At 74.1% G+C, this 57,671-nt stretch carries 45 protein-coding genes (1 of these 45 running past the window's edge); 26 read left to right on the top strand and 19 right to left on the bottom strand.

The features are described from left to right. The 3 genes from ACZ462_RS04905 to ACZ462_RS04895 all read left to right on the top strand — a co-directional run. Positions 1-1,342: the 3' portion of a sigma-70 family RNA polymerase sigma factor gene (locus ACZ462_RS04905; protein ID WP_467802868.1), read on the top strand. Its footprint begins 203 nt before the window's first position; only the last 1,342 of its 1,545 coding nucleotides appear in the window; its start codon lies off the left edge, out of view; the stop codon is at positions 1,340-1,342. Positions 1,343-1,698: 356 nt separating this feature from the next. After that, positions 1,699-4,113 carry a non-reducing end alpha-L-arabinofuranosidase family hydrolase gene (locus ACZ462_RS04900; RefSeq protein WP_467802869.1) on the top strand — a complete coding sequence of 805 codons (2,415 nt, stop codon included), beginning with the start codon at positions 1,699-1,701 and terminating at the stop codon, positions 4,111-4,113. Between the two features lie 42 nt (positions 4,114-4,155). Continuing rightward, a complete protein-coding gene (locus ACZ462_RS04895) occupies positions 4,156-6,783 on the top strand; it encodes an RICIN domain-containing protein (protein ID WP_467802871.1) in 2,628 nt (875 codons plus the stop codon). Positions 6,784-6,905: 122 nt separating this feature from the next. Here the strand turns inward: ACZ462_RS04895 and ACZ462_RS04890 are convergent, their stop codons facing one another. After that, positions 6,906-7,550: a PadR family transcriptional regulator gene (locus tag ACZ462_RS04890; protein ID WP_467808443.1), complete on the bottom strand. Its 645-nt coding sequence runs from the start codon at positions 7,548-7,550 to the stop codon at positions 6,906-6,908. Between the two features lie 70 nt (positions 7,551-7,620). Here ACZ462_RS04890 and ACZ462_RS04885 point away from each other — a divergent pair, with 70 nt between their 5' ends. The 3 genes from ACZ462_RS04885 to ACZ462_RS04875 all read left to right on the top strand — a co-directional run bounded on the left by ACZ462_RS04885 (position 7,621) and on the right by ACZ462_RS04875 (position 10,353). Beyond that, complete coding sequence (locus ACZ462_RS04885; RefSeq protein WP_467808444.1) at positions 7,621-8,475, top strand: class I SAM-dependent methyltransferase; 855 nt, start codon at positions 7,621-7,623, stop codon at positions 8,473-8,475. Positions 8,476-8,575: 100 nt separating this feature from the next. Further along, positions 8,576-9,133, top strand: coding sequence for a DM13 domain-containing protein (locus ACZ462_RS04880; RefSeq protein WP_467808445.1), 558 nt, complete (start codon positions 8,576-8,578; stop codon positions 9,131-9,133). 155 nt (positions 9,134-9,288) lie between these two features. Beyond that, complete coding sequence (locus tag ACZ462_RS04875; RefSeq protein ID WP_467808446.1) at positions 9,289-10,353, top strand: PucR family transcriptional regulator; 1,065 nt, start codon at positions 9,289-9,291, stop codon at positions 10,351-10,353. A 19-nt stretch (positions 10,354-10,372) separates the two neighbouring features. Here ACZ462_RS04875 and ACZ462_RS04870 read toward each other — a convergent pair whose 3' ends face one another. From ACZ462_RS04870 to ACZ462_RS04860, 3 genes are all read right to left on the bottom strand, one after another. Further along, positions 10,373-11,632, bottom strand: a complete 1,260-nt coding sequence (locus ACZ462_RS04870) for a cation:proton antiporter (RefSeq protein ID WP_467808448.1) — start codon at positions 11,630-11,632, stop codon at positions 10,373-10,375. Between the two features lie 163 nt (positions 11,633-11,795). Next, positions 11,796-13,097 carry a Na+/H+ antiporter NhaA gene (gene nhaA, locus ACZ462_RS04865; RefSeq protein ID WP_467808449.1) on the bottom strand — a complete coding sequence of 434 codons (1,302 nt, stop codon included), beginning with the start codon at positions 13,095-13,097 and terminating at the stop codon, positions 11,796-11,798. 264 nt (positions 13,098-13,361) lie between these two features. Further along, a complete protein-coding gene (locus ACZ462_RS04860; protein ID WP_467808450.1) occupies positions 13,362-14,903 on the bottom strand; it encodes an alanine/glycine:cation symporter family protein in 1,542 nt (513 codons plus the stop codon). A 507-nt stretch (positions 14,904-15,410) separates the two neighbouring features. On the opposite strand from ACZ462_RS04860, the gene ACZ462_RS04855 reads away from it, so the two are divergent. Beyond that, positions 15,411-16,283, top strand: coding sequence for a potassium channel family protein (locus ACZ462_RS04855; RefSeq protein ID WP_467808451.1), 873 nt, complete (start codon positions 15,411-15,413; stop codon positions 16,281-16,283). A gap of 12 nt (positions 16,284-16,295) precedes the next feature. Here the strand turns inward: ACZ462_RS04855 and ACZ462_RS04850 are convergent, their stop codons facing one another. Both ACZ462_RS04850 and ACZ462_RS04845 read right to left on the bottom strand, forming a co-directional pair. Further along, entirely contained in the window at positions 16,296-17,924 is a 1,629-nt protein-coding gene (locus ACZ462_RS04850) for a hypothetical protein (protein ID WP_467808452.1), read from the bottom strand. Next, positions 17,921-18,841, bottom strand: a complete 921-nt coding sequence (locus ACZ462_RS04845) for an ABC transporter ATP-binding protein (protein WP_467808453.1) — start codon at positions 18,839-18,841, stop codon at positions 17,921-17,923. The genes ACZ462_RS04850 and ACZ462_RS04845 overlap by 4 nt, the downstream gene beginning before the upstream one ends. 329 nt (positions 18,842-19,170) lie before the next feature. Between ACZ462_RS04845 and ACZ462_RS04840 the strand changes: the two genes are divergently transcribed. Both ACZ462_RS04840 and ACZ462_RS04835 read left to right on the top strand, forming a co-directional pair. Beyond that, entirely contained in the window at positions 19,171-19,389 is a 219-nt protein-coding gene (locus tag ACZ462_RS04840; protein ID WP_467808454.1) for a hypothetical protein, read from the top strand. A gap of 91 nt (positions 19,390-19,480) precedes the next feature. Next, positions 19,481-20,437: a sporulation protein gene (locus ACZ462_RS04835; protein WP_467808455.1), complete on the top strand. Its 957-nt coding sequence runs from the start codon at positions 19,481-19,483 to the stop codon at positions 20,435-20,437. Positions 20,438-20,520: 83 nt separating this feature from the next. Here the strand turns inward: ACZ462_RS04835 and ACZ462_RS04830 are convergent, their stop codons facing one another. Further along, complete coding sequence (locus ACZ462_RS04830; RefSeq protein ID WP_467808457.1) at positions 20,521-21,453, bottom strand: M56 family metallopeptidase; 933 nt, start codon at positions 21,451-21,453, stop codon at positions 20,521-20,523. 4 nt (positions 21,454-21,457) lie between these two features. Further along, positions 21,458-21,862 (bottom strand): BlaI/MecI/CopY family transcriptional regulator, encoded by a 405-nt coding sequence (locus ACZ462_RS04825; protein ID WP_467808458.1) that lies wholly within the window; start codon positions 21,860-21,862, stop codon positions 21,458-21,460. 408 nt (positions 21,863-22,270) lie between these two features. Here ACZ462_RS04825 and ACZ462_RS04820 point away from each other — a divergent pair, with 408 nt between their 5' ends. Together ACZ462_RS04820 and ACZ462_RS04815 are read left to right on the top strand one after the other, a co-directional pair. Next, the gene (locus tag ACZ462_RS04820) at positions 22,271-24,697 is read left to right on the top strand and encodes a glycoside hydrolase family 65 protein (RefSeq protein WP_467808459.1); all 2,427 of its coding nucleotides are present in this window, start codon (positions 22,271-22,273) and stop codon (positions 24,695-24,697) included. 89 nt (positions 24,698-24,786) lie between these two features. Further along, positions 24,787-25,236 carry a universal stress protein gene (locus ACZ462_RS04815; RefSeq protein WP_467808460.1) on the top strand — a complete coding sequence of 150 codons (450 nt, stop codon included), beginning with the start codon at positions 24,787-24,789 and terminating at the stop codon, positions 25,234-25,236. Positions 25,237-25,243: 7 nt separating this feature from the next. Here ACZ462_RS04815 and ACZ462_RS04810 read toward each other — a convergent pair whose 3' ends face one another. The 6 genes from ACZ462_RS04810 to ACZ462_RS04785 form a co-directional block, all read right to left on the bottom strand. Beyond that, positions 25,244-26,638, bottom strand: a complete 1,395-nt coding sequence (locus ACZ462_RS04810) for a Ni/Fe hydrogenase subunit alpha (protein ID WP_467808461.1) — start codon at positions 26,636-26,638, stop codon at positions 25,244-25,246. Continuing rightward, the gene (locus ACZ462_RS04805) at positions 26,635-27,450 is read right to left on the bottom strand and encodes an NADH-quinone oxidoreductase subunit B family protein (RefSeq protein ID WP_467808462.1); all 816 of its coding nucleotides are present in this window, start codon (positions 27,448-27,450) and stop codon (positions 26,635-26,637) included. The genes ACZ462_RS04810 and ACZ462_RS04805 overlap by 4 nt, the downstream gene beginning before the upstream one ends. 3 nt (positions 27,451-27,453) lie before the next feature. Continuing rightward, positions 27,454-28,263, bottom strand: a complete 810-nt coding sequence (locus ACZ462_RS04800) for an FAD/NAD(P)-binding protein (protein ID WP_467808464.1) — start codon at positions 28,261-28,263, stop codon at positions 27,454-27,456. After that, positions 28,260-28,736 carry a cyclic nucleotide-binding domain-containing protein gene (locus tag ACZ462_RS04795; RefSeq protein WP_467808465.1) on the bottom strand — a complete coding sequence of 159 codons (477 nt, stop codon included), beginning with the start codon at positions 28,734-28,736 and terminating at the stop codon, positions 28,260-28,262. The genes ACZ462_RS04800 and ACZ462_RS04795 overlap by 4 nt, the downstream gene beginning before the upstream one ends. Further along, complete coding sequence (locus ACZ462_RS04790) at positions 28,733-29,902, bottom strand: 4Fe-4S dicluster domain-containing protein (RefSeq protein WP_467808466.1); 1,170 nt, start codon at positions 29,900-29,902, stop codon at positions 28,733-28,735. The genes ACZ462_RS04795 and ACZ462_RS04790 overlap by 4 nt, the downstream gene beginning before the upstream one ends. 94 nt (positions 29,903-29,996) lie before the next feature. Beyond that, entirely contained in the window at positions 29,997-30,572 is a 576-nt protein-coding gene (locus ACZ462_RS04785) for a hydrogenase maturation protease (protein ID WP_467808468.1), read from the bottom strand. A gap of 186 nt (positions 30,573-30,758) precedes the next feature. Here ACZ462_RS04785 and ACZ462_RS04780 point away from each other — a divergent pair, with 186 nt between their 5' ends. The 4 genes from ACZ462_RS04780 (at position 30,759) to ACZ462_RS04765 (ending at position 35,167) form a co-directional block, all read left to right on the top strand. Beyond that, positions 30,759-31,178: a CBS domain-containing protein gene (locus tag ACZ462_RS04780; protein ID WP_467808470.1), complete on the top strand. Its 420-nt coding sequence runs from the start codon at positions 30,759-30,761 to the stop codon at positions 31,176-31,178. Positions 31,179-31,369: 191 nt separating this feature from the next. Beyond that, positions 31,370-31,870 carry a flavodoxin domain-containing protein gene (locus ACZ462_RS04775; protein WP_467808471.1) on the top strand — a complete coding sequence of 167 codons (501 nt, stop codon included), beginning with the start codon at positions 31,370-31,372 and terminating at the stop codon, positions 31,868-31,870. 41 nt (positions 31,871-31,911) lie between these two features. After that, a complete protein-coding gene (locus ACZ462_RS04770; RefSeq protein ID WP_467808472.1) occupies positions 31,912-32,508 on the top strand; it encodes an Rv1733c family protein in 597 nt (198 codons plus the stop codon). After that, positions 32,501-35,167, top strand: a complete 2,667-nt coding sequence (locus tag ACZ462_RS04765; protein ID WP_467808473.1) for a cation-translocating P-type ATPase — start codon at positions 32,501-32,503, stop codon at positions 35,165-35,167. Before ACZ462_RS04770 ends, ACZ462_RS04765 begins: the two co-directional genes overlap by 8 nt. 4 nt (positions 35,168-35,171) lie before the next feature. On the opposite strand, the gene ACZ462_RS04760 is transcribed toward ACZ462_RS04765, so the two are convergent. Together ACZ462_RS04760 and ACZ462_RS04755 are read right to left on the bottom strand one after the other, a co-directional pair. Beyond that, positions 35,172-36,050 (bottom strand): universal stress protein, encoded by an 879-nt coding sequence (locus ACZ462_RS04760; protein WP_467808474.1) that lies wholly within the window; start codon positions 36,048-36,050, stop codon positions 35,172-35,174. Positions 36,051-36,120: 70 nt separating this feature from the next. Further along, positions 36,121-36,723: a CBS domain-containing protein gene (locus ACZ462_RS04755; RefSeq protein WP_467808476.1), complete on the bottom strand. Its 603-nt coding sequence runs from the start codon at positions 36,721-36,723 to the stop codon at positions 36,121-36,123. Between the two features lie 264 nt (positions 36,724-36,987). Here ACZ462_RS04755 and ACZ462_RS04750 point away from each other — a divergent pair, with 264 nt between their 5' ends. The 3 genes from ACZ462_RS04750 (at position 36,988) to ACZ462_RS04740 (ending at position 40,787) form a co-directional block, all read left to right on the top strand. Further along, positions 36,988-37,890, top strand: coding sequence for a universal stress protein (locus ACZ462_RS04750; RefSeq protein WP_467808477.1), 903 nt, complete (start codon positions 36,988-36,990; stop codon positions 37,888-37,890). A gap of 75 nt (positions 37,891-37,965) precedes the next feature. Further along, the gene (locus ACZ462_RS04745) at positions 37,966-40,542 is read left to right on the top strand and encodes a cation-translocating P-type ATPase (protein WP_467808478.1); all 2,577 of its coding nucleotides are present in this window, start codon (positions 37,966-37,968) and stop codon (positions 40,540-40,542) included. Positions 40,543-40,544: 2 nt separating this feature from the next. Further along, positions 40,545-40,787, top strand: a complete 243-nt coding sequence (locus ACZ462_RS04740) for a DUF1918 domain-containing protein (protein ID WP_467808479.1) — start codon at positions 40,545-40,547, stop codon at positions 40,785-40,787. A 51-nt stretch (positions 40,788-40,838) separates the two neighbouring features. On the opposite strand, the gene ACZ462_RS04735 is transcribed toward ACZ462_RS04740, so the two are convergent. From ACZ462_RS04735 to ACZ462_RS04725, 3 genes are all read right to left on the bottom strand, one after another. Then, on the bottom strand, positions 40,839-41,330 hold the full coding sequence (locus tag ACZ462_RS04735) for a CBS domain-containing protein (RefSeq protein WP_467808480.1): 492 nt from the start codon (positions 41,328-41,330) through the stop codon (positions 40,839-40,841). 21 nt (positions 41,331-41,351) lie between these two features. Further along, the gene (locus tag ACZ462_RS04730; protein WP_467808482.1) at positions 41,352-42,011 is read right to left on the bottom strand and encodes a CBS domain-containing protein; all 660 of its coding nucleotides are present in this window, start codon (positions 42,009-42,011) and stop codon (positions 41,352-41,354) included. A gap of 92 nt (positions 42,012-42,103) precedes the next feature. Then, complete coding sequence (locus ACZ462_RS04725) at positions 42,104-42,748, bottom strand: CBS domain-containing protein (RefSeq protein WP_467808483.1); 645 nt, start codon at positions 42,746-42,748, stop codon at positions 42,104-42,106. 247 nt (positions 42,749-42,995) lie between these two features. On the opposite strand from ACZ462_RS04725, the gene ACZ462_RS04720 reads away from it, so the two are divergent. The 8 genes from ACZ462_RS04720 to ACZ462_RS04685 all read left to right on the top strand — a co-directional run bounded on the left by ACZ462_RS04720 (position 42,996) and on the right by ACZ462_RS04685 (position 57,582). Further along, positions 42,996-45,686 (top strand): bifunctional acetate--CoA ligase family protein/GNAT family N-acetyltransferase, encoded by a 2,691-nt coding sequence (locus ACZ462_RS04720; RefSeq protein WP_467808484.1) that lies wholly within the window; start codon positions 42,996-42,998, stop codon positions 45,684-45,686. 236 nt (positions 45,687-45,922) lie between these two features. After that, positions 45,923-46,912: an Acg family FMN-binding oxidoreductase gene (locus ACZ462_RS04715; RefSeq protein WP_467808485.1), complete on the top strand. Its 990-nt coding sequence runs from the start codon at positions 45,923-45,925 to the stop codon at positions 46,910-46,912. 182 nt (positions 46,913-47,094) lie between these two features. Then, a complete protein-coding gene (locus ACZ462_RS04710; protein ID WP_467808486.1) occupies positions 47,095-49,737 on the top strand; it encodes a cation-translocating P-type ATPase in 2,643 nt (880 codons plus the stop codon). Positions 49,738-49,883: 146 nt separating this feature from the next. Further along, on the top strand, positions 49,884-50,774 hold the full coding sequence (locus ACZ462_RS04705; protein ID WP_467808487.1) for a universal stress protein: 891 nt from the start codon (positions 49,884-49,886) through the stop codon (positions 50,772-50,774). A gap of 236 nt (positions 50,775-51,010) precedes the next feature. Then, the gene (pflB, locus tag ACZ462_RS04700; RefSeq protein WP_467808488.1) at positions 51,011-53,272 is read left to right on the top strand and encodes a formate C-acetyltransferase; all 2,262 of its coding nucleotides are present in this window, start codon (positions 51,011-51,013) and stop codon (positions 53,270-53,272) included. After that, positions 53,269-54,057, top strand: a complete 789-nt coding sequence (gene pflA / locus ACZ462_RS04695) for a pyruvate formate-lyase-activating protein (protein WP_467808489.1) — start codon at positions 53,269-53,271, stop codon at positions 54,055-54,057. Before pflB ends, pflA begins: the two co-directional genes overlap by 4 nt. Positions 54,058-54,109: 52 nt before the next feature. Beyond that, positions 54,110-56,755, top strand: coding sequence for a bifunctional acetaldehyde-CoA/alcohol dehydrogenase (gene adhE / locus ACZ462_RS04690; protein WP_467808491.1), 2,646 nt, complete (start codon positions 54,110-54,112; stop codon positions 56,753-56,755). A 125-nt stretch (positions 56,756-56,880) separates the two neighbouring features. Further along, positions 56,881-57,582 (top strand): response regulator, encoded by a 702-nt coding sequence (locus ACZ462_RS04685; protein WP_467808492.1) that lies wholly within the window; start codon positions 56,881-56,883, stop codon positions 57,580-57,582. The last annotated feature ends 89 nt before the right edge of the window (positions 57,583-57,671 follow it).

Raw genomic sequence — 57,671 nt, 5'->3', positions numbered from 1 at the left:
CCCCGACAGCTTCCGCTCCTGGCTGGTGTCGATCACGCTCCGCCAGATACAGACCCATTGGCAGCGGCAGCGCGTCTCCGCCGGCCGGACCGCGGCCATCGACGAGGCACTCCACCTGCCGGACGCCGGCCCCGAACCCGAGGACGCGACGATCCTGCGCCTCCACGTGTCGGACGAGCGCCGCCGGATCGCCGAAGCCGGCCGGTGGCTCGACCCGGACCACCGCGTGCTGCTCTCCCTGTGGTGGCAGGAGCGCGCCGGACTGCTGAACCGCGAGGACATCGCCGCCGCGACGGGCCTCACCGCCGCCCACGCCGGAGTGCGCCTCCAGCGCATGCGCGAGCAGCTGGACCTGAGCCGGACGATCGTCGCCGCGCTGGAGGCCGACCCGCGGTGCCCGCAGCTCGGGGAGGCCGTCGCCGGATGGGACGGCCTGCGCACATCGGTGTGGCGGAAGCGGATCGCGCGCCACACCCGCGACTGCCGGGTCTGCACGGCGGCGGCGGCGAACCGGGTCCCCGCCGAGCTGCTGCTCCTCGGCGTCGCGCCCCTGGCCGTCCCCGCCGGACTCATCGCCGCGCTGTCCGCCAAGGGCCTGCTGTCGGGCTCGGCTGCGAGCGCCGCCGGGCCCGCCATGGCCCCCGCCGCCGCCGGCACGGCCGCGAAGGGGGGAGGCCTGCACGGCGCGGTGACCGCTCACCCCCTGGCGAGCCTCGCCGCCGGGGCGGTGCTCCTCACCGGGGCCGCCACGTACGCGGCCTGGCCGGAGCCGGCGCCCCGGGCGCCCGGCGTCACCGCCGCTCCCACGGCCGGTCCCACCGCCGGCACGGCCACGCCGACCCCGTCGGGCACCCCCGCGTCGGCCGGCCCGCCGCCGGCGAGCCCGTCCGCCACCGCAGGGGGCACCGTTCCGCTGGGTGCGCAGTCACTGGAGTCCGTCGACCAGCCCGACCTGTACGTGACGTACTCCGGCGACTTCGCGGCACTGGGCCGGATCTCCCCGTCCAGCAGCGCGCAGGCACGCCAGCGCGTCACGTTCACGGTGGTCCGGGGGCTGGCCGACACCCGGTGCGTCACCTTCCGCGCCGCCGACGGCCGTTACCTGCGGCACCACTACCTGCGGCTGCGGCTGAGCACCGACGACGGCAGCGAACTGTTCCGGAAGGACGCCACCTTCTGCCCGCGCCCCGGGGCGGTCGCGGGGTCCGTGACCCTGCACTCCCACAACTACCCCGGGTCGGTCGTCCGCCACCGCGACGGCGGCCTCTGGCTCGACGGCTCTGACGGCACCCGGGCCTTCGCCGGCCAGGCCTCCTTCGTCGTCCGCAAGGGCACGTCCTGACAACCGCCCGCTGAGCACCGCGGCCGGGGCCGCGCGCTGACGGCTGCCCCCGTACCGCACCGGTCGGGGGCCGATCGGCGTGCCCCGGCGGGCGCCCGCCGGCGCCGTGGACCCAGAGCACTGCGCACCGCTACGGCCTCCCCCTTCCCCATGGGCGACCGGACAGCGGGGTCCGGCGTAACACTTTTCGCCTGCGAGATGCATCACGGGACGATCTTCGGGGCGGCGCCACTTTTTCCGTTACGCGGCCCGGCGCTCGGGAGCCTCCACTTCGTGGGGTTCTTCCCGCCGCTCACCATGCGAGCCGGCGCGAGAGGCCCCACACCGACAGGAACATTCCCGAAAGAAAGCGCCCCATGACGCGAGATACCCGTGAAAGCCGCGCGCCCCGTCCGCAGAAGGGCCTGCACCGGCGCGGCCGGCGAGGCCGGACACTGACGATCGGACTGGCGGCCGCGGCGCTGGTGGGGGGCGTCGTGACGCTCCTCCCCAGCTCCGCCGGAGCCGCGACCCCCCTGGGCACGCAGGCGGCCCCCTCGGGCAGGTACTTCGGAACCGCGGTGGCCGCCGGCAGGCTCGGCGACGCGAAGTACACGGCCATCCTGGACCGCGAGTTCACCATGGTCACCCCGGAGAACGAGATGAAGTGGGACGCCGTCGAACCGTCCCGCGGCAGGTTCACCTTCGGCGCGGCCGACCAGATCGTCAACCGCGCCGCGGCGCACGGCCAGCGCCTGCGCGGCCACACCGCGGTCTGGCACTCCCAGCTCCCGTCCTGGGTCGGCTCCATAGGCGACGCGAACACGCTGCGCAGCGTGATGAACAACCACATCACCACCTTGATGACCCGCTACAAGGGAAAGATCCACTCCTGGGACGTGGTCAACGAGGCGTTCGCCGACGGCTCCACCCAGCGCCGCAGCTCGGTGTTCCAGAACGTGCTGGGCAACGGCTTCATCGAGGAGGCGTTCCGCACCGCCCGCGCGGCCGACCCCTCCGCCAAGCTCTGCTACAACGACTACAACATCGAGAACTGGTCGGACGCCAAGACCCAGGGCGTCTACAGCATGGTCAAGGACTTCAAGGCCCGCGGCGTGCCCATCGACTGCGTCGGGCTGCAGAGCCACTTCGGCAACGGCGGCCCCCCGGCGAGCTTCCGGACCACCCTCGCCAACTTCGCCGCCCTGGGCGTCGACGTACAGATCACCGAGCTGGACATCGCCCAGGCGTCGCCGACCCACTACGCCGACACGGTGAAGGCCTGCCTGGCCGTGGCCCGGTGCACCGGCATCACGGTCTGGGGCATCCGCGACAGCGACTCCTGGCGCACGGGCGCGAACCCCCTGCTGTTCGACGACAACGGCAACCCCAAGCCCGCGTACACCGCGGTCGTGAACGCCTTCAAGGCAGCATCCGGCACCAGCCCCGGGACCGGGACCGGCACGATCAAGGGGGTCGCCTCCGGCCGCTGCATCGACATCAAGGGCTCCACCACCGCCAACGGAACCCAGGCGCAGCTGTGGGACTGCCACGGGCGGACCAACCAGCGCTGGACCCACACCTCCGGCAAGCAGCTGGTGGTCTACGGCAACAAGTGCCTGGCCGCCAGGGGCAACGGCACGGTCAACGGCACCGCGGTGGTCATCGAGGACTGCAACGGCGGCGACGGCCAGCAGTGGAACATCAACACCGACGGCACGATCTCCGGGGTCCGGTCCGGGCTGTGCCTCGACGCCGTCGGCGCCGCCACCGCCAACCGCACCGGCATCCAGCTGCACTCCTGCTGGTCCGGCGGCAACCAGAAGTGGACCGGCCCGTCCGGGAAGCCGGCCGCGGCGGCGCCCGCCCCGACGGGCACGTGCCCTCTTCCGTCGACCTACCGGTGGACCTCGACGGGTGCGCTGGCGCAGCCGGCGAACGGGTGGGCCTCGCTGAAGGACTTCACCCACGTGACGTACAACGGAAAGCACCTGGTCTACGGCTCGAACTTCTCGGGATCCTCGTACGGCTCCATGATGTCCGGGCCCTTCACGAACTGGCCGGACATGGCGTCGGCCCGCCAGACCGGGATGGGCCAGGCCGCGGTGGCCCCCACGCTGTTCTACTTCGCGCCCAAGAAGATCTGGGTGCTGGCGTACCAGTGGGGGCAGTGGCCCTTCGCCTACCGCACGTCGAGCGACCCGGCCAACCCCGACGGCTGGTCGGCGCCGCAGCCGCTGTTCACCGGCAGCATCCCCCGGACCGAGTCCCCGACCGGCCCGATCGACCAGACCCTGATCGCCGACGACCGGAACATGCACCTCTTCTTCGCCGGTGACAACGGCAGGATCTACCGGGCGAGCATGCCGATCGGGAACTTCCCCGGGAACTTCGGCTCCTCGTACACGACGGTCATGAGCGACACCCCGGAGAAGCTGTTCGAGGCGCCGCAGGTCTACAGGGTCCAGGGCCAGAACCAGTACCTCATGATCGTCGAGGCGAGGGGCACGAACCAGGCCCGCTACTTCCGCTCGTTCACGGCCACCAGCCTGGACGGCCCGTGGACCCCCCAGGCCGCAAGCGAGAGCAACCCCTTCGCGGGCAAGGCGAACAGCGGTGCCACCTGGACCGACGACATCAGCCACGGCGACCTGGTCCGCGACAACCCCGACCAGACCATGACCGTCGACCCCTGCAACCTGCGGTTCCTCTACCAGGGCAAGGCGCCCGCGGCAGGCGGCCCCTACGACCGGCTGCCGTACCGGCCGGGCCTCCTCACCCTCAAGCGCTGACCCGCTCCGAACCACAGAACCACGCAAGGAGAACAACCCCCCATGAAGAACCCCACGAACGGCGCGCGCCGCGGACGCCACCGCCGTCGCTGGACCGGCACCGGGCTGCTGCTCGGCGTGCCCGCCGTCCTCGTGCCGTACCTCCTGTACGTGCAGGACGACTCCCAGGCCGCGACGGTCGACGGCAACGCCTACTACCGGCTGGTCTCCGTACGCAGCGGCAAGGCGCTGGACGTCAACGCCTTCTCCACCGCCGACGGCACCCGCATCCAGCAGTGGACGGACCAGAACACCGCCAACCAGCAGTGGAAGCTGCGACCCACCCGGGACGGCTACTACGAGCTGGTGAACCGCAACAGCGGCAAGGTGCTGGGCATAGCCGGCGACTCGACCGCCCAGGCGGCCCCAGCCGAGCAGCAGACCGACGGCCCCTCCACCTCGCAGGAATGGCGGATCGACGACGTGAGCGGTTCCGACGCCGTCGTCCTCACCTCCCGCAGGAGCGGGCAGGTCCTCGACGTCTCCGGCGGCTCCACGGCCGACGGCGCGGCCGTCATCCAGTACCGCGGACACGGCGGCACCAACCAGCAGTGGAGACTGGTCAGGACGACCGGGGACAAGGCGTCCGGATCCGGACCGTACACCTGGCGGAACGCCCAGGTGGTGGGCGGCGGCTACGTCACCGGACTGGTGTTCAACCCGCGGGAGAAGGGCCTGCTGTACGCGCGCACCGACATGGGCGGCGCCTACCGCTGGGACACCGGGGCCGAGCAGTGGATCCCACTGACCGACTGGATCGGCGAGAAGGACTGGAACCTGCTGGGCATCGACGCGCTGGCCACCGACCCCGTCGATCCCGGCCGGCTCTACCTCGCCACCGGCACCTACACCAACAACTGGGCGGGCAACGGGGCGATCCTGCGCTCCAAGGACCGCGGCCGCACCTTCCAGCGCACCGACCTGCCCTTCAAGCTGGGCGGCAACGAGGACGGCCGCGGGGCGGGCGAACGGCTGGCCGTCAACCCCGCGGACAACGGCACCCTGCTGCTGGGCACACGCAAGAACGGCCTGTGGCGCAGCACCGACCACGGCGCGACATGGAGCCAGGTCTCCTCGTTCCCCGTCAAGGACGGGGCGGGCAGCGGCGCCGGCATCTCCTTCGTGACGTACGGACCGGCCGGCAGCAAGACCGTCTACGTCGGCGTCGCCGACAAGACCACCTCCCTCTACCGCTCCACCGACGGCGGCAGCACCTGGCAGGCCGTGCCCGGGCAGCCCACGGGGCAGATGCCGCAGCACGGCGTGATCTCCGGCGACGGCTCGCTGTACCTGACGTACACCAACGCCCTCGGCCCCAACGGCGTGACGGGAGGCTCGGTGTGGAAGCACACGCCGGCGGCCGGCACGTGGAAGAACATCTCCCCGTCCCAGGGCAACTACGGGTTCTCCGGTCTGGCCGTCGACCCGCGCAAGCCCTCCACGGTGATGGTCACCACCCTCGGCCGCTGGTGGCCGGAGGACGAGATCTACCGGACCACCGACGGCGGCGCCTCCTGGAAGGCCCTGGCCGACAAATCGGTGCGGGACGCCTCCGCCGCGCCGTACGTCGGCACCGGCACCGGGCACTGGATGACCGCCCTCGCCATCGATCCCTTCGACTCCGGGCACGTGCTGTACGGCACCGGCAGCGGCATCCTGCGCAGCAAGGACGCCCACGCCTCCGACAGCGGCGGCACCAGCCACTGGAGCGTCGGGGCCCGCGGGCTGGAGGAGACCGCCCTGCTGGACGCGATCGCCCCGCCCGGCGGCGCCCACGTCGTCACGGCCATGGGCGACCTGGGCGGATTCCGCCACGACTCCCTGACCGAGGTGCCCCCGGGGCGGCTGAAGAACCCGATGATGACCAACAGCACATCCATCGACTTCGCCCAGTCCAACCCCTCGGTGATGGTCCGCGTCGGCCGGGGCGGCGCCCAGGACGGCGCCTACTCCACAGACGGCGGCCGGAGCTGGAACGGCTTCGCGTCCGAACCGGTCGCCGGCGCCGACAGCGGACGGGTGGCGCTCTCCGCCGATGGCTCCGCCATCGTCTGGACGCAGGCCGGCCAGGCCCCGTACCGCTCGACCGACAAGGGGGCGAGCTGGTCGAAGGTCAGCGGCCTGGGCAGCGGCGCCGCCGTCGTCGCCGACCGCGCCTCGGCCGGGACGTTCTACTCCCTGGCCGGCGGCACCCTGTACGCCAGCACGGACGGCGGGGCGACCTTCACCGCCCGGGCCGCCGACCTGCCCGCCGACGGCCGGCTCAAGGCGGTCCCCGGAGTGGCGGGGCACCTGTGGATCGCCGGCGGCGCCCAGGGGCTCCTGCACTCGACCGACGGCGGCCGCACCTTCACCCGGACCGCCCCGGTGAAGTCCGCCTCCGCCGTCGGCTTCGGCAAGGCCGCTCCGGGGGCCCCGTACCAGGCCCTCTACCTGATCGGCACGGTCAAGGACGCCACCGGCGTCTTCCGCTCCACCGACAAGGGCGCCACCTGGCTCCGCGTCAACGACGACGCCCACCAGTGGGGCAGCATCGGCGGCACCGGCGTCATCACCGGCGACCCCGACGCCTTCGGCCGCGTCTACGTCGGCACCAACGGACGAGGCCTCCAGTACGGCGACCCGTCCTGACCCACCGCCGGGGCGTGGCCGCAGGCCCACAACGGCCTGCGGCCCCGCCCCGGCCGAGCGGGTGCCCGTCCGGGGCCGAGCGGGTGCCCGTCCGGGGCGGGGCGGGTGCCCGTCCGGGCGGATCACGCGCTGCCGAACCGCTCGGGCCAGTGCGCCCGCCGCTCGATCCGGTCCATCTCCGCGGGGGGAGCCTCGGCGGCGCGCGGGTCCTCGGGCCAGTCCTCCACGATGCCGACGGCCCAGTCGGACCAGGAGGCGACGAGCCGGTAGTACTCGGTGAGGAAGCAGCCGACGAGCATGGTGTGGGCGGCCCGCCCGGGGAAGGGGCCCGTCCCGGCCCGGTAGGCCGCGATGGCGGCGAGGTTGTCCTCGTTGCGCTCCTCCGCCCAGACGCGGGCGGCCCGGAGCGTGGCGAGGGTGTCGGTCCTGGTGGCGGAGTCGGCGAAGAAGACCTGCAGCAGCTGCTCGGATTCCAGGACCGGACCCTGCCCGGGCGTGTGCAGCCAGGCGGCGAGTGCGCGCCGGCCGTCGGGGGTGATGCCGTAGACGGTGCGGGGGCGCCGGCCGACCGCCTCCCGGCCGGCTTCCGCCAGGCCCAGCCGGGCGAGCTTCTTGGGTTCCTCGTAGATCTTGCTCTGGGCGCGGGGCCAGATCCGCCCCAGGCTCCGGTCCATCTGCCGGGCGAGCTCGTACGTACTCCACCGCCGGACCGCCAGCAGGCCGAGGATGGCGTAGGACGTGGTGGTCAGGGTCGGATTGGTTGACATGGTGGCCTCTGGGGCGTATGCCGGAATCAAGTAGTCCCATGGGGAGTATAGGCCTCAGGTGGTGAGCGGGATGTCCGAGGTGATGAGGGCCGATCCGGCCAACGCGGAGCAGGCCCGGGCATGGGACGGCGACGAGGGGGCCTACTGGGCGGAGCACGCCGACGTCTTTGACAGGGCGCTGCTCGCCTACCGCGACGCCTTCTTCGAGACGGCGGCCATCGGGCGGGGGGAGGCGGTGCTGGACATCGGCTGCGGAACGGGGCAGACCGCGCGGGACGCCGCACGCATCGCTGCGGACGGCCGGGTGGTCGGGATGGACCTCTCGGCCGCGATGCTGCGGGAGGCGCGGCGCCGCGCGGCCGCCGAGCAGCTGGACAACGTCGTCTTCGAGCAGGCGGACGCCCAGGTCCACCCCATGCCGAGGGAGCAGTTCGACGTGGCGGTCAGCCGGACGGGGACGATGTTCTTCGCCGACGTGGTGGCCGCCTTCCGCAACATCGCCTCGGCACTGCGCCCCGGTGGCCGGTTCGTGCAGCTCGTGTGGCAGGAACCGGCCCGCAACGAGTGGTTCCGCGACTTCCGGGACGCCATGGCCGCCGGGCGCACCATGCCGGCGCCGCCGCCGGGGGCTCCCGGGCCCTTCGCCCTGGCGGACCCCGACCGTATCCGCACCGTGCTGGCGGACGCCGGATTCACGGAAGTCGCCATCCGGGACGAGAGCGCCCCCATGTGGTTCGGGGCGGACGCCGATGCCGCGCACCGCTTCGTGAGCGGCTTGCTGGGCTGGATGCTCGAAGGGCTCGACGCGGAGGGGCGGGCCGGCGCCCTGGACGCCTTGCGCCGGTCCACGGCCCGGCACGAGGAGCCGGACGGCGTCCTCTACGCGTCGGCCGCCTGGCTCGTGAAGGCCGTCCGCGAGACCTGAGCCCGTCCCCTCGTGCCCCGATGTGGCCTGCGGCCCCGGCATCCAGTTGAATGCGCTCGTGAACACATCGCCCGTCGGGCGCGGAGCAGGGAGTGATGGGATGAAGCTGGGTCGTGGGATGCGCCGGCCGCTTGTGGGGGCGCTCGTCGCCGTGGTGACGGTCGCCTTGGTGGTGGGGCTCTACCTGTTCCAGCCGTGGAAGCTGTGGCAGGACGAGACGGTCAGCGAGGCCCTGCCCGCCGCCCCGCCGGCGGCGCCGAGCGGGACCCCCTCGGGGGCCGATGCCCCGGCGGCACCGGCCGCGCCCCGGACCCTGGCCCGCGGCTCTTTCATCAGCCACGAGCACGCCACCAAGGGCACCGCCCAGGTCGTCCGGCTGGCCGACGGATCCCACGTCCTCCGGCTGGAGGGCCTGGACACGAGCAACGGGCCCGACCTGCGGGTGTGGCTGACCGATGCTCCGGTGAAGGAAGGCGTGGCGGGCTGGCGGGTGTTCGACGACGGCAAGTACGTCAGCCTCGGCAAGCTCAAGGGCAACAAGGGCGACCAGAACTACGAGATCCCGGCGGACGTGAACCTCGCCGACTACACCAGCGTCGCGATCTGGTGCGACCGCTTCGACGTCTCCTTCGGGGCGGCGGAACTCGCCAAGGCGTGACGGCTGTCCGCCGCTCTCCCGCCCCGCGCCCGGGCGAACGCCGCGCCTTCAAGCGGAGGGCCGCGGCCGGGCGCCCGACCTGCGGAGCATCACGTGCACGGGACATGGCAGGCTGACCCTCGGCCAGTGACGTGCACGAAGAGGCGGGGCGAAGGGTGAGCGACGAGCAGCGGACGGCGGACGAGTACCTGGAGGGCAGTGCCGAGCTCCTGCGCGAGGCCTGCGCCACCGGCCGCCGATTCACCCGCGCCGAGTTGGAGGCCCGCCGCGACGCGGGCGAACGGGCCGCCGAGGCCGGCATAGGGCTGCGGGACCTGGTGCGGGCCCACCTGGCCCTCGCCCGCGACATCCAACCGGAGCTCCCCGCACGGGTGCTGCCCTATCTGCTGAGTGCGCTGGAGCACGCGGTCGACGCGTTCGCGGAGGGGTACGAGCGGGCCCAGCAGCAGGCGGTGCGGCAGCAGGAGGCGGCGCGGCGGGAGTTCATCGACGACCTGCTGTACGGGGGCAGCGACCTCGGCCGGCTCGCGGAGCGGGCCGAGCGTTTCGGCCTGCGCCTGTCGCAGGCCCACGCGGTGGCGGTGGCCCAGGGTCCCGAGCCGTACGGGGACGGCTACAGCATCGTGCGGGGCATAGAGGCGGCCGTCCTGGCCCGCTTCGGCAACCGCAGCATCCTGCTGACCACCAAGGAGGGCCGGCTGATCTGCGTCGCGCCCGGCGACCAGCCCGAGGTCCTCGCCTACTTCGCGAAGCAGGCGTACGCGGCCACCGACGGCGGCCTTGTCGCCATCGGCAGGGCCCACCCGGGCGCCGGGGGAGTGGTCCACTCCTATGAGGAGGCCCTCAACGCCCTCGACCTCGCCCCCCGCATCAACCTGGAGGGGCCGGTCCTGCACGCGGCGGACCTGCTCGTCTACCCGGTTCTCGGGCGGGACCGGCAGGCCATGGCCGATCTCGTCGGCACCGTCCTCGGGCCCCTCCGGGAGGCCCGGGGCGGTGCCAGGCCGCTGGTCGACACCCTCCACGCCTACTTCGAGGCGGGCTGTGTGGCCACCGAGGCGGCCCGCATGCTGTCGTTGAGCGTCCGCGCCCTCACCTACCGCCTCGAACGCATCCACAAGCTCACCGGGGCCGATCCGGGGGATCCGCGCCACCGCTACACCCTGCAGACGGCCGTCATAGGGGCCCGGCTGCTGGACTGGCCGCAGAAGGAGCGGTGATGGCGGAGAGGCGGGGTCCTCAGGTCCGGACGCGGTCGTGCGCTTCGCCGGCCGGTCCGGCCGCCGCGGGGATCACGCCGCTCGGGCCGTCGCCGTTCGGGGCGTCGCCGTCGCCCTCGACGTGGAACAGGCGGGCCACCGGGACGTCCGTGCTGCTGTGGGCGACGATGGAGAAGGCGATGCAGACCGCGATCAGGGTGTACGCGGTCTCGCCCTGCGGGATGCCGGCCTGGAGGACCAGCAGGCCGTAGACCACCGACGCGAATCCCTTGGGGCCGAACCAGGCCGCGACCAGCTTCTCCCGCATCTCGAACTTCGTGCCGAGCAGGGAGACCAGCAGGGAGGCGGGCCGGATGAGCACGATGGCGAGCACCACGGCCGCGTAGCCGCCCCACGACAGGTCGCCGAAGAGCGCCGGCGTGAGCAGTGCCCCGAAGACCAGCAGCGCGGCGAACTTGGCGAGTTCCGCCACCGCCTCGCCCAGCGGCTCGAAGACCTCCTTGGCCTCCGGCGAGACGCTCGCCAGGACCGCGCCCGCGGAGAAGGCCGCCAGGTAGGGGTTGGCGTGGGTGAGGTGGCACAGACCGTAGAGGATGATGCCCGTGGCCAGCGGCAGCAGGGGCTGGAGCCGCGACTCGGCGCCCAGGTGCCGTACCCGCACCAGTCCCGCCACGAGCAGCGGCAGCACCACGCCGAGCCCCAGCCCGAGCCCCAGCTCCAGAGCGATCTTGCCGAGCGAGGCCTCCGCGTGGCCCGACGTGGGGCCGGCGGCGGCGATCAGGACGAGCACGACCGGCAGGGCGAGGCCGTCGTTGATGCCGCTCTCCACGTTCAGCAGCTGCCGGAGCTTGGCAGGCACTTCCTTGCGGCCCACGATCGCCGAGGCGAACACCGGGTCCGTCGGCGCCAGGACGGCTCCCACCAGGAACGAGGTCGTCCAGTCCAGCCCGACGAGGTAGTGGGTCACCAGCGCCATGCCGACCAGGGCGAGGGGCATGCCCAGGCCCAGCGCGCGCGCCGGGTTCCTCCAGTTGCGGCGCAGCGCCGGGAAGGAGACGTGCATGCCGTCGGTGAACAGCACGGCGAACAGGGCGAGGTCCGCGGTCACCGCGACGATCTCGCTGTCCGGGGTGATGTGGATCAGCCCCAGGAAGCCGTCGCTGACGAGCGCACCGCCCAGCAGGAACAGCAGTGAGGTGGACAGGACGGTCCGGGCGGCGAGCCCGGACAACAGGACTGCGGCGAGCAGTACGACCCCGAAGACGGCAACGAGCACCATGGAAGAAACCCCCCGATCGGCGAGAGCGGACACGTGTCCCCTGGACCGCCGACCAGGCTTCCCGGCACACCACCGAGTACTTTACGGGTTCCCTACGCTGCTCTGACGGGCTCAAGACGGCAGTACCCCGCCCCCTTCACTGCCGGTCACCGGCATCAACCGGTCAGCGCTCCGCGGCGCTCGCACGCTGGTAGATGTCGGGGATGCCGTCGGCGTCGTCGTCCAGCGTCTCCTCCTCGTAGAGCCGCTTGTACACCGTGTTGCGGCGCCGCAGCAGCAGTGCGGCGAGGGCCGCGGAGATCGCGGAGCCGATGAGGACGGCGGCCTTGATCTGCTCGGTGACGGCCTGGCCGGGGAAGGCGAGTTCGCCGATGAGGAGGGCGACGGTGAAGCCGATCCCGGCGAGGACGGCGAGCCCGAACACGTCGGCCCAGGCGAGGTCGGGGTTGAGCCGGGCGCGGGTGAAGCGGGCGGCGAGGTAGGTTCCGCCGAACACGCCGAGGATCTTGCCGACGACGAGGCCGACGACGACGCCGAGCGGCTCGGGCGTGGTGAAGACCCGGGCGAGGGCGTCGCCGGAGACGCTGACACCCGCGGCGAACAGCGCGAACAGCGGGACGGCCACACCGGCGGAGAACGGGTGGACGAGGTGGGAGACCCGCGCTCCGGGGGAGGCGTCCTCGCCCTTGTCGGGGCGGGTGCGCAGGATCAGGCCCATGGCGACGCCGGCGACGGTGGCGTGGACGCCGCTGTTGTACATCAGCGCCCAGATCGCGAGGCCGAGCGGTACGTACCACCACCAGCCGCGCACCCGGAAGCGCTGGAGGGTGTAGAAGACGGCGAGTCCGGCGAAGGCTCCGGCGAGGGCCCAGAAGTTCAGGTCGGCGGTGAAGAAGATCGCGATGATGAGGATGGCGCCGAGGTCGTCGACGACGGCGAGGGTGAGGAGGAACGCCCGCAGCGCGGCCGGGAGGTGCGTGGAGATGACGGCGAGGACGGCCAGCGCGAACGCGATGTCGGTGGCCATGGGGACGGCCCAGCCGTCCAGGCTGCCGCCGGCGGTGGCCGCGGTGAGCACGTACAGGGCGGCCGGTACGGCCATGCCGCACAGGGCGGCGACCACGGGCAGCGCGGCGGTGGCCGGGGTGCGGAGTTCCCCGACGACGAGTTCCCGCTTGAGTTCGATGCCCGCGACGAGGAAGAAGACGGCGAGGAGGCCGTCGGCGGTCCAGTGGCCGACGGAGAGGTCCAGGCCGAGCGCGGGTATGCCGAAGTGGAAGTCCCGGACCTGCTCGTACAGGTCGCCGAGGGGGCTGTTGGCCCAGACGAGCGCGATGACCGCGGCGGCCAGGAGCACCATGCCGCCGATGGTCTCGGTGCGCAGGGCCTCGGCGATGGCGCGGCGCTCGGGCCAGGGCAGGAGGCCGAGGAACGGGGAGCGCTCGGGCGGCGGGGCAGCGGTCATGGCAGAAGAACCTCCGGGCGTCGGCAGTGGCAGGGCACACGGCCCCGAGGACGCCGACCAGACTTCCCGGCACACCCCGCGTCCGCCCGGTGGTACACCGGCACTTTGACGCGTTCTTTACACCCTATCGGGAGGGGCGGGATGTCGCCAGGGGGGCTTTGACGTGCGGTGATGCTTGTCACGGGCAGGGGTGAGGGCCCGTACCCACCCCCAAGGCGCGAGGGGGGGTACGGGCCCTCAAGGGGCCGGGCCGCGGGGATGCGGTCAGACGGTGGTCTTCGCCGGCTCCTGGTCGGTGTCCTCGTCGCCGTCCGTGTCGAGGCCGGCGTCGCGGCGGCGGACGAACTCGAGGAAGGTGTTGAGCTCCCGCTTGACGACGGGGGCCAGCAGGTACAGGCCGATGATGTTGATGACGGCGAGCATGAACAGCACCGCGTCGGCCATGTCGATCAGGGTCTGCAGCGTCAGCAGCGAGCCGGCCACCGCGACGAGGGTGTACATGACCTTGAAGGTGACCTCGCTGGCCTTGCTGCGGCCGAACAGGTGCGTCCAGGCCTTCATGCAGTAGTAGCCCCAGGTCAGCACCGTGGAGATGGCGAACAGCATGACCGCGATGGTCAGGATGTACGGGAACCACGGCATGACGGTGGCGAAGGCGTCGGAGGTGATGGTCACGCCGCCGATGGACTCGCCCTTGCGGGCCTCGCCCCAGCTGGCCGGGTTGGCGATCACGATCGTCAGCGCGGTCATGGTGCAGATGACGACAGTGTCGATGAACGGCTCCAGCAGGGCGACCAGGCCCTCGCTGGCGGGGTGCTTGGTCTTGACCGCGGAGTGGGCGATCGGGGCGGAGCCGAGACCGGCCTCGTTGGAGAACGCGGCCCGCTTGAAGCCGATGATCAGCGCACCCAGGACACCGCCGGCGACACCCTGCGGGTTGAACGCGCCTTCGATGATCGTGCCGACCGCGGCGGGGAGCTCGGTGACGTTGACGAGGATGACGACGAGGCAGGCGGCGATGTAGATACCGGCCATGGCCGGGACCAGCTTGCTCGTGACGGAGGCGATGGAGCGGATGCCGCCGAGGAGCACGATGCCGACGAGGGCGGCGATCAGGATGCCGAAGAACAGGGCGCCGGCGGAGGAGCCGAGCGCGCCGGACTCGCCGCCGGTGACGGACACCAGCTGGGCGTAGGACTGGTTGACCTGGAACAGGTTGCCGCCGAAGAGGCCGAAGAACAGCACGAAGGCGGAGGCCAGGACGGCGAGGACCTTGCCGAGGCTCTTGCCGCGGGCGCCGAAGCGGGCGGCCAGGCCCTTGGGCAGGTAGTGCATGGGGCCGCCGGAGACGGTTCCGTCGGCGTGCACCTCGCGGTACTTCACACCGAGGGTCACCTCGACGAACTTCGTCGCCATGCCGAGCAGGCCGCAGAGGATCATCCAGAAGGTGGCGCCGGGGCCGCCGATGGAGACGGCGACCGCGACACCGGCGATGTTGCCGAGGCCGACGGTGCCGGAGACGGCGGCGGTCAGCGCCTGGAAGTGGTTGACCTCGCCGGCCGACCCCTTCTCGTCGTACTTGCCGCGGACCACGTTCACCGCGAGGCGGAACTTGCGTATCTGAACGCCCCCGAACCAGGCGGTGAAGACGACGCCGGCGACGACGAGCCAGGCGACGATCAGCGGCAGTTTGGTGCCGGCGACAGGGACGGAGTAGAAGACGACCTCGCCGAGCCAGGTGGCTATGGGCTCGAAGAATCCGCTGACGGCCTCGTCGACGGAGTCGGTGAAGGAGTCGAGTGACATGTGGCAAAACCTCGATGGCGCAGACCGGGCCTGTGCGGGGCCGGTGTGAAAGTGCGGGCTTTGAGCGAACGCCGTTGTCCGTTCGGCGACCCGTGACGCCACCGGTCCGCGGACTCGGACCGGAGAGGGCGCCTTGGTCGTGCTGGTGGAACAGGTTGGTACTGCCGCGGCCGGGTGGGGGCCGCCGCTCCGGACCTCCGGCAGGGGTGGGCCGAAGCGGAGTTGCGTATTCCTAGCACGCCCTTGATGCGGTCATGGGTGACCCATCTCACAGCTCCAGATTTTCGCGGCATTTGCCCTGGTTCGGTGACCTGATCGTTATCCGGATCTGAGGTTCCACTGAGCGAACGCGCGGTTCGGCCGTCCGGCGCGCCACGGGCGGTCACCGCCATACCCGCTGGTAGCCAGGGCAGGAGAGGGTTGCCCGCCCCTCGTCGCGGGGGAGGGTGCACGGCGAGGCGAGGCCGAACCCACCGGCCCGGTTCCGCGATCACGAGGAGGAGACGCATGGGTTGGTTCGCGGTCGCCACCGGTACGGCGCTGGTGCTGTTCGTCCTCCGGGACGTGTTCCACACCCTCTGGCACCCGACCCGGCACGGAGGCCTGAGCCGCCTGCTCATGACCGCCGTGTGGCGCGTGGCGAAGGCGACGCCCCGCCGCCGTGCCGCGGGGCTCGCAGGCCCCGTGGCGATGGCCATGGTCGTCGCCACGTGGTCCCTGACGGCCGTCGTCGGATGGGCCCTCGTCTACTGGCCGTCCATGCCGGACTCCTTCACCTATCCGTCGGAGCTGCGGCCGGCCGACCACGCCGGATTCGAAGACGCCGTGTACGTCTCGCTGGTCCACATCTCCACACTCGGGCTGGGCGACATCGCCCCCACCGAAGGGTGGCTCAGGATCGTCGCGCCCATGGAGGCCCTGGTCGGCTTCGCGCTGCTCAGCGCGACGGTCGCCTGGACGCTCGGCCTCTTCCCGGCCCTGGCCCGCCGCCGCGCCCTCGCCCTGCGGATCTCCCACCTCGCCCGCACCCACCCCACCTCGGACCGCATCGACGCCGGCACGGGCGCGGCCGTCCTCGACGGTCTCGCGGCGAGCGTGTCCGTGGTCTCCGTCGACTTCATGCAGTACGCCGAGTCCTACTACTTCCACGACGGGGACGCCCACATCTCGCTCGCCCGGCAGATCACTGCGGCCCTCGACCTCGCCGACCAGGCCTCCGCCGCCCGGCACCCCGAGGTCCGGACGGCGGCGGCGGTCCTGCGGGCCGCCCTGGACGACCTCGCGGCCATCCTCGACAGCCGCTTCCTGCGGACCCGCGGGTCGGCCCGCGAGGTCTTCGAGGCCTACGCCCGCGATCACGGCGAGGCGGGGCGGGCCTGACGCCCCCGCGGATCAGCCGCGGAGGTCCCGCCGCCGGTAGCCGAGCGCGCCGGCAACCGCGGCCAGTGCCGCCATGGCGGTCATCAGCAGCGCCGCGGGCCAGTTGACGGGGGCGCCTGGTACGGCGGCCAGGTGCGCGAACGGCGACAGCCGGCCGATCCACGCCGGCAGTCCGGACGTTTCGGCGACGGCGTTCAGCAGGAAACCGCCCGCGGCCGGGAGCGCTCCGAACGCGGCGACCACGCGCGGCGCCCAGCCGAGGGCGAGTACGGCGCAGCCGAGGCAGAGGAACGCCACGGGCAGCACGTTCCAGGCCCCGGACAGCGCGTCGAAGAGGCCGAGGCCGGCGCCGACGGCCTCCGTCCCCATCCAGGTGGCGGCGCCGGCGACGGTGGTGAGCCCGATGACGCCGCCCAGGACGGCAGCCGCCTCGGCGGTGAGCACGGTCGTCCGGGTGAGGGGCTGGGCGTACAGCAGGGTCAGGCGCCGGCCGGTCTCGTCCGCGGCGAGTGCGGCGAGCCGGACCGCGACGAACGCGCCGGCCGGAACGGCCAGCAGGGCGAACAGCGCCGCGGTGTACCCCTGGACGGTGCCGAGCCCGGCGAAGCCCGCCTGCGCGGCGAGTTCGGCGAACCTCGGGTTCTCGCGGAGGAAGTCCGTCATCGAAACGGCCAGCACCCCGATGAGCAGGTAGTACGCGCCGACCCCGGCGGACCAGGCAGCCCACGGCCGCACCAGGCGCCGTACCGCGAACGCGCGGACCGAGCCGAGCAGACGCGTGCGCGGCGTCCGGCGCGGGGAGGTGCGCAGGTATCCGCCGCGGACGTCACGGCCCCGGGCGGCGGCAACCGCTCCGGCAACGAGCGCGAGGCAGGCGGCCAGCAGGACCGCCAGCGGCAGGAGCCGGTCCCCGCCATACGGGCGGACCAGGGCCATCAGACCGAACGGCGACACCCAGCGCATCCACCCCAGGGCGGCGACACCGTCCCCGACCATGCGCAGCAGCAGGCTGACGCCGAGCAGCGCCACCGCCGCGCCGCTGGCGGCCGCCCGGGGCGCGAACACCTGGGCGGCCATGGTGCCCGCCGCGGCGAAGAACACCCCGCAGAGCGCCAGCGCGGCACCGTGCACCGCGGCGCCGCCCACGGCGGCACCCGCCGCGGCCAGACCGGCGAACGCGGCCGTGCCCGCGGCGAGCGAAGCCGCCACCAGGACCGCGACGTGGCGCGCCACCACGGAGGTGACGGGCACCCGCCCGGCCAGCAGCACATCCCAGCGGCCGGCGTCCTCCTCCCCCCGGGTGATCCGTGTCGCGGCGAGCAGCGTCCACACCGAGAGCACCACCGCCAGCGCCGTCCCCGTGCGCCACACGGCGAACCCTCCGGCTTCGTGCAGCGCGACCGGTTCGCCGAACAGGGTGCTGATCGCCGGGTTCCCCGCCAGCGCCTCCAGGGCGGCGGCGTCGGCCGGGTCCTTGACCGTGCTCGCGTAGGCGGCCACGGCCACCGCCGACATCCCGGCCATCAGGCCGATCACGACGAGTGCCCCCCGCCACGTCAGGCGCAGGGCCAGTGCCGTCACCGCCCGCCCCGCGGAAGCGCCGCGGTCGGCGTGCGCGGCCGGAGAGGCCGGGGCCGTCACCGCTCCTCCCCGCCGTAGTAGCCGAGGAAGATCTCCTCCAGCGACGGTTCGCGCACCGCGAGGCTGACGACGTCCGCCGCCGCCAGCGCGCGCAGTGCGTCCCCGGGCGGGCCGGTCAGGGTGAACCTCACCGAGGCCGATCCGGTCACCTCGACCGCCTCCGTACCGGGGACGCGGCTCAGGTCCGGGGGCGTTCCGTCGAAGCACACCGTCACCTCCGTGCGGTGCAGGCGTCGCAGCTCCGCCACGGTGGCGACGTCGACGAGCCGCCCGGCACGCAGGATCGCCACGCTGTCGCAGACGGCCTCGACCTCCGCGAGCATGTGGGAGCTGAGGAACACCGTCTGCCCGTTGTCCCGGGCCTCGCGCACCGCGCGGCGGAACTCGCGCTCCATCAGCGGGTCCAGGCCGCTGGTCGGCTCGTCCAGCACGAGCAGGGGTGCCCGGGTGGCGAACGCGGCCACCAGCGCCACCTTCTGCCGGTTGCCCGTCGAGTACGCCCGGCCGGGCTTGGACACGTCGAGGTCGAACCGCTCGACCAGCTCGTCCCGGTAGGACCGGTCGGTGCCGGGGCCGGTCCGCGCCAGCAGCTCCAGGGTCTCGGCGCCGGTCATCTGCGGCCACAGCGCCACATCGGCCGGTACGTAGGCGAGTCGCCGGTGGGTGGCGGCCACGTCGGCGGCGTCGGTTCCGAAGATCCATGCGCGGCCGGAGGTGGGGCGGGCGAGTCCCAGCAGCAGCCGGATGGTGGTGGACTTCCCGGCGCCGTTGGGCCCGAGGAAACCGAACACCTCGCCGGCCGGGACGCTCAAGTCCAGCCCGTCCAGGGCCAGGACGCGGCCGTACCGCTTGGTGAGCGACTGGGTGTGGAAGGCGTGCGAGACCATGCCGGCCTCCTGTGTCGGTACGTCGGGCACGCGGCCCCTGACCGCCGACCAGGCTTCCCGGCACACCGCTGTTGAACATACTCGCGCCCGGTCCTGCCGGACAAGCGGCGTGCACGGAATCGCGGCACCGTCCCGCCGCGCCCCTGGCGGCGGCGATGCGTGGTCCTTTGTGTTGTTTCGGCGACCGCGCTTCGTGGCGGCCCCGCTACTCCTATGCTTCTACATGCGTGTAGATTCTGCCCTCGGTGATCTTCGCACGCCGAGCGGCCCGCTCCCCGCGGACCGCCAATCGGCGTGCGCGGAAAGCCCGTTGGCGGCACACACGTGTCTGCTCGTTCGCAACCCAGGGAGGGACCGCAATGGCTTCGATCGATCTCGGCAAGGTGCTCGACAAGGCGTGGGCCGACAAGAGCGTGACGGAGGTGCTGGCAGCGCCCGTGGACGCCCTCAAGGGCGTCAGCGAGCGGCAGGGCGAGCTGCTGCGGGAGGCGTTCGGCGTCAAGACCGTCGCCGACCTCGCCGATCTCAAGTTCGCCCGCTGGGCCCAGGCGCTCGCCGCCCTGGACGCCGCGAAGTAGCACCGGCGCCCGCGGGCGCACCCCCGCCCCGGCGGCAGGCCGCCGGGGCGGCACCCTTTCACGAACCAGGAACGAAGGAGTGAACGCCACGATGGTGTTCAAGCGACTGCTCGGCACGATGGGGGTCGGCGGTCCCACCGTCGACACGGTCCTCGACCCCGTCGGCGCCGTGCCGGGCGGCAGTCTGTCCGGCGAGGTCCGACTCAAGGGCGGCCGCGCCGACTTCGACATCCAGCACATCACCCTGGAACTCGTCGCCCGGGTCGAGGCCGAGACCGGGCACGGCGAGCACGACGGCGCCGTCGTCTTCGAGCGCTTCACCGTCGGCGGCGGCTTCCGCCTCCGCGAGGGTGAGCAGCGCACCATGCCGTTCGCGGTCACGCTGCCCTGGGAGACCCCCGTCACCGAGCTCCACGGGCAGCCGCTGGGCATCGTCCTCGGTGTCCGCACCGAACTCGGCGTGGCCGGAGCCAAGGACAAGGGGGACCTGGACGCCCTGTCCGTCCGCCCGCTCCCCGCCCAGGAGGCCGTCCTGGATGCCCTCGGCCGGCTCGGCTTCGGCTTCCGGTCCGCGGACCTGGAGTACGGGCGCATCGCAGGCACGGGCCAGCAGCTGCCCTTCTACCAGGAGATCGAGCTCAGCCCCGCTCCCCAGTACGCCCACCAGGTCAACGAGATCGAGGTCACCTTCCTGGCGTCGCCGGCCGGCATGGAGGTGGTCCTGGAGGCCGACAAGCGCGGCGGCCTCTTCTCCGGCGGCCACGACGCCCTGGCCCGCCACTCGGTGTCCCACGACCAGGTGGCCGGCGCCGACTGGGACGCCGAGGTCGACGGCTGGATCCGCGCCTTGGCCGAGGCGCACGGTGCGCGCGGCTCACACGGCCACGACGCGTACGGGCACGGCGCCGGCCACCGCTCCGGTCCCGGCATGGGGACGGTCGCCGCCGCGGGCGCGGCCGGGCTCGCGGTCGGCGTCGTCGGCGGCATGGCCGCCGCCGAGGCCGTGGACGAGATCGGGGACTTCTTCGAGGGCGACGACGAGGCCTGACCGCCCGCCAGGGCCTGGCCGTCTCTTCCGGATCTTGCCTCGGCAGGATCCGAAAGAGACGACCTGACCGGGCAGGGAACCGGTCAGGCGGAGAAGGTGGCGGCGTGGAGGATGAAGTAGAGGGTGACGGCCGCGTTCGCGGAGGACAGCGCCGACGCCGTCGCCCCGCCCGCTGCCGCCCAGACCGCCAGCCCGACCGTGGTGAAGGCCGGCGGCCAGGCGCGGCCGCCCGGTGCCGGCCCGAGCAGCGCGGCGACCCGCCGCGGCACCGGCCCGGCCACCGCGAAGTGGGCCGCGGCCCCCGCCGGGGCCCCGCGGGAGACCAGCGCCGCCTTGCCGATCGCCCGTGCCACGGTCCGCCGGCAGCCGATGTGCGCGGCGGCCTCCTCGTCGGCCCAGCGCTCGGACGTGTAGGTCACGGCCGTACGGAGCGGCCGCAGGAAGGGGTTGGCCTGTGCCGCCAGCCGGACCGCCAGCAGGAAGCGGTGGTGGCGGCCGTGCAGATGGGCCCGCTCGTGCGCGAACAGGGCCCGCCGCTCCCGCGGGGAGAGGGCCGCGAGCATGCCCGTGCTGACGACGACCCGGCCGCGCCGGCCCGGCAGGGCGTAGGCGTACGGGGCGTCGTCCGGGAGCACCGCCACCGGCCCGGGCCGGGCCGTGCGCAGTGCTCCCTCGGCCCGCCGGCGGACCAGCCGGTGCCGCCACGCGGCGGTCGAACACGACACCAGCACGGCGATGAGCGCCGGAATGGCCAGGCGCCCGGCGACCTCGTCGTACGGCAGGGCGGCCCGGACCTCCGGGTCGGACCAGCCGTCCGGCAGGGGGTTCCCGGGGAGCTGCGCGGTACCCACGACCATGACGAGGGCCAGGCACAGGGTGCTGCAGCATGCCAGCACTGCGGCGATGGCCGTGAGCAGACGGGTGGCGGTGCGCGGGTCGAGATGCTGCTCCGCAAGGCGTGCGATCGGCCAGGCGGTGAGCGGCAGGACGAGCGGCAGAAAGACGAAGACCCCCATGGCGTCAGTCTTCCTCTTCCTCGCCCGCCTGGGCCAGCAGATCGCGCAGCATGCGCTCGTCTCCCGGAGGCAGGGCCGTGATGAAGCTGGCGAGTACCGCGTGCCGGTCCTCCTCGCTGTCCAGGACCTTCCGCATCCTCAGGGCCGCCAGGCCCGCTCCGTCGGCGACGGGCGTCCACTGGAACGACCGGCCCACGCGCTCCCGGGTCACGGCGCCCTTCGCGAGCAGCCGGGTCAGGATCGTGATCACCGTCGTGTACGCCAGCTCGCCGCCGAGGTGCTCCTGCACCCAGGCGACGGTGACCGGTCCGGGGGCCTCGCCCAGGGCGGTCAGGACCGCGTTCTCGAGTTCTCCCTGACCGCGCCGACGGGAGTACTGCCCGGATCCGTCTCTCTGTCCGTCCGTCATGGCGCTGGCCTGCCTCCCCGTCTCACCGGCCCCGCGGGTGCCGGGCGGTTCATCGTACTGACGACCCGCGCTGGTCACGCCGTCCCCTGCCGTTTCCCCGGCGGCTGCCTGCGGGCGGCAGGGGACGTCGGCGACGCCCTCGGCCCCGTGCGGTCCGGGCGGCGCGGCCCGGTTGCGGCGGCGCGCGTCCGCGACACCCTGGAAGACGGGCCCGACCGGTCCACGGCGGGGGCCCGGTCGGCCCAAGCGCCGCGCCGGGGCGGAGGGGCACCCTGGCGTCGACACCTCCGCGGAGCAGAAGGAGGGCCGCTCCATGAAGGCACCCGCCTCCGCCGTTGCCGCGCCCGCGGCCCGCCCCGCCCTGCCCCGCCCCGGCAGCGGGCCCGCCGCCCTCGAAGGCCGCCGGCCGTGAGCCCGGCCTGGCGGTGGGAGTACCAGGGCTACGACCCCAAGACCGAGCGGCTGGTCGAGTCCCTCTGCACCCTCGGCAACGGCCGCTTCGCCACCCGCGGATCCGCCCCGGAGAGCACGGCGGACGCCGTCCACTACCCGGCCACCTACCTGGCCGGCTGCTACAACCGCCTCACCTCCGCCGTCGCCGGGCGCACGGTCGCCAACGAGGACATGGTCCGGCTGCCCGACTGGACCGCCCTGCGCTACCGCCTGCTCCCCGACGGCGCGCCGCCCGGCGACTGGCTCACCCCGGACCACCCCACCCTGCGCCACTGCCGCGTCACCCTGGACCTCCGCGCCGGAACCCTCACCCGGCGGATGCTCTTCCACGACACCGCGGGCCGCCGCCTCGGCGTCACCCACACCCGCCTCGTCCACATGGGCGATCCGCACCTGGCCGCGCAGCGCACCGTCTTCCGCGCGTACGGCTGGACCGGCCGGATCGAGGTCGCAGCCGTGCTCGACGGCGCCGTCGCCAACGCGGGCGTAGAACGCTACCGCGCGCTCGCGGGCCGCCACCTCGTGGGGCACCGTGCCGGAGTGCGGGCGGAAGGCACCGCCTGGCTGGCCTTCACCACATCCGCCACCGGCGTGCGGATCGGGCTCGCCGTCCGGACCTCCGCACGGCCCCTGGCGACCGTCGACAGCGCCTGCACGGCCGACACCGCGACGCAGACGTCCGTCCTGCCGATCCGGCGGGGACGGCCGGTCGTCGTCGTCAAGACCGCCGCCCTGACCAGCTCGCTCGACCGCCCCCTCACCGACCCCCTGCGGCGCAGCATCGAGTACGCCGCCCGCGCCCCCGGCTTCCCGACGCTGCTGGCCGGCCACCAGGCGTGCTGGGCGCGGATCTGGAGCGAGGGGGAGTCGAGGGCGGCGGGGGAGACCGGCAGGATCCTCCGCCTCCACGCCTTCCACGTCCTCCAGACCCTCTCGCCGCACACCGCGGAACTCGACGCGGGCGTTCCGGCCCGGGGCCTGCACGGGGAGGCGTACCGGGGCCACGTCTTCTGGGACGAGCTGTTCGTCCTGCCCCACCTCGCCCTGCACTTCCCCGAGACCGCCCGCGCCCTGCTGATGTACCGGCACCGGCGGCTGCCCGCGGCCCGGGAGGCGGCCCGCAGGGCCGGTGCCCGAGGAGCCATGTTCCCCTGGCAGAGCGGAAGTTCCGGCGCCGAGGAGACACAGCGCCTGCACCTGAACCCCCGCTCCGGCCGGTGGCTTCCCGACCACTCCCGCCTCCAGCGGCACGTCGGATCGGCCATCGCCTGGAACGCCTGGCAGTACGGCCTCGCCACCGGCGACACCGGCTTCGCGCACGGGCCGGGGGCCGACCTCCTGCTGCACATCGCCCACTTCTGGGCCGGCGCCGCCACCTGGGACGACGGCCTTCGCCGCTACCGCCTCCGCGGCGTCGTCGGCCCGGACGAGTACCACGACGCGTACCCGGACGCCGCCGCGCCCGGCATCGACGACAACGCGTACACCAACGTCACCGCGGCCTGGGTGCTCGCCCGCGCCCTGGACCTGTACGCCGGACTCCCGGCGGCCCGGCGCGCCGAGCTCCTCGCGGAACTCGGCCTCACGGCGGACGCCCTCCGCGGCTGGGAGGACATCTCCCGCCGGCTGTACGTTCCCTTCCACCGGGACGTGATCAGCCAGTTCCACGGCTACGGCGACCTCGCCGAACTCGACTGGGACGCGTACCGCGCCCGCTACCACGACATCCGCCGGCTGGACCGCATCCTGGAGGCCGAAGGCGACACCCCCAACCGCTACCAGGCGTCCAAGCAGGCGGACACCCTCATGCTCGGCTACCTCTTCCGGCCCGCCGAACTCGCCCGGCTGTTCACCCGCCTCGGCTACGCGTTCGACGACGCGCTCTGGGACAGGACGGTCGCCTACTACCTGCGCCGGACCTGCCACGGCTCCACGCTCAGCAGCCTCGTCCACGGCTGGGTGCTCGCCCGGCAGCAGGGCCCGCACGCCTGGCGCTACTGCCAGGAGGCCCTGCTGGGCGACATCACCGACGTCCAGGGCGGCACCACCGGCGAGGGGATACACCTCGGCGCCATGGCCGGCACCCTCGACCTCGTGGAACGCGGGATCGCAGGGCTCGAACCCGGCCCCGACGGCCTGCACGTCGACCCGGTGCCGCTGTCCGAGATCCCGGGCTGCGACTTCGCGGTCTCGTACCTCGGACACCGGGACGTCCGCATCAGGTACCGCCCGGGCCGGCTCGGCGTCCGCGTCCCGCCGTCGCTCCTCGGCCCGCTGCCCCTGGTCCTGCCCGGCGGCCGGCGGGCGCAGGTCGCCGCGGGCCAGGAGCGGTGGTTCCGCCTGCCGACGGGGCGGGGCGGCCGGGCGGGCGGCGCCGCCTGAGCCGGCCGTCCACTGCCGGCCGCCCCCGCCTGGCGGCGGCCACCCGCCTCACACACGCTGGAGACAGGTCTGGCGAAGGGACGGAGAGCATGGACACGCAGCGGGAGGCCCGCCGGATCGTGGTGGGCGTCGACGGATCGCCCTCGTCCCGGGCGGCACTGGACTGGGCGGTTCGGTACGCCCGCCTCGCCGACGCACGGGTGGAGGCGGTCATGGCCTGGGAGGTCCCCGGCGAGGCGTCGTGGTCGGCGCCGGCCGTGGACGCGACGCTCGACAAGGAGGAGGCCCAGAGGCGCCTGGTCGAGGAGGTCCGCTCCGTCCTCGGCGAGGAGGGCGTGACCCTGGTCCACGAGCGCCTGGTCCACGGCCACCCGGTCGAGGTCCTGGTGGACGCGGCCCAGGGGGCCGACATGCTGGTCGTGGGCAGCCGGGGCCGCGGCGGCTTCCGCCGGGCGCTCCTCGGCTCGGTCAGCCAGCAGGCGGCGCTCCACTCGCCGTGCCCCGTGACCATCGTCCGGCCGACGGCGGCTGACCGGTAGCCGCCCTTCACACGGCGGGCCCGCCGCTCTCCCCCACCCGCTCGATGTCCACGTCCAGGAAGTGGGCCGAGCACGAGATGCAGGGGTCGTGGTTGCGGACGGCGCGCTCGCACAGCCGGGCGAGGTCGTCCTCGGACTCCACCCCGCGGTCGATGCCGGCCTGGACGATCCGGCGCAGGTCCTCCTCGATGGCGCCCTGGTTCTGCGCCGTCGGCGGTACGAGGCGTGCGTCGGTGACACGGCCGGCGCCGTCGAGCGTGTAGCGGTGGTACAGCAGGCCCCGGGGTGCTTCCGTCGCCCCGTGCCCGGTGCCGGCCCGGGCGGGGACCTCCACGTACGGGCGGGGCGGCGGCTCGTACGCGGCGATGATGCGCAGCGCCTCCTCCACCGCGTACAGGACTTCCACCGCACGGACGAGGATGCTGCGGTAGGGGTTCCGGCAGGCGGTGCCGCGTCCGCCGCCTCTCACGCCGGGCGGCGCCGGGGGGTCGCCCAGCCCGGCTTCCCGGGCCGCCTCCAGGGCAGTGGGGGAGAGGAGGTGGCCGCTGACGGCCCAGCGGGCGAGTGAGCCGGTGAGGTGCCTGCGGCCGTCCAGCCGGGAGTGCAGGGCCGTGGAGTGCGGGACCTGCGTCTCGGTGACGTGGTTGCAGAAGTCCCGCAGGGGGAACGTGCGCGGTGCGGAGGGCTCGTCGTACGGCAGGACGGTGGGGACGCCGGACTCGATGGCGTAGGTGCCGGTCTCGGCGAGGGCGAAGAAGTCGGCGTCGCATGCGGCGTCGGGGAAGTCGAAGCCGGCGACCCAGCGCACCGTGTCCCAGGCGTCGTCGAGGGCGCCGCGCAACCGCTCGGCGAGCGGCCGCAGTTCGCTGCGTGCGGGGGTGCGGTGGAAGCCGCCGAGGCGGACGTTGACGGGGTGGATCGCGCGTCCTCCGAGCAGCTCGACCACCGCGTTGCCCGTCTGCTTCAGGCGCAGCCCGCGCTCGACGTGCCCGCGGTGGTCGCGGGACAGGCCGAACACGTCGTCGTGGCCGAGGAAGTCCGGGGCGTGCAGGAGGTGGATGTGCAGGGTCTGGCTCTCGATCCACTCCCCGCAGTACAGCAGGCGGCGGAGGGCGGCCAGCTGTCCGCCGACGGCGACGCCGCACGCGTCCTCGACGGCACGGCAGGCGCTCAGCTGGTAGGCGACGGGGCAGATCCCGCAGATGCGGGAGGTCAGGTCGGGGGGTTCCGTGTGGGATCTGCCGCGGAGGAACGCCTCGAAGAACCGCGGCGGCTCGTAGATCGCGAGGCGGGTGTCGAGGACGGTGCCGTCGTGGATCCGCAGGTGGAGCGCGGTCTCGCCCTCGACGCGGGTGAGGGCGGGGATGCGCAGGACCCGGGACCGCGGCGCGGGCTCCTTCACCGGGCTCCCTCCCCGCCCGTCACACCGGGCCCCTGCTCCTCGACGGCCGTGAACGCGGCCGTGTTGAAGGTGTGCAGGAACCTGCCGACGTCCTCCTCGCTCATCCCGTCGCGGTGCAGGAGCGGGACGAGCGCCGGGAGGTTGGTCGTTCCGGCCGGCCCGAAGCAGCCGTAGCAGCCGCGCCCGTACGTCGGGCACAGTGCTCCGCAGCCGGCGTGCGTGACGGGGCCGAGGCAGGGTGTGCCGTGGGCGACGGTGACGCAGACGTTGCCGCGGCGCTTGCAGGCGAAGCACACGCTGTGGTTCGGGATCCCGGGTCTGCGTCCGGCGAGGAACGCGCTGATCACCTCCAGGAGCTGGCCGCGGTCGATGGGGCAGCCGCGGAGTTCGAAGTCGACGGGCACGTGGGCGGAGACGGGGGTGGAGGCGGCGAGGGTCGCGATGTAGTCGGGCCGGGCGTAGACGGTCGCGAGGTACCCGTCGACGTCGGCGTGGTTGCGCAGGGCCTGGACCCCGCCCGCCGTGGCGCAGGCGCCGATGGTGACGAGGTGGCGGGCCTCGGCGCGGATGCGCCGGATCCGGTCCAGGTGCTCGGGGGTGCTGACGGAGCCCTCCACGAGCACGAGGTCGTACGGACCCGGTGCGGTGTCACCGGACGCCTCCGCGAAGTGGGCGATGTCCAGCTCGGCGGAGATGCCGAGCAGTTCGTCCTCGCAGTCGAGAAGCGTCAGCTGGCAGCCGTCGCAGGAGGCGAACTTGAACACGCCCAGCCGGGGCCGGGCGGGCTGGGGGTGTGCGTCGGGGGTCGTCATTCCTCACAGTTCCCGGATGGCCAGCAGGGGAGCGGCGCGGTCGTAGCCGACGACCGGGCCGTCGCGGCACAGCAGCAGGGGCCCGAGCTGGCAGTGGCCGCAGTGGCCTGTGGCGCAGCGCATGTTGCGTTCGAGGGAGACCTGGATGCGCGCCGGGGGCACGCCGCGGTGGACCAGGGCGCGCGCGGCCGCGCGGATCATGACCTCGGGGCCGCAGACGAAGGCGGTCGTGTCCGCCGCGGTGAACCGGGCCTCGCCGAGCAGCGCGGTGACCACCCCCACCCTGCCGGTCCAGCCGTCGGAGGGACGGTCGACGGTGACGGCCGCGAACGGCCGCCGCCAGCCGGGGATCTCGTCCGCGTACAGCAGATCGCCGGGGGTCCTCGCGCCGGCGAGGACGTTGAGCCGGCCGTACGCGCCCGGCTCGGCCAGCACGGCGTGGACGAGGGGGCGCAGCGGTGCGAGGCCGATGCCGCCGGCGATGACGAGGACATCGCCGCCGCGCGCGGCGCCCGTGTCCCACGCGGTGCCGAACGGTCCGCGGAGCGCGACCTGCGCGCCGGGCCCCAGGCCGTGCAGCGCCCGGGAGACGGCGCCGACGGCCCGTACGGTGTGCGCCAGCCGCCGGCCGCCGGGCAGGATCCGGGACACGGAGACGGGGATCTCCCCGACACCGAACGCGTACACCATCGCGAACCGGCCGGGCGCGAAGGGAGCCAGGGGTTCGCCGACCGGCTCCAGGACGAGGGTGGCCGTGTCGCGCGTCTCCTCCCGGCGCTCCGCCACGCGGTACGGGAGCGGCACCCGGGTCATGGGGTACGCCCGCTCTCCGGTGTCCCGTACAGGTCGAGCAGCCGGGTGCGCGTGGCCCTCAGCCGTTCTCCGATGGTTTCGGCGACCAGGGTGACCAGGGCCAGTCCCAGCGCGGGCCGTACGGCGCAGAGGTCGCGTACCGCCGCTGCGTCGAACATCCAGGCGCGGGTGGGCTCCCGGGTCTCGGCGCCGAGGTGCCACTGCCGGGGCGGGCACAGCCACGACCAGCCGAGGAGGCCGCCCGGGCCCACGGTCTCCACGACCGCACGTCCCCGGCCGGGCACCTGGACGTCGAGTGCGACCGAGCCCGAGCGGAGGACCCAGAAGCGGTCCGCTTCCCCGCCCTCCTCGAAGACCCGTGTGCCGGCCGGCAGGACGGTGTCGCGGGCCAGGTCCATCAGCCGTGCGCGCTCCTCCGCCGGCAGGGCGGCGAGCAGCCCCTCGCAGTCGGCGGGGCCCGGATCCGCGGTCATGGCGTGCCCTCCCGCCCTGCGGCCTCCCGGTGCAGGGCGTGGGCCTCCTCGGTGAGGTCGATGCCCGTCGGGCACCAGACGATGCAGCGGCCGCAGCCGACGCAGCCGGAACTGCCGAACTGGTCGTGCCAGGTGCCCAGCTTGTGGGTGAGCCACTGCCGGTAGCGGCTGCGGGGGGTCGCCCGGACCGGGCCGCCGTGCAGCAGCGAGAAGTCGAGGTCGTAGCAGGAGTCCCAGCGGCGCCACCGCTCGGCGTGGTCGCCGGTCAGGTCGGTGACGTCCTCGGTGGTGGTGCAGAAGCACGTGGGGCAGACCATGGTGCAGTTGCCGCAGCTCAGGCAGCGGGCCGTGACGTCGTCCCAGCGGTCCGCCTCCAGTGTGTCCCGCATCAGTGTGCGCAGGTCCACCGGCGGCATGGAACGGCCCATGTGCTCGGTGGCCCGGCGCACGCCCTCGGCCGCGGCGGTGCGCGTGGCGCCGTCGGCGGCGCGGCGGGGGATCTCCGCGAGGACCGCGGCGCCCTCCGCGGTGCCGCTCCGGCACAGGAAGCGGTGGCCGCCGCCGTCCACGACCTCGGTGAGCGCGAGGTCGTATCCGGCGTCCGCGGCCGGTCCCGTGCCCATCGAGACGCAGAAGCAGGTGGCTCCGGGCTCGGTGCACTCGACCGCGATCAGGAAGGCGCCCGTACGGCGGGACAGGTAGGCCGGATCGCGGTACCGGCCGCCGGACATCACCCGGTCCAGGATGCGGATGGCGCGCAGATCGCAGGGGCGCACACCGAGGAACGCGTACGACACCCGCTCCGGCGTCTCCTCCTGCACGGTCAGCCCGCCGCCGGGCCCGCGCTCCGCGGACCACTGGCGGACCCGCTCGGGGTGCAGGAACGACTTCCACGACTGGGGGCCCGCGCTGTGGGCGAACGCGGCCCCGTCCTCACGCCGGCGGACCCGGTACCGTCCCGCCTCCAGCTCCACCCCCCACCCGAAGGGCAGCTCGGCCGCGGACTCCAGCTCGTCGAGGACGATCGCCGCGTCCCGCACGGTCGGGCCGACCACCGTACGGCCGCGGCGCCTGAGGACCTGCACGAGAGCGTCCAGGCCGGCGCGGTCGAGCACCGCCTCGGCCGGGCCGCCGTCCGTCCGGCCGGCTTCCTCGGGGTCGCTCATCGTCCGCCCTCTCCTCCGTGCCCCGCCGCTCCTGGGGCACCAGCGGTCCGCCGGCGGGAAGCCGGACGGTGCACAGGTGCGCACGGACAGGGTGTCAGGCGGGGCCTTCGCGGGCGGCGCATCCGGCCCGGCGAGTCCCGCTGAACGGGGCCGTCCGGGTGCGGCCGGCATCCGAGGAGGCGCGGTGCTCCTCGATGTCCGCCTCGATCCGGCGGACCAGCCGCGGGACCGCGCGAGCCACCGACGGGGTGAGGCCGGTCCCCAGCGAACGGTCCGCCCCTTCGACCGCGTACACGATCAGACGGCCGGGACCGCGCCCGAGCACGGCGCCGAGACGCAGCGCGTCGGGGAGTCCGAGCCCGTGCGTGCTGTGCCGTCCGGCGGCGGCCGTGAGCAGCGCCCCGTCCGCGGCGCCGTCCCACCGGTGCGTCCGCCCCGGCTGCGCCGAAGGGGGGAAGCAGGCGTCGACGACGATGGCCAGGGCGGTCCCGTCCCACAGCCCGATCAGCCGGCCGGGGTCCCCGTCGCACTGTGCGAGGACGGTGCCCGCGGGCAGCCGCCGCCGCGCGGCCCGGTCCCTCAGCAGGCCGACCACCACCGGTCCGACACCGTCGTCCCTGCGGAACCCGTTGCCGATGCCGATGACCGCCGCAGGGGCGAACGCGTCCATCGGTGACCGACCCCCTCTCCGCGGACGGCCCGGCGGCGACACCGTCCCGCGCCGCCCGGGAAGGGCGCGCCCGCGTGCCGATGATCCGGCCGGCCGCGGCGGTCCGCACCCCGGGCCACCGTGCCCGGCGCGCGGGGCGGTGCGCCTGAGGCCAGACTGGACAGGGGGCGCGGTGAGGAGGCAGTCATGAAGACAGCGCGGGAGATCATGCACTCCGGTGCCGCCTGCGTACAGGAGACGGAGACGCTCATGGACGCGGCGCGGCGGATGGCCGAGCTGGATGTGGGAGCGCTCCCCATCTGCGGTCCCGACGACCGCCTGCACGGGATCATCACCGACCGTGACATCGTGATCAAGTGCCTGGCCAAGGGCAAGGACCCGAGCCACATGACGGCCGGTCAGCTTGCGCAGGGCAAGCCCGTGACGGTGGACGCCGACGCGGGAGCGGACCAGGTCCTGGCCACGATGCAGGGCCACCGCATCCGGCGCGTCCCGGTCATCGCCGACCACCGGCTCGTCGGGATGATCAGCGAAGCGGATCTCGCTCGGCACCTCTCCGACGAACAGGTGGGCCACTTCGTCGAGGCGATCTGCGCCTCCAGGTGATCCGGAAGCACTCCGCCCCCGCGGGGGCCGCCGTCCGGCATGCCTGACGCCGGCGGCTGCCGCCTGCCCGGGCACCGGGGGCAGGGAGGGCCGAATGGTCCCCGCCGGGAACCGTCCGACCCATGGGCAGGGGCCGCCGGCCGCGTGACAGTGGCATCAGCCCGCCCGGAGGAGAAGAAGGAGGCCCGGCCATGGCCAGCAAGCGAGTCCTGATCGCCTACGGCACCAAGCACGGCGCGACGGCAGGGATCGCCGAACAGATCGGCGAGACGCTGCGCGAGGACGGCCTCGATGCCGTCGTGGTCCCCGCCGACGATGTCGAGGACGTCCGCAACTTCGACGCCGTCGTCCTGGGCGGTGCCCTCTACGCCGGCCATTGGAGCGGCAAGGCCAAGCGCTGCGCCGAACGCCACGCCGACTCGCTCCGGCACCGCCCGGTCTGGCTCTTCAGCAGCGGTCCCCTCGACCACTCCGCCGAGGAGCGCGACATCCCCCCGGTCCCCGCCGTCGCGCGGCAGATGCAGCTCATCGGCGCGCGAGAGCACAAGACGTTCGGCGGCAGCCTCACCGCACGCACTCCCGGACTCCTCACCCGGGCCATGCTCCGCCAGGGGAAGGGCGGTGACTTCCGCGACCCCGACCGCATCCGGACGTGGGCCCACCACATCAGCGCCGAACTCGCCGCCGCCTGAACGCGCGGCCGGCCGGGTACGAGCGCAGTGCGGAGGCGACCATGGACAACCGGACGACGAGACCGGCGGCGAACCCGCTGCGCCGGGCAGCCGACCGCACCCGCACCTGCCTGCGCGTCGCCTTCGCCGCCGCCTGCCTGGTCGCCGTGGTCTGCGGTGTCGCCGTCGGACGGGCCGCCTGGGCGGACAGCAGCCGCGCGGCCGAGGAGATCGCGAGCCACCGGCACGCCGTGACGGCCACCACCGTCGGCGCGACCGGCTACCGGGCCGGGGACCGGCCGAGCGCGCAGGCCACCACCGTCGCCCCGGCCACGTGGCACTACCCCCCGGACCGCGCCCGCACCGGCACCGTCCCCGTCCCGGCCGGCACCCGCGAGGGGGACACCGTCCGCGTGTGGGTCGACGACCGGGGCGCGGCCGCCGCGGCGCCGCCCGGTACGGCCGAACTCCTGGGCAGGTCCGCCGGCCTGGGCGCCGTTGCGGCCACCGGCATCCTGCTCGCGTCAGGGGCCTTCCTCCGCCTGGGCCTGCGGATCACGGACGCACGCAGCGCCCGGGCATGGGAATCCGAGTGGGAAGCCGTGGAGCCCCTCTGGAGCGGCCGTCTGCGCCCCGGTCGGGGAGCGGACGATGGCTGACCGGGCCGTCGACCCGCACCCAGCCCCCGACCCCCTCGAGCCCCTCCCCCTCCTCCGCCGGGAACTGCACACCGGGCCGCTCGGCCTGTCGAGCCGGGAGGCGGAGCGCCGCCTGGCGGTTTACGGGCCCAACGAGGTCCGCCGCACCGCGCCACCGGGCATCCTGCGGGAACTCCTGCGGCAGCTGGTGCACCCCCTCGCGCTGCTCCTGTGGGCGGCGGCCGCACTCGCCTTCACCGCCGGCGTCGCCGTGCTCGGCTGGGCCGTCATCGCGGTGGTCCTCGTCAACGCCGGCTTCGCCCTCGCCCAGGAACGGCAGGCCGAGAAGGCCGTCGAGACGCTGGCCCGCTACCTTCCCGCGCAGGCCCAGGTGGTCCGCGACGGCCGGCCCCTGCACGTTCCCGCCCGTGACCTGGTCCCCGGAGACCTCGTCGTCCTCCGGGAAGGCGACCGCATCCCCGCGGACGCCCGCCTGACGGAGGGCGGCATCGAAGCCGACCTGTCCATGCTCACGGGCGAGTCCACTCCCGTCGAACGCCTGGCCGGTCCCGGACTCCAGGCCGTACCGGTGCTCCAGGAGCCGAACCTGGTCTTCAGCGGCACCAGCGCCACCGGAGGAGAGGCGCGGGCGATCGTCTTCGCCACCGGCGACCACACGGAACTCGGCCGGATCGCCGCCCTCAGCCAGCGCACCCGCCGCGAGCCCAGCCCGCTGGAGAAGCAGGTCAAGAAGGTCGCCTGGCTGATCGCGGCAGCCGCCGTCGCGATGGGAGCCGTGTTCCTCGTGGCAGGCGTGGCGGTCGGCCTGCCGCTGACCGACTCGCTGATGTTCGCGATCGGCCTGCTCGTCGCCAACGTGCCCGAAGGGCTCCTGCCCACCATCACCCTCGCCCTCGCGGTGGGCGTCCGGGTCCTGGCCCGGCAGGGAGCGGTGGTCAAGCGGCTGAGCGCGGTCGAGACCCTCGGCTCCACCGACGTCATCTGCACCGACAAGACCGGCACCCTCACCCGGAACGAGATGCGCCTCCACGGCTTCTGGACGCCCGAGCAGCGCGGGGAAGCCGGGCCGCGGAGCGCCGAACTCCTCCGGGCGGCGGCCCTGTGCACCACCGTGGTCCGGGAGGCCGACGGCCGACTGCACGGCGATCCGACCGAGGTCGCGCTGGCCGAGGGAGCCGCGGAGCACGCCGTACCCGTCGACCCCGCCGACCGGGACGCCCGCCGCCGGGCCTGCTTCCGCTTCGACCCCCGCCTGCGCCTGATGTCGGTGGTCCATGCGACGGGCGACGACCGCCTGCGCGTCATCGCCAAAGGCGCCCCGGAAGCGGTCCTGCCCCTGCTGGGCGAAGGCGAACCGGTCCCGGAGGCACGGGACGCCGCCGAGGCGCTGGCCTCGGAGGGCATGCGGGTGCTGGCCGTCGCGGTGCGGGACCTGCCGGCCGGCACCCGGCCCCCGGCGCGGCGCCGGCAGGCCGAGCGGGACCTGCACCTGATCGGGCTGGTCGGCCTCTACGATCCGCCGCGCCCGGAGGTCGCGGCCGCTGTCCGGCGCTGCCACGAGGCGGGCATGACCGTCCACATCGTGACCGGCGACAGCGGTGCCACCGCCGCTGCGATCGCCCGCGCCGTCGGCATCGGGGTGCCGAAGCTGCGCGTGATCGCCCAGTCCGAGGCGGTCGACGACCACCACCTCGACCACCTGCTCCGGGAGCGGGACACCGAGATCGTCTTCGCGCGGTCCTCGCCGGAGACCAAGCTGAAGGTGGCCGACGCCCTGCGCAGCCACGGGCGGATCGTCGCCATGACGGGCGACGGCGTCAACGACGCGCCCGCCCTGCACCGCGCCCACATCGGCGTGGCCATGGGGCGGTCGGGCACCGACGTGGCCCGCGAGGCGGCGACCATGGTCCTGACGGACGACAACTTCGCCACCATCGTCACCGCGGTCGAATCCGGCCGCAGGGTCTACGACAACGTCCGGAAGTTCATCGTCTACATCTTCGCCCACCTCACCCCCGAGGTCGTCCCCTTCCTCGTCTTCGCGCTCTCCGGCGGTGCCGTGCCCCTGCCCCTGACCGTGCTCCAGATCCTCGCCATAGACCTCGGCACCGAGACCCTCCCCGCCCTCGCCCTCGGCCGCGAACGCGCCGAGCCCGGAGTCATGACCCGGCCGCCCCGCCCCAGCACCCGAGGCGTGATCGACAAGGACATGCTGGTCCGCAGCTGGGGCTGGCTCGGCACCGTCTCCGCCGTACTGGTGATGGCCGCGTTCTTCTACGTCCTGTGGCGCGCCGGATGGCAGCCCGGCGACCCGACCGGCCCCGGCACCCCGCTCCACGACGCCTATCTCACCGCCACCACCGCCACCTTCGCCGGCATCGTCACCTGCCAGGTCGGCACCGCGATCGCCGCCCGCACCGACCACGCGGCCCTGCGCGACATCGGCCTGTTCACCAACCCCCTGCTGCTGGCGGGCATCGCGTTCGAACTCGCCTTCACCGCCGCCCTCGTCTACGCGCCGCCGCTCCAGGACCTCTTCGGCACCGCGGCCCTCCCGCCGGACGCCGTCCTCCTCATCGCGGCCTTTCCGGTACTGGTCTGGGGAACCGACGAGATCCGCCGCTGGTCCCGGCGCCGGGCCGGGACGCCCCGGCGGTGAGCCGTCAGTCGTGGGCCACGACGGCGACGGGGGAGGTGGCGTGGTGCATCACCGCGTAGGTGAGGGGGCCGATGTGCGTGCCGAGTGCCCGACGGCGGATACGCCGGCCCACGACGACGAGCGCCGCGCCGGATGCCGCCTCCAGGATCTGCACGGCCGGCTGTCCGATGACGGCGCCCGCCCGGATGGCCAGCCCGGGGTACTTCGACCGCCAGGGACGCAGCATCTCCCCGAGCCTGGCCTCCAGGTCGTCGGCGATCTCGTCCTCGACGCCCGGGTCCAGGGCGGGAGCGTAGGCGAACATGGGCGGCGGTGACCAGCCGTGGACGACGACGAGAGGGCAGGACCGCCGGTGGGCTTCCTCGCAGGCGAAGGCGAACAGCCGGTCGCAGTTGCTGCGGAGGTCCACGCCGAGGACCACCGGCCCGCCGCCACCCGCCTGCCCGGCACCGGCGTCGGGCCGCGCGTCCGCGCGTACGAGGACGACGGGCGTCTCGGTGAGGGGAATGGTGCCGGCTCCGGTGGAACCGACGAAGAACCCGGAGACCGGGCCGAGCCGGCGCGAGCCGAGCACGAGCAGGTCGGCGTCCGCGGCGGCCGACGCCAGGGCGTCCGACACGGCGACGCCGTCGATCCTGCGGGTGCCGATGGCCAGGGCGGGGTGCTCACGCGCCAGCCGTTCGCGGGTTCCAGCCAGGAGGTCCCCGGTCCAGCGCCTGCGGGACTCGGGAAGCGGCGTGGCGAAGGGCGCGTGCTCCGGCCAGTCCTCGACGTGGAGCAGGTCCAGGTCGGCGCCGCGCAGTTCGGCCTCCGCGGCCGCCCAGTCGGCGGCGGCGCGGTCTGCGCCCGATCCGTCCAGGCCTACCGTGATACGGCTCGACATGGTGTTCCTCCTCCGGTGGGGTACTCGGCTGCTTCCGGGCTCCGCCGAGGGCCCGGGTCGTGCTTCCCTGTCACGCGGACACCGGGGCCGTGAAGTCGGCCTCGACGTCCACGACCCCCGGCACGGTGCCGGCGGCGCGGACCACCGCGTCTTCCAGCGCGGGATCCGGCAGGGATCCGTACAGGTATGCCACGCCCTCGGCGACATCCACCCGGATCCCGGCAGTGCCGTGCGGGACGAGCCTGTGCGTGACCAGTTCACGGATCTCGGCGCCGATGTCCGCGTCCGGGCGCAGGTGGACCTTCAGCAGGTCCCCGCGGCTGACGACGCCGATCAGGCCGCCGTCGCCGTCGACCACGGGCAGGCGCTTGAGATGGCGGCGAGCCATCAGGCGGGCCGCGGCGGGGAGGGCGGTATCCTCCGTGACCGTCACGGCCGGGCGGGTCATCAACCGCTCCGCGGTCGCCGCGCACTCCGGGTCGGTGTCCCGCGAGGTGAGCAGCAGGTCGGCCGCGGAGACGACGCCGACCACCCGTCCGTCCCGGGCCAGCACGGGCAGGGCCCTGACCTTGCACCTCCGCAGCGTCTCCACGATGTCCCCGAAGGCGGTGTCGTGGGCGACGGAGACCGCGCCGCGGGTCATGACGTCGCCGACCGTGCGCAGCTGCTCCATGGCCTGCTCCTTCCCGTGCCGTGCCGCCACGCTCAGGAAGTCCTCTGTCTGCCTCTCCCACCCTCCGCTCGCGGCGCGGGGCGGAACGAGGGCCGAACGGGCCCGACCGGGGGCCGGAGGGGCCATTCGGCCGGGGCGGACCGGGGCCGGCGCCGCGGAATGGGCCCTTCGGCCCGACGCGGGGTCCCGGGCGGCCCTCGCGCCGTCGCACGGCAGGTGTCAGCGTGGAGAGTGTCACCCTCGCCTTCTCGGTTGGGAGCAAGCGTGCACAGCACCCCGCGCACCCCGGACACCAGCTCGGTCATCGTCGGTGTGGACGGCTCCGAGCCCGCGCGGCGGGCCGCCCTGTGGGCCGCGGGCGAGGCCGTACGCCGCGGCCGCCCCCTGCACATCGTCCACGGGGCCGACACCGACGGCAGGGCCCTGTACATGGCGGCGAACACCGTCGAAAGGATCCGGGCAGCCGGCCGGGAGCTCCTGGAGGACACGGCGAAGGCCGTGGCCGCCGAATACCCCGGCCTGCCCGTGACCACCCAGCTCAGCCGCGCGGACGCCGTCACCAGCCTGCACCGCGCCGGCGGCCCGCACGGCACGGTTGTCGTGGGCAGCCGCGGCCTGGGCGGCTTCGACTCGCTCCTGCTCGGATCCGTCGGCCTCGACACGGCGGCCGGTGCCCGCACCCCGGTCATCGTGGTCCGCGGAGTGGACGCCGCGGAGGAGCGCGGCACCGTCCTCGCCGCCGTCCGCGACGAGCACGACCTCGCGTGCGCCCGGTACGCCGCCCGGGAGGCCGAACTGCGCAAGGCGTCCCTGCGCCTGCTGCACGTGTGGAACGTCCTCCGGTCCTTCGGGGACGGGGCGCCCCTCCTCGACGCCGACGCGATCGCGGGCCGGCACATCTCGGCGCTGGAGGCCGTCGCGGCGACGGTCCGCGAGGACTTCCCCGACCTGGCCGTCGAAAGCGACACGACGAAGAGCGTCTCCGTGGCCGGAGTCCTCGTCGAGGCGTCCCGCCACGCCGACCTCCTCGTCATGGGCGGCCGCAGGGCCCCCGCCCGGCTCGGAATCGGCCGCACCCTGGGCAGGGCGACGCACGGCGTGGTCCACCACGCCCACTGCCCCGTGCTCCTCATCCCGCGCGCGGGCACCGGCGGGAGCCGGCCGTGAGCGGCCCCCGGGAAGGGGCTCACGACCTCCTCGGGCGCATCGGCCCCCTCGCGGGGCGGGAGGGCTGAGGCCGACATGACCGGCCGGACGACCGCCGCACAGCCTGTCCGGTCCCCGGAGTCCCGGGGGCTGTCCCAGGCCGAGGCGGAACGCCGGCTGGTCCGCCACGGCCGCAACGAGGTGCCGCCGCCCCCGCCGACGCCGCTGATCCGCCGTGTGCTCGCCCAGCTCCGGGATCCGCTGATCATGGTGCTGCTCGGAGCCGCCGTGCTCACCATCGCCATCGGCGACCACCCGGACGCGGTCGTCATCGGACTGGTGATCGTCGTCAACACCTCCGTGGGCGTCGCCCAGGAGGTCCGGGCGGGCCGGGCCGTCGCCGCGCTCTCCGCCCTCTCGGCCCCGCACGCCCGGGTGCTGCGCGACGGAGCCCCGCACGAGGTGGCAGCGGCGCTCGTGGTCCCGGGGGACACCCTGCTGCTGGGCGAGGGCGACATCGTCGCCGCGGACGCCGACCTCACCGAGGCGTCCGCGCTCCTGATGGACGAGTCCATGCTCACCGGCGAGTCCGTGCCCGTCGACAAGGCCCCGGGCCGGCCGGTGAGCGCGGGCACCGTCGTCGTACGGGGCAGGGGTACCGCCACCGCCACGGCCACGGGCCCGGCGAGCGCCCTCGGCCGCATCGCCGCCCTGCTCGACGGCGGCCACGACCCCACTCCGCTCCAGCGCCGGCTCGCCTCCCTCGGGCGGGTCCTGGCCGTCGTCACCCTCGGCCTGTGCCTGCTGGTCTTCACCCTGGGCCTGCTGCGGGGCCTCCCGCCGGGCACGATGGCCGTCACGGCCGTCAGCCTGGCCGTCGCCGCCGTGCCCGAGTCCCTTCCCGCCGTGGTGACCCTCGCCCTCGCGCTCGGAGCCCGCAGGATGGCGGCGCGGGGCGCGCTCGTCCGCCGCCTGCCCGCCGTCGAGACCCTGGGGTCCGTGAGCGTGCTGGCCACCGACAAGACCGGCACCCTCACCGAGGGCCGTATGGTCGTCCAGCACCTCTGGACGCCGTCCGGCGCCGCCGACGTGTCGGGCGGCGGCTACGAGCCGCACGGGCAGCTGACGCGCGCGGGCCGCACGATGACGCTTGACGAGCTCCGCCCGCTGCGGGAGCTGCTGACCACCGCGGCGCTGTGCAACGACGCGAGCCTCAAACCGCCCGGGTCCGGTGCGGACACCTGGAGCGCGGTGGGCGATCCCATGGAGGCCGCCCTGCTGGCAGCCGCCGCGAAAGCCGGCTGCCCCACCGCGGCCGAGCTGCGCCGGGACTGCCCCCGGATCGCGGAGGCCCCCTTCGACAGCCTGCGCAAGCGGATGACGACGGTGCACCACCTGCCCGACGGGAACGTGCTGGTCTGCCTCAAAGGAGCACCCGAGGCCGTCCTCACGCCCCGCGTGCTGGCGGACCCGCCGGCAGTGCTGGACCGGTCCCGCCGGGAGGCCGCCGCGCTGGCCGCCCGCGGGTTCCGCGTCCTGGCCGTGGCGGGCACCGAGCGCCTCCTGTGGGACCTGCCGGCCGCCGAAGCCGAGCAGGGGCTGCACCTGCTCGGCCTGATCGCCATCAGCGACCCGCCGAAGGCCGCTGCCGCCGCCACCCTGGCGGCCTGCCGGGAGGCGGGCATCACCTCGGTCCTGATCACCGGCGACCACCCCGAGACGGCACGCGCCACCGCCGAGCGCACCGGCCTCGTCCGCGAGGGGGAGGCCGCCGAGGTGATGACCGGCCCCGAGCTTGCCGCCGCACCTGACACGGACCTGACCGGGATACGGATCTTCGCCCGCACCGACCCGCAGCAGAAGCTGGACATCGTCCGCGCCTGGCGGGCCCGCGGCGCCGTCACCGCCATGACCGGCGACGGCGTCAACGACGGCCCCGCCCTCCGCCAGGCGGACATCGGCGTCGCCATGGGCGCCCGCGGCACCGAGGTGGCCCGCCAGGCCGCCGACCTCGTCCTCACCGACGACGAGCTCTCCACCGTGGTCAAGGCCGTCGAGGAAGGGCGCCGCGTCTACGACAACATCCGGCGCTTCCTCGTCTACGGCCTGGCCGGCGGAACCGCCGAGATCCTCGTGATGCTGATCGGCCCGGTGCTCGGCCTGCCCCTGCCGCTCCGCGCGGGACAGATCCTGTGGATCAACCTCCTCACCCACGGCCTCACGGGCGTGGCCATGGGCGCGGAACCCGTCTCACCCGAGGCCATGCGGCGCCCGCCCCGCCCCCCGGACCGGCACATCCTCGCCGCCGGCGTGTGGCAGCGCCTGCTCATCCTGGCCGCCGCGGTGACGGCGGTCAGCCTGCTCGCCGGCGTCACGGCCGCGGCCATGGGCCTGCCCTGGCAGAGCGTGCTCTTCCTGGCCCTCCTCGCAGCCCAGCTGGGCGTCGCTCTCGGCCTCCGCTCCCGCCTGCTGACCAGGGAAAACCTCTTCCTTCCGGCCTCCGTGGCCGGAGCCGCCGCACTGGCCATGGCGGCCCTGCACGTCCCCGCCCTGCGGTCCCTCCTGGACACCGAGCCCGTGGGCTGGACCGGTGTCCAGCTCGCGGCCGCGGCCGCTCTCGCGGCCTTCGCGGCCGCCCGGCTGCTGCGGGGAGCATTCCGCGGAAAGGCATGATCATGAACACCTTCGCATCGGAACACGGCCCCGGCCTCCACGCCGAGGTCGGCGACCAGATCGTCGTGGGCGGGCCCACCGTGGGCACACCGGGAAGGGACGGCGAGGTCATCGCCCTCCACCACGCCGACGGAACCCCTCCGTACGACGTCCGCTGGTCCGACACCGGCCGTACGTCCGTGTTCTTCCCGGGTCCGGACGCCCACGTCCGGCACCTGCACGAAAGGCACGGCGAGAGGGGGTAGCCGCTCCCGAAGCGGCCTCAGCGGGCCGGGCCCCCGATCAGGATCCCGGAGTCAGTATCCCGGAGCGGCCGGCGGACTCCCTCCGCCCGCCGGTGCGCGCGGGCCGATCTCGTCGCGGGGCCCGGGAGGCTCCTCCAGGACGCTCCAGGCGACCGGGCCGAGCAGGTCCGCCACCCTCCGGAAGACGTCCATCAGCAGGTCGTCGACCGTCAGCACACCCACGACACGCTGCCCGTCCAGGACGGGAAGGCGCCGGACGCCGCTGCTGCGGAAGATCCGGTACGCCGCGTGGATGTCGTCGGCCGCTCCGACGGTGACGACCGGGGTGGTCATGACCTCCCGTACCGGATCGTCGCGGTCGAGGCCTGAGGCCACCGCGCGCAGGGCGATGTCGCGGTCGGTGACGATGCCGCGCAGTACGCCGCCCTCCGTCACGACGAGGCAGCCGACGCCGTGAGCCCCCATCCGGCGGGCCGCTTCACCGATGGTCGCCGTGGCGGTGACGGCCACGGCGGGCGCGGACATGGACGCGGACACCTTCATCGTCGGGCTCCTTCCCCTGGCTCAGCGACCCGTGCCCGTGTCGTCGGTCTCCCACGCGAGCTGTTCGGTGACCCGTACGACGCCGTCGACGGTGCGGCACAGCCGCTCCACGACGGGGATGAGGCTCCGGAAGCGCACCACGCCGTGCAGGGTCACCTGCCCGTCCGCCACCTCGACGGACACGGCCGAGGGTTCCACGTGCAGAGTCCGGTCGAGGATGTCCCCGGTGATCTCGTGCCGGATGGCGTCGTCGTCGCGCAGGAAGATCCGCAGCAGGTCGCCGCGGGTGACGACGCCCACGAGGACGTCCGACTCGTCGACGACGAGCAGCCGCTTGACGTGCTGGCTCTCCATGAGCCGGGCCGCCTCCGCCACGGTCCAGTCGGGCCGCGCGCAGACCGCCGGCGCCGACATGAGCTCCTCCGCCTTCGTGCCGGCGGCCTTGTCGCTCTCCCATGGTTCGGAACGCGGCAGCGAGCGGTACCAGTCCCCCTGGTCGGCCGACTTGGGCAGCAGATCACCCTCGGAGACCACGCCGAGCGGGTGCCCCGCGGCATCGGTGACGGCCACCGCGGACACCCCGTGCTCGCCGAGGGCGCGCACGAGGTCCTTGAAGGTGGCGTGCGGGGGGACCGTGACGACCTCGCGGGTCATCAGCTCGCCCACTTCTCTGTGCCTCACCGCTTTCTCCTTCCGCCGTTGCGGCCGGGCCCCGAGGGGGCCGGCCGGTCCGGATCCGTCATACCCGCTGCCGGGGCAGCGCGCGCGTCGGGCTACGCGGTGGCCGAAACCGCCCCGTCGAGTTCCATCCGGACGTCGACGACCCCCTCGACGGTGCGGATGGCGCGGGCCAGGAGGGGGACCAGGGCGCGGTCGTGCAGCGGTCCGCGCACGGTGACGACACCGTCCCGGACGGAGAGGTCCACGGACACGCCGGGCGCGACCTCCGCCAGGACGGTCCGGTGGATCTCCTCCTCCAGCTCCTCGTCCGGCCGCAGGAACACCTTCAGCAGGTCGCTGCGGCTGACGACGCCTTCCAGCAGGCCGACGTCGTTCACCACCGGCAGCCGCTTGACGTGCCTGCGGGCCATGATGCGGGCCGCCTCGGCGATGGCCGCGCCCGGGTGGACGGTGATCGCCGGGCTGGACATCAGGTCCTCGGCGAGTACGCCGCCGGCCTTGGACGCCTCCTCCAACTGCTCCGGAAGGCGGGGCTCCTCGCGGCGGAACTCCTCCTTGGGCAGCAGGTCGGCCTCGGAGACGACGCCGACCACGCGGCCCTCGCCTTCCAGGACGGGAACCGCACTCACCTTCCATTCGTTCATCAGCTCGACGATCTCCTTGTACGACGCCTCGCGGCCGATGGCCACGGCCGTGTGCGTCATGACGTCGCTGACGGTGTAGCGGGATGCGGGCATGACCGGCTCCTTCGCCGTGTTCGGTCATAGGACCTGCGGCAGCCCGTGGGCCCGCGCAGGCCGGGTCGAACCCTTCCTCCATCTGACCACCCGGAGCCCGTGCGCGAGGAGGGGCCCTGTGGGCCCCGGCGGAGGGTCCGAACGGCCCCAGGGAGCGGGGCGGCGCGGCGGCCGAGGACAGGAGGGGCCGGGAGGGCCACGATGGGAGGAGGCGCGGATCCCCGGCACGGTTTCGGAGGAGGCGGCCATGGCGACGGCGGCTGCTGCACCGCGGGAGGTCCACGTCCTCCTCGCGGACGGGGCGACCGTGTCCGTCCGCCCGGTCCGGCAGGAGGACCTGCGGGAGGTGGCCGCGTTCTACGACCAGATGTCGCCGGAGAACCTGCGCCTGCGGTTCTTCACGGCGAACCGGCACTCGGCGGAGCAGTCGGCCGACCGGGTGTGCCGTCCGGCCGGACCGGGGCGCAGGGCCCTGATCGCCGAGGCGGCGGGCGAGGCGATCGGGCTCGTCGAGTACGACCGGCTGCCGGGCACCGACCAGGCGGACCTGGCGCTGGCGGTCGCGGACCGCTGGCACCGCAGGGGCGTGGGGACGGTGCTCCTGGAGCATGCCGCGTCCGCGGCGAGGAGCGACGGCATCACGGCGTTCGCGGCCGACGCGCTGTCGGAGAACCGCGACGTGCTCAAGGTCTTCGCGGACCTGGGGCTGAGCGTCACGCGGCGCTTCGACGGGCCGGAGGTCCACTGCCTGGTGCGGTTGGAGGCCGACGAAACGTACCTGTCCGCCGTCGAGGCACGCGGCCGGACGGCGGACGTCGCCAGCCTCCAGCCGCTGCTCAGGCCGCGGTCGGTCGCGGTGGTGGGGCCCGGGAGGCGGCCGGGCTCCGTCGGGCGCGCCATCCTGCGCAACCTGCTCCGAGGCGGCTTCGACGGCCGGCTGTACGCCGTGCACCCCGCGGCACCCGCCGTCCTCGGCGCCACCACCTACCGCTCGGTGTCCGACGTGCCCGGGCCACCCGACCTCGCCGTCCTGGCCGTGCCGGCCGCGGCCGTCCCGCCCGTCGCGGAGGAGTGCGGCAGGCACGGAGTGCGGGCCCTGCTGGTGGTGTCGGCCGGTATGGACCGCGACCAGGGGCGCGGCCTGCTGTCGGCATGCCGCCGGTACGGGATGCGGCTCGTCGGCCCGAACTGCCTGGGCCTCGCCAACACCGAGGACGGCGTGCGCCTGGACGCCACCTTCGCCGCCGACCTGCCCAGCCCGGGGACGGCCGGCGTCGCCGTGCAGTCCGGCGGTGTGGGCATCGCCCTGCTGGCCGGACTGTCCCGGCTGGGCATCGGCGTCTCGACCTTCGTCTCGCTCGGCGACAAGTACGACGTCAGCGGCAACGACATGCTCCAGTGGTGGGAGACCGACGGCCGGACCGACCTGGCGCTGCTGCACCTGGAGTCGTTCGGGAACGCCCGTGCCTTCTCCCGCACCGCCCGCCGGGTGACCCGCAGCGTCCCCGTGCTGACCGTCGACGCCGGGCGCACGGAGGTCGGCCGCCGGGCCGCCGCCTCGCACACGGCGGCCGCGGCGACGCCCACCATGACCCGCCAGGCGCTCTTCCGGCAGGCCGGCGTCACCTCCACCCGGAGTGTCGCCGAACTCCTCGACACGGCCGCGTTCCTGCACTCCCAGCCGCTGCCGGCCGGCCGGCGGGTCGCCGTGGTCTCCAACGCCGGCGGCACCGGCGTCCTCGCCGCGGATGCCGCGGTCGAGGCCGGGCTGGCCGTACCGGCCCTGTCGCCGGAGGCGGCCGGGCGGCTGCTCCGAGCCCTCCCCGGCGGCGCCGCCGCCGACAACCCGGTCGACACCACCGCTGCCGTTTCCGAGGACCAGATGCGCCGGTGCCTGGCCCTGCTGATCGGAAGCGGAGAGGTGGACGCCCTGATCGTCTCCCTGGTTCCCACGGCCGTCGCCACCGCCACGGGCGACGACCTCCTCCGCTCCGTCGTCCGCACCGCGCGGGAACACCCCTTCCCCCTTGCCGTCGTGCTGCCCGGCCAGGCCGAATCGGCCCGCTGCCTGACCGGCCACGACGTCACCGTGCCCGCCTACGCCGACCCGCGGTCCGCGGTGCAGGCACTGGCGCACGCCGCGGACCGCACCGACTGGCTCGCCCGCCCGGCGGGAACCCCGGCGGACCTCCGCGGCGTCGACACCCCCCGCGCGACCCGGGCCGTCGCCGAGTACCTCGCCGCCCACCCCGACGGCGGCTGGACCGATCCCGACACCTGCGCCGTCCTCCTGGACTGCTACGGCGTCCCCCAGATCCCGTGGGCATGGGCGCGGAACGAGTCGGATGCCGTCCTGGCCGCCCGCCGGCTCCGCCGCGGGAACGGCGGGGCGGTGCTGAAGGCGTACTGGCCGGGGCTCGTCCACAAGAGCGAGGAACGCGCCGTCCGGCTCGACCTGCGCGACGACGCCCAGGTGGCCGCCGCCTACCGGGACCTGGCCGAGCGCTCCCCCGAAAGGCTCGCCGGCGTCCTCGTGCAGCCCATGGCGCCCGGCGGGGTGGAGCTCTTCGCCGGTGTCGTCCAGGACGCGGTCTTCGGGCCGCTGGTGGTGTTCGGCATGGGCGGCACGGCGACCGAGGTGCTCGCCGACCACGCCGCCCGACTGGCGCCGCTGACCGAACGGGACGTGCACGACCTCGTCGGCGCGCCCCGATGCGCCCCCCTGCTCTTCGGCCACCGCGGCGCCCGACCGGTCGATCTGGAAGGCCTCGGCCGACTCCTGTCGCGGCTGTCCCGGATGGCGGGCGACCTTCCGCAGCTGGCCGAAGCGGATCTCAACCCCGTCATCGCCCGCCCCGACGGCATCGACGTCGTCGACGTCCGCCTGCGGCTGGCACCCGCCCAGGCGTACGACCCCTATCTGCGCCGGCTCCGCTGACCTCCCCGCCGGCCGCCACCCGGACCGTGCCGTCCGCACCGTACGGGGAGCCCGCCACCAGCGGCGGCCGGGGTGCGCCGGGCCGCGAGGGCGAAGGCCGCCCCGCTGCCGGCGCCAGCGCGGCCGAACGGCGCCGGAGCGGCGGCTCGCGTATCCCGCACCGGCGGGGCGGCGCGCGGCATGCTCTGTATAGGCCCCTTGTCCGTACCGCCCGTTTCCCGCAGCCAGGAGGAACCGTGTCCCCCGCAGAACAACCCGACGCGGCGCTCGTGACGGCGCTGGTCGAGGACGCCGTGACGGCGCCCTCCATGCACAACGCCCAGCCCTGGAAGTTCGTCCACCGCACCGGCAGCGGCTCGCTGGCGCTGTACGGCGATCCCGAGCGCACCCTTCCCCACGGCGACCCCGAGCTCCGCGCGCTGCACCTGGGGTGCGGCGCCGCCCTGTTCAACCTGCGCGTTGCCGCCGCCCACCGGGGATGGACCGCCGACGCCCGGCTGCTGCCGGACCCCGGCGACCCCTGGCACCTGGCCGACGTCCTCCTGCACCGGTCCGGCACCCCGGACCAGGCGCTCGCCGACCTCCACCCCGCGCTGCGGCGGCGGCACACCAGCCGCTTCCCGTTCTCCGACGAGAAGATCCCCGAGCCGATCCTCGACGGGCTCTGCTCGGCGGCCCTGCTCGAAGGCTGCCGCCTGATCACGCCCGGAGCCCTCCACGCCACCACGGTGATGGACCTGGTGCACGACGCCGGGTTCCTCGAAGCCGCACACGACGCCGTCCGCGCGGAGATCGCCCACTGGACGCGCACGGGCAGGCCGGATGGGTCACCGGCCGACGGCATCCCCGCCTCCGCGCTCGGGCCGCGGCAGTACGACGTCAGCGCCCCCGTCCGGGACTTCGACGCCGACCGCCAGGTCGCCGGCCGGACCGCGGCCGTCTACGAGAAGCACCCCCAGATCGCGCTGCTCGGCACCGTGGAGGACACGCCCGCGGACTGGCTCCGGGCAGGGCAGGCCATGGAGCGCGTGCTCCTGCAGGCCACCCTCGACGGCCTCGCGACCTCGCTGATGTCGCAGCCGCTCGAATGGCCCGAACTCCGGTCGTCCGCCCGCGATCCCGCCGCCCCGATCGGCTTCGTCGACATGGTGTTCCGCCTCGGCTACGGCCCCGCCGGTACGGCAACCCCGCGCCGGCCGGTGGCCGAGGTCCTCACCTTCGCGTGACACCGCCGTCGCCGTCCTCACCCGCCCGGCCCGCCGCGGGCCTCGCGCCGGCCCGGCCGTGGAGGCCGGGACCTTCGGTCTCGTTCCGGGACTCGGCGGCCCTGCCCCGCCCGCCGCCCCGATGGCAGCGTGGGGAGCGACCGCCCGCGGCGCGAAGGCTGCCGGGCGCGCGAGGAGGATTCATGACGAACACCGCTGCGGGCGTGGACGACGCGCGCCCACGGGCCGGGCGGGACGAGCCGCCGACCGGGCAGGAGCCGCCGGCGGACGGGCCGCCGCAGCGGTGGGAGGCCGGGCTCACCGACGACGAGGCGGCACGGCGCCTCCTCGCCCACGGCCCCAACACGGTCGCCACGGCACGCCCCGTCCCCCTGTACGCCCGCGTGCTGACGCAGCTGCGCGATCCGCTGATCATGGTGCTGCTCGGCGCCATCGCCCTGACCGTGGCGATCGGCGACTACACCGACTCCGCCGTGATCGCCCTGGTGATCGTGGTGAACACGGCCGTGGGTGTCGTCCAGGAGGTGCGTGCGGACCGGGCCGTCGCGGCGCTGACGGCCATGTCGGCACCGACCGCCCGCGTACGCCGGGGCGGTGCCGAGCGGCAGGTCCCGTCCTCGGCGGTGGTGCCGGGCGACGTACTGCTGCTCGGCGAGGGCGACATCGTCCCGGCCGACGCCCGGCTCCTGCGGGCGGCGTCCCTGCTGGTCGACGAGTCCATGCTGACCGGTGAGTCGGTGCCCGTGGACAAGGCCGCAGGACCGGACGGACAGGAGGAGTCGGCGCTCCACGCGGGCACCGTGGTCGTACGCGGCCGGGGAGTGGCATGCGTGACGGCGACCGGAGCGGCCGGCGCCCTGGGCCGGATCGCCGAACTGCTCGACACCCGCCCCCAGCCGACGCCGCTCCAGCACCGGCTGGCCGCCCTGGGACGGGTGCTGGCCGTGGTCGCCGTGGGCCTGTGCCTGGTGTTCTTCGTTCTCGGCCTGGCAAGGGGAACCGCCCCGGGGATCATGGCCGTGACCGCGATCAGCCTCGCGGTGGCGGCCGTTCCGGAGTCCCTGCCGGCCGTCGTCACCCTGGCCCTCGCTCTGGGGGCGCGCCGCATGGCGGCACGGCACGCCCTGGTGCGGCGCCTGCCAGCCGTCGAGACCCTGGGCTCGGTGACGGTACTGGCCACCGACAAGACCGGCACCCTCACGGAGGGCCGGATGGTGGTCGAACGGGTGTGGACGCCGGGGGAGGGCGAAACCGCTTTCACGGGCTCCGGGTACGAGCCCGAGGGTGAGGTCCGCAGGACCTCACCCGGCGGGGACGAGGCGGACCTGGACGACGTACGGGACCTGCTCACCGCGGCCGTCCTCTGCAACGACTCCGGTCTCAAGCCGCCCGAGCCCGGCTCCGGAGACACCTCCTGGTCGGCGCTCGGCGACCCGACCGAGGCCGCCCTGCTCGCCGCGGCGGCCAAGGCGGGATGCCGCAGCCGCGAGGAGTTGCACGCCCCGTACCCCCGGAGGGACGAGGAACCCTTCGACAGCGTCCGCAAGCGCATGACGACGGTGCACGGCACCCCCGAGGGCGACGTGCTCGTCTGCCTCAAGGGCGCGCCCGAAGCGGTCCTCGCCCCCGCCGTCCTGGACGAGGCCCCGCACCTGCTGGACCGTGCGAGGGAGCAGGCGGCGGCCCTGGCCGCCCAGGGCTACCGGGTGCTCGCCGTGGCGTCGGGCCGACGCGAGAGGCTGCCCGCCCGGGCGCGGGACGCCGAGAGCGGGCTGCGACTGCTGGGGCTCGCCGCGCTCGACGACCCGCCCAAGGCGGCGGCGCGCAAGACCCTGGCCGACTGCCGGGCGGCGGGCATCACGCCCGTGCTGATCACCGGCGACCACCCGGCCACGGCCGGGGCGATCGCCGCCCGTGTCGGCCTCGCCGGCGACGCGGACACCGTGGCCACCGGCCGGGCACTGGCGGCCGGGGAGGTGCCCGATCCCACCGGCGTACGGGTCTTCGCCCGCACGAACCCCGAGCAGAAGCTCGACATCGTGCAGGCATGGCAGGCGCGCGGCCACGTCACGGCCATGACCGGAGACGGCGTCAACGACGGTCCCGCGCTGCGCAAGGCGGACATCGGCGTCGCCATGGGCCAACGGGGCACCGAGGTCGCCCGCCAGGCGGCCGACCTCGTGCTCACGGACGACGAACTGTCGACCGTCGTCGCCGCGGTCGAAGAGGGCCGGCGCGTCTACGACAACATCCGCCGCTTCCTCCTCTACGCCCTGGCCGGCGGCACCGCGGAGATCCTCGTGATGCTCGCCGGTCCGGCACTGGGCCTGCCGCTGCCCCTGCGCGCCGGGCAGATCCTGTGGATCAACCTGCTCACGCACGGCCTCACCGGAGTGGCGATGGGCGCTGAGCCGGTCTCGCCCGGGGCCATGCGGCGGCCCCCCAGGCCCCCCGGACAGCACGTCCTGGGCGACGGGCTGTGGCAGCGGATCTGTTTCCTGGGAGCGGTGGTGACCGGCGCGTCGCTCGCCGCCGGTGCCGCCGCCAGAACCCTCGGCGCCCCATGGCAGAGCGTGCTGTTCCTCGCCCTGCTGGCCGCACAGCTCGGTGTGGTGCTGGGCCTGCGCGACCGGCTCCTGAGCCGCGACAACCTCTTCCTCCCGGCCGCCGTGGCGGGATCGGCCGCACTCGCGGCCGCGGCACTCCACCTGCCGTTCCTCCAGGCGGTCCTGCACACCGAACCGCTCGGCTGGGCGGGGGCCGGCACAGCGGCCGCCGTGGGCCTCCTCGGCTTCACCGCCGCGCGCTTCAGCCGACCGGCGTGAGGCCGCCGCCGCTCCGGCCGCCGGGGCGTCCGCACCCGGACCGGGCCTCCGGGCCCTCCGGCAGGGACATACGGCCCCTCCCACGGCGCATCGCCGATCGCCACTCTGAACGAGCCACCCCACCAGCACCCGACCCGGAGGTCCCCATGTCCCGCTTCGTCACCGTCGGTCTCGACGGGTCCCGAGAGAGCCTCGCCGCGGTCGAATGGGCCGCGGAGGAAGCGCGCCGCCGCCGCCTCCCCCTGCGGCTGCTCCACGTGTGGAACCTCGAACCGGATGTGCACACACCGCTGATCGGCCCCGACACCCGGCGCCACTGGGCCGAGCGCGCCCCGCGGACCGCCGCCGAGCAGGTCCGGAAGGACCACCCGGACATCGCCGTCGAGACGGCGCAGCGGTGCGGCGACCCCGCACGGACCCTGTGCGAGGCCGCCCGGGACTCCGAACTGCTCGTCCTCGGCTCCCGCGGACTCGGCGCCTTCACCGGCTTCATGGTCGGTTCCGTCGCGCTGTCCGTCGTCGCCCGCAGCGAGCACCCCGTCGTACTGGTCCGGGCCGATGCGCCGCCCGTGCCGGCGCCCGCACCGAAGCCCCGGACGGAGCGGGGGCGCGGCCGGGCCGTCCTGGGCGTCGACATCGACCACCCGTGCGACGAACTCCTGGAGTTCGCCTTCGCCCACGCGGAACGCCACCGGGTCCCGCTGCACGTCCTGCACACCTGGCAGTTCCCGCCGCTGTCCAGCCCGGAGCCGACGGCGGCCGTCGTCGCACTGCAGGGCGAGGTGGCCGCGGCGAAGGAAGGAGCGCTGACCGAGGTCCTGGCGCAGTGGCGGAACAAGTACCCCGACGTCGCCGTCACCCAGGACTGCCGGCTCGGCCGGCCGGTCCCCGCCCTGCTGGAGGCGGCCCGCGGCGCAGGGCTCGTCGTGGTGGGCCGCCGCAACCGGCGCTCGCGGATCGGCGCGCACATCGGATCGGTGACGCACGCGGCGCTGCACCACTGCTCGGCGCCGGTGGCCGTGGTACCGCACGACTGACGCCCGCCCGCCCCGGTGCCGACGGCCCCCACCCGGCCGTCGGCACCGGCGCATGTGCGGTGCGGCGTGCGGGCGACCGGGACCAACGGCCCTGCCGAGGGCGGCCGGCAAGGCCGTACGGCACGGCGACCGCACCCCGACGGCCCCTGCGCCCCCCTCCGCCCCGCGGCGAGGATCGGATCAGGAAGGCGTCACCGGATCCGCCGGGACGCCCCGCGGACCGTACGGAGGCAGGAATGACCGTGGTGGCAGACGGCGACGTGCACGTCGCCCGCCCGGCATGGGACGGCTTCGAGGGGCGGCGCTGGCGCGAGCGGATCGACGTGCGCGACTTCATCCAGGCCAACTACACCCCGTACGAGGGCGGCGCGGACTTCCTCGCCGGACCGACCGAGCGGACCCTTGCGGTCTGGGGAAAGATCACCGCGCTGTTCCCCGAGGAGCGCCGCAAGGGCGTCCTCGACGTCGACCCCGCCACCCCGTCCTCCATCACCTCGCACGCCCCCGGCTACATCGACCGCGACCGCGAGCTGATCGTGGGCCTCCAGACCGACGCCCCGCTCAAGCGGGCGATCATGCCCAACGGCGGCCTGCGCATGGTGGAGAACAGCCTGCGCGCGTACGGATACGAGCCCGACCCCTTCATCACCCGCGTCTTCGGGACCTACCGCAAGACCCACAACGACGGCGTCTTCGACGCCTACACCCCGCAGATGCGCGCGGCCCGCAAGGCGGGCATCATCACCGGCCTGCCGGACGCCTACGGCCGCGGCCGGATCATCGGCGACTACCGCCGGGTGGCGCTGTACGGCGTGGACCGCCTCATCGCGGCCAAGCGTGCCGAGCGTGCCGCCCTGGACGCCCTGCCCTCCGCGGAACCCGTCATCAGGGACCGCGAGGAACTCGCCGAGCAGATCCGCGCGCTGCAGGAGCTCACCCGGATGGCAGCCGGCTACGGCTGCGACGTCTCCCGGCCCGCCGCGACGGCCCACGAGGCCGTGCAGTGGCTCTACCTCGGCTACCTGGCCGCGGTGAAGGAGCAGAACGGCGCAGCGATGTCCCTCGGCCGCACCTCCACCTTCCTGGACGTGTACCTGCAGCGGGACCTCGCCGCCGGGCTCATCGACGAGAGCCGCGCGCAGGAGCTGGTCGACGACTTCGTGATCAAGCTCCGCATCGTCCGCTTCCTGCGCACCCCCGAGTACGACGAGCTCTTCTCCGGCGACCCGACCTGGGTGACCGAGTCCATCGGCGGCATGGGCACCGACGGGCGGCCGCTGGTCACCCGCACGTCCTTCCGCTTCCTCCAGACGCTCTACAACCTCGGCCCCGCCCCCGAACCCAACCTCACCGTCCTCTGGTCCCCCCGGCTCCCCGACGGCTTCAAGCGGTTCTGCGCCCGCGCGTCCATCGACACCAGCTCCCTCCAGTACGAATCGGACGAGCTGACGCGCCCCCGCACCGGTGACGACACCGCGATCGCCTGCTGCGTCTCCGCCATGGCGGTCGGCAAGCAGATGCAGTTCTTCGGGGCGCGCGTCAACCTGGCCAAGGCGCTGCTGTACGCCGTCAACGGCGGCCGCGACGAGATGACCGGGGAGCAGGTCGCCCCGCCGGCCCCGCCGCTCACCGGCGAGTACCTCGACCACGACGAGCTGGCCGCCGCCTACGACCGCGTCCTGGACTGGCTGGCCGAGACGTACGTGAACGCCCTGAACGTCATCCACTTCATGCACGACAAGTACGCCTACGAGCGCCTGGAGATGGCGCTGCACGACCACCCCGTGCAGCGCACCCTGGCCTGCGGCATCGCGGGCCTGTCCGTGGCGGCCGACAGCCTCTCGGCCGTCAGGCACGCACGCGTCAGGGTGATCCGGGACGACACCGGACTCGCGGTCGACTACGAGGTCGAAGGCGACTACCCGGCGTACGGGAACAACGACGACCGCGCCGACGGCATCGCGGTCGGACTGGTCCGCTCCTTCATGGCCAAGGTGCGGCGCCACCGCACCTACCGGGACGCCGAGCACACGCAGTCGGTGCTCACCATCACCTCCAACGTCGTCTACGGCAAGCACACCGGCAACACCCCCGACGGCCGCCGCGCCGGCCGGCCCTTCGCGCCCGGCGCCAACCCCATGAACGGCCGTGACCTCCACGGCATGGCCGCATCCGCGCTGTCGGTCGCCAAGATCCCCTACGACGAGGCGCGCGACGGCATCTCGCTCACCTCCACCGTCACCCCGGACGGCCTGGGGCGCCACGCCGAGGACCGCGTGCACCACCTCGTCGGCCTGCTGGACGCCTACACGTCCTGCGGCGGCTTCCACATGAACGTCAACGTCCTGGACCGGGCCACCCTGGAGGACGCCATGGAGCACCCCGAGAAGTACCCGGACCTGACCATCCGCGTGTCGGGATACGCCGTCAACTTCGTCCGGCTCACCCGCGAACAGCAGCGGGACGTCATCAGCCGCACCTTCCACGAGGCGACATGACCCGCCGGCACCCCGCACCCCCCGACCGGCCCCGGCCGGGCCGCCCCGCCGCCGACGGTGTGACAGGCCGTGTCCACTCCTGGGACCTGTCCACCGGCGTCGACGGGCCCGGCACCCGCTACGTGCTCTTCACCAGCGGATGCCCGCTGCGCTGCCTGTACTGCCAGAACCCGGACACCTGGCACCTGCGCGACGGCCGCACGGCCACCGCGGACGACGTCGTGGCGGACATCGCGACGTACCGCCCGTTCCTCACCGCGGCCGGCGGGGGAGTGACCCTCAGCGGAGGCGAACCGCTCCTCCAGCCCCGCTTCACGGGCCGGATCCTGCGGGGCTGCAAGGAGCTGGGGCTGCACACCGCACTGGACACCTCCGGCCTCCTCGGCGCACGTGCCGACGACGGCCTGCTCGCCGACACCGACCTGGTGCTCCTCGACATCAAGTCCTTCGACGTTCCGACGTACCGCCGGCTCACCGGCGGCGACCTCGCCCCCACTCTGACCTTCGCCGCACGCCTCAACCGCCTCGGTGTCGCCACCTGGATCCGGTACGTCCTCGTTCCCGGCTGGACCGACGACGAGGAGGCCGTCGACGGCCTGGCGGCCTTCGCCGCCGGGCTGGAGAGCGTGCAGCGTGTGGACGTCCTGCCGTTCCACACGCTCGGCGCGCCCAAGTACGAGGCCCTGGGCATCCCGTTCCCCCTCCGCTCGACCCCCGCGCCCGACGCGGGGCTCGTCGAGCGCGTCAAGGAGCGGTTCCGGGCCCGCGGCCTGCGCGCCGACTGAACAGCACGCCGCACCGACACCGTCCCCCGCCCCACCGAACCAGGGAGCTCCCATGGCGAAGCCGCACAGCGGTTCGCGGACCCTCGCACAGAACGCCCCGTCCGACACCGCCGTCGCCGTGAACCGGCTGGTCGACAACGCCTCCAAGGCGCTGGCCGACTACGACTCCTTCACCCAGGAGCAGATCGACCGCATCGTCGCCAAGGCGTCCGTGGCGGCTCTCGACCAGCACACCGCCCTCGCGAGGCTCGCCGTGGAGGAGACCGGCCGGGGCGTCTTCGAGGACAAGGCCGCGAAGAACATGTTCGCGTGCGAGCACGTCACCCACAGCATGTCCCGCTCGAAGACCGTCGGCGTCATCTCGCGCGACGACGTCGACGGCGTCATCGAGATCGCCGAGCCCGTGGGCGTCGTGTGCGCGGTCACGCCGGTCACCAACCCGACGTCGACCACCGTCTTCAAGGCGCTGCTGGCGCTGAAGACGCGGAACCCGGTCGTCTTCGCCTTCCACCCCTCCGCACAGGAGTGCAGCGCGCAGGCCGCGCGGATCGTCCGGGACGCGGCCGTGGCCGCCGGCGCTCCCGAGCACTGCGTCCAGTGGATCGAGTCGCCCTCCGTCGAGGCGACCCGCCTCCTCATGCACCACCCCGGAGTCGCGCTGATCCTGGCGACCGGCGGCAACGCCATGGTCAAGGCCGCCTACTCCGCGGGGAAGCCCGCCGTGGGCGTCGGCGCGGGCAACGTCCCCGCCTACGTCCACCGAAGCGCCGACCTGCGTCGGGCGGTCAACGACCTCGTGCTGTCCAAGTCCTTCGACAACGGCATGATCTGCGCCTCCGAGCAGGCCGTCATCCTCGACTCCGACATCTACGACGACGCCCTGGACGAGTTCCGCGCCCTCCGCGCGTACCTCGCGACGCCCGAGGAGAAGCACAAGCTCGAGAGCTACCTCTTCCCGCCCGGCCCGGACGGGCGCCGAGGGCGCGTGAACCCGGCGGCGGTGGGCCAGAACCCGGGGTGGATCGCCGAGCAGGCGGGCTTCACCGTGCCGGTCGAAACCTCCCTCATCCTCGCCGAGGCACCCCACGTCGGTCCGGACGAGCCGCTGACCCGCGAGAAGCTCTGCCCCGTCCTCACCGTCCTCCGCGCGACCGGCGAACAGGCCGGATTCGACCTGGCAGCCGACATGGTGGCCTTCCACGGGCAGGGCCACAGCGCCGTCATCCACACCGCCGACCCGGCCCTGGCCGAAAGCTACGGGCGCCGCATGAAGACCGTCCGCATCATCGTCAACTCCCCCTCCTCGCAAGGCGCGATCGGCGGCATCTACAACCGCCTCCTGCCCTCGCTGACCCTCGGCTGCGGCTCATGGGGCAGCACCTCGGTCTCCGACAACGTCTCGGCCGCCCAGCTGCTCAACATCAAGCGCGTGACGACACGGCAGAACAACCTCCAGTGGTTCAAGGTGCCGCCGAAGATCTACTTCGAGCCGCAGGCCGTCCGCTACCTCGCCTCGATGCCCGGTGTGCACCGGGTCACCGTCGTCACGGACTCCACCATGACCCGGCTCGGCTACGTCGACCGCGTCACCCGCGTCCTGGCGCAGCGGCCGGAGCCCGTGACCGTCCAGGTGATCGACGACGTCCTGCCCGAGCCCAGCATCGAGTCCGTCCAGCGGGGCGCCGCCCTGATGCGCGACTTCCGGCCGGACACGATCATCGCCCTCGGAGGCGGCTCCCCGATGGACGCGGCCAAGGTGATGTGGCTGCTCTACGAGCACCCCGACGTCGACTTCGCCGACATGCGCCAGAAGTTCTCCGACATCCGCAAACGCGCCTTCCGCTTCCCCGCGCTCGGAGAGCGGGCCCGGCTCGTGTGCGTCCCCACCACCTCCGGCACCGGCGCCGAGGTGACCCCCTTCGCCGTCATCTCCGACCCGGCGACCGGCAAGAAGTACCCCCTCGCCGACTACGCCCTCACCCCGAGCGTCGCGATCGTCGACCCCGTGCTCACCGCCGGCCTCCCGGCGTCGCTCGCGGCCGACAGCGGCTTCGACGCCCTCACCCACGCCACGGAGGCGTACGTCTCCGTCTACGCGAACGACTTCACCGACGGCCTCGCACTGCACGCCATCGCACTCGTCTTCCGGAACCTGGAGGCATCCGTCACCGGCAGCGGCGCCCGGCAGCGCAAGGCGCGGGAGAAGATGCACAACGCCGGCACCATCGCCGGCATGGCCTTCGGCAACGCCTTCCTCGGCATCGTCCACGCCATGTCCCACACGCTCGGAGCCACGTTCCACATCGCCCACGGGCGGACCAACGCGATCCTCCTGCCCCACGTCATCCGCTACAACGGGTCCGTCCCCACCAAGCTCACCGGCTGGCCGAAATACGAGAGCTACCAGGCGCCCGAGCGCTTCCAGGACATCGCCCGCGCCCACGGCCTGCCCGCCGCCACCCCGGCGGAGGGGGTCGCCTCCTACGCCGCCGCCGTCGAGCGCCTGCGCGACGCCGTCGGCATCGAACCCTCGTTCCGCGCGCTCGGCGTCGACGAGACCGCCTTCATCACCGGGCTTCCGCGCCAGGCCCTGAACGCCTACGAGGACCAGTGCGCCCCCGCCAACCCGCGCATGCCCATGCTCGACGACATGGAGGAGATCATGCGAACCGCCTACTACGGGGCACCGGAGGTGTAGGCCCGGCCCGGACCGAGCATCCGAAAAGGAGGGCCATCCGGCCCTGGCCCTCCGACCCCGGTCGAGGGCAGGCTGCTGGAGGGACCCCGAGCCCGGGGCCGGAAAAGGAATGACGGAGCTGCATGATGACGGACACGACCGCCGGCGTACCGACGCGAGGACCGGTCAAGGTCTTCCTCCTCGACGACCACGAGGTGGTACGCCGCGGCGTGCACGACCTGCTGGACGCCGAGCCCGACCTGGAGGTGGTCGGGGAAGCCGGCACCGCCGAGCAGGCCCTCGCCCGCGTCCCCGCCCTGCGTCCCGACGTGGCCGTCCTGGATGTCCGGCTGCCCGACGGCGACGGCGTGAGCGTCTGCCGCGAACTGCGCTCCCGCATGCCGGAACTCCACTGCCTGATGCTGACCTCCTTCGACGACGAGGAGGCGCTCCTCGACGCGATCATGGCCGGTGCGTCGGGATACGTCCTGAAGCAGATCACCGGCACGGACCTGGTCTCGGCCGTGCGCACCGTCGCCTCCGGGCAGTCCCTCCTGGACCCCGGCGCGACCGCCCGCGTGATGGCCCGGCTGCGGGGCGGCGCCCCGCAGAAGGAGGAGCAGCCGGGGCTCGCCGGGCTCACCGAGCGGGAGCGCGACATCCTCGCCCTGGTGGGGGAGGGCCTGACCAACCGGGAGATCGGCAAGCGCCTCTACCTCGCCGAGAAGACCGTCAAGAACAACATCTCCCGCCTGCTGGCCAAGCTCGGCGTCGAGCGCCGCGTCCAGGCCGCCGTCCTGGCCACCCAGCTGTCCGAGCGGAACCAGGACGCCAAGGCGCCTCGCTGAGGCAGGCCGCGGCACAGGGGTGGGGGGGGGGGGGGGGGGGGGGGGGGGGGGGGGGGGGGGGGGGGGGGGGGGGGGGGGGGGGGGGGACG

It is taken from the genome of Streptomyces sp. NPDC031121 (genome assembly GCF_055570615.1).
Note: the sequence above shows the minus strand (reverse complement) of the source record. Positions and strands in the feature narration are given on the sequence as shown.

Bases quoted from the DNA above. Each gene is read 5' to 3' on its own strand.
- adhE (WP_467808491.1), top strand. From the start codon at position 54,110: ATGGCGAAGCCGCACAGCGGTTCGCGGACCCTCGCACAGAACGCCCCG.
- ACZ462_RS04735 (WP_467808480.1), bottom strand. From the start codon at position 41,330: ATGAAGGTGTCCGCGTCCATGTCCGCGCCCGCCGTGGCCGTCACCGCC.
- nhaA (WP_467808449.1), bottom strand. From the start codon at position 13,097: ATGACCGCTGCCCCGCCGCCCGAGCGCTCCCCGTTCCTCGGCCTCCTG.
- ACZ462_RS04760 (WP_467808474.1), bottom strand. From the start codon at position 36,050: ATGTCGAGCCGTATCACGGTAGGCCTGGACGGATCGGGCGCAGACCGC.
- ACZ462_RS04765 (WP_467808473.1), top strand. From the start codon at position 32,501: ATGGCTGACCGGGCCGTCGACCCGCACCCAGCCCCCGACCCCCTCGAG.
- ACZ462_RS04805 (WP_467808462.1), bottom strand. From the start codon at position 27,450: ATGACGACCCCCGACGCACACCCCCAGCCCGCCCGGCCCCGGCTGGGC.
- ACZ462_RS04895 (WP_467802871.1), top strand. From the start codon at position 4,156: ATGAAGAACCCCACGAACGGCGCGCGCCGCGGACGCCACCGCCGTCGC.
- ACZ462_RS04825 (WP_467808458.1), bottom strand. From the start codon at position 21,862: ATGACGGACGGACAGAGAGACGGATCCGGGCAGTACTCCCGTCGGCGC.
- ACZ462_RS04870 (WP_467808448.1), bottom strand. From the start codon at position 11,632: ATGGTGCTCGTTGCCGTCTTCGGGGTCGTACTGCTCGCCGCAGTCCTG.
- ACZ462_RS04815 (WP_467808460.1), top strand. From the start codon at position 24,787: ATGGACACGCAGCGGGAGGCCCGCCGGATCGTGGTGGGCGTCGACGGA.
- ACZ462_RS04860 (WP_467808450.1), bottom strand. From the start codon at position 14,903: ATGTCACTCGACTCCTTCACCGACTCCGTCGACGAGGCCGTCAGCGGA.
- ACZ462_RS04900 (WP_467802869.1), top strand. From the start codon at position 1,699: ATGACGCGAGATACCCGTGAAAGCCGCGCGCCCCGTCCGCAGAAGGGC.
- ACZ462_RS04830 (WP_467808457.1), bottom strand. From the start codon at position 21,453: ATGGGGGTCTTCGTCTTTCTGCCGCTCGTCCTGCCGCTCACCGCCTGG.
- ACZ462_RS04755 (WP_467808476.1), bottom strand. From the start codon at position 36,723: ATGGAGCAGCTGCGCACGGTCGGCGACGTCATGACCCGCGGCGCGGTC.
- ACZ462_RS04880 (WP_467808445.1), top strand. From the start codon at position 8,576: ATGAAGCTGGGTCGTGGGATGCGCCGGCCGCTTGTGGGGGCGCTCGTC.
- ACZ462_RS04840 (WP_467808454.1), top strand. From the start codon at position 19,171: ATGGCTTCGATCGATCTCGGCAAGGTGCTCGACAAGGCGTGGGCCGAC.
- pflB (WP_467808488.1), top strand. From the start codon at position 51,011: ATGACCGTGGTGGCAGACGGCGACGTGCACGTCGCCCGCCCGGCATGG.
- ACZ462_RS04885 (WP_467808444.1), top strand. From the start codon at position 7,621: ATGTCCGAGGTGATGAGGGCCGATCCGGCCAACGCGGAGCAGGCCCGG.
- ACZ462_RS04780 (WP_467808470.1), top strand. From the start codon at position 30,759: ATGAAGACAGCGCGGGAGATCATGCACTCCGGTGCCGCCTGCGTACAG.
- ACZ462_RS04745 (WP_467808478.1), top strand. From the start codon at position 37,966: ATGACCGGCCGGACGACCGCCGCACAGCCTGTCCGGTCCCCGGAGTCC.
- ACZ462_RS04725 (WP_467808483.1), bottom strand. From the start codon at position 42,748: ATGCCCGCATCCCGCTACACCGTCAGCGACGTCATGACGCACACGGCC.
- pflA (WP_467808489.1), top strand. From the start codon at position 53,269: ATGACCCGCCGGCACCCCGCACCCCCCGACCGGCCCCGGCCGGGCCGC.
- ACZ462_RS04775 (WP_467808471.1), top strand. From the start codon at position 31,370: ATGGCCAGCAAGCGAGTCCTGATCGCCTACGGCACCAAGCACGGCGCG.
- ACZ462_RS04800 (WP_467808464.1), bottom strand. From the start codon at position 28,263: ATGACCCGGGTGCCGCTCCCGTACCGCGTGGCGGAGCGCCGGGAGGAG.
- ACZ462_RS04855 (WP_467808451.1), top strand. From the start codon at position 15,411: ATGGGTTGGTTCGCGGTCGCCACCGGTACGGCGCTGGTGCTGTTCGTC.
- ACZ462_RS04770 (WP_467808472.1), top strand. From the start codon at position 31,912: ATGGACAACCGGACGACGAGACCGGCGGCGAACCCGCTGCGCCGGGCA.
- ACZ462_RS04740 (WP_467808479.1), top strand. From the start codon at position 40,545: ATGAACACCTTCGCATCGGAACACGGCCCCGGCCTCCACGCCGAGGTC.
- ACZ462_RS04795 (WP_467808465.1), bottom strand. From the start codon at position 28,736: ATGACCGCGGATCCGGGCCCCGCCGACTGCGAGGGGCTGCTCGCCGCC.
- ACZ462_RS04790 (WP_467808466.1), bottom strand. From the start codon at position 29,902: ATGAGCGACCCCGAGGAAGCCGGCCGGACGGACGGCGGCCCGGCCGAG.
- ACZ462_RS04705 (WP_467808487.1), top strand. From the start codon at position 49,884: ATGTCCCGCTTCGTCACCGTCGGTCTCGACGGGTCCCGAGAGAGCCTC.
- ACZ462_RS04890 (WP_467808443.1), bottom strand. From the start codon at position 7,550: ATGTCAACCAATCCGACCCTGACCACCACGTCCTACGCCATCCTCGGC.
- ACZ462_RS04720 (WP_467808484.1), top strand. From the start codon at position 42,996: ATGGCGACGGCGGCTGCTGCACCGCGGGAGGTCCACGTCCTCCTCGCG.
- ACZ462_RS04785 (WP_467808468.1), bottom strand. From the start codon at position 30,572: ATGGACGCGTTCGCCCCTGCGGCGGTCATCGGCATCGGCAACGGGTTC.
- ACZ462_RS04835 (WP_467808455.1), top strand. From the start codon at position 19,481: ATGGTGTTCAAGCGACTGCTCGGCACGATGGGGGTCGGCGGTCCCACC.
- ACZ462_RS04710 (WP_467808486.1), top strand. From the start codon at position 47,095: ATGACGAACACCGCTGCGGGCGTGGACGACGCGCGCCCACGGGCCGGG.
- ACZ462_RS04685 (WP_467808492.1), top strand. From the start codon at position 56,881: ATGACGGACACGACCGCCGGCGTACCGACGCGAGGACCGGTCAAGGTC.